47 protein-coding genes, 1 tRNA gene and 1 pseudogene (2 of these 49 running past the window's edge) are annotated in these 56354 nt (G+C 69.0%); 26 read left to right on the top strand and 23 right to left on the bottom strand.

Annotated elements, in window-relative coordinates:
• Window positions 1–348: the final stretch of a hydrogenase expression/formation protein HypE gene (hypE, locus tag ACR4XJ_RS14615; RefSeq protein WP_434755894.1), read on the top strand. Its footprint begins 678 nt before the window's first position; the window shows 348 of its 1026 coding nt (coding positions 679–1026); its start codon lies off the left edge, out of view; it ends in the stop codon at window positions 346–348.
• Window positions 349–480: 132 nt separating this feature from the next.
• Here the strand turns inward: hypE and ACR4XJ_RS14610 are convergent, their stop codons facing one another.
• From ACR4XJ_RS14610 to ACR4XJ_RS14595, 4 genes are all read right to left on the bottom strand, one after another.
• Window positions 481–801: a helix-turn-helix transcriptional regulator gene (locus ACR4XJ_RS14610; protein WP_333505844.1), complete on the bottom strand. Its 321-nt coding sequence runs from the start codon at window positions 799–801 to the stop codon at window positions 481–483.
• Window positions 791–1186 (bottom strand): type II toxin-antitoxin system RelE/ParE family toxin, encoded by a 396-nt coding sequence (locus ACR4XJ_RS14605; RefSeq protein WP_333505845.1) that lies wholly within the window; start codon window positions 1184–1186, stop codon window positions 791–793. Before ACR4XJ_RS14605 ends, ACR4XJ_RS14610 begins: the two co-directional genes overlap by 11 nt.
• A gap of 82 nt (window positions 1187–1268) precedes the next feature.
• Entirely contained in the window at window positions 1269–2618 is a 1350-nt protein-coding gene (locus ACR4XJ_RS14600) for a sugar transferase (RefSeq protein ID WP_434755893.1), read from the bottom strand.
• Between the two features lie 93 nt (window positions 2619–2711).
• Complete coding sequence (locus ACR4XJ_RS14595) at window positions 2712–3833, bottom strand: glycosyltransferase family 4 protein (RefSeq protein WP_434755892.1); 1122 nt, start codon at window positions 3831–3833, stop codon at window positions 2712–2714.
• A 473-nt stretch (window positions 3834–4306) separates the two neighbouring features.
• Between ACR4XJ_RS14595 and ACR4XJ_RS14590 the strand changes: the two genes are divergently transcribed.
• Entirely contained in the window at window positions 4307–5332 is a 1026-nt protein-coding gene (locus ACR4XJ_RS14590) for an NAD-dependent epimerase/dehydratase family protein (protein WP_434755891.1), read from the top strand.
• A gap of 407 nt (window positions 5333–5739) precedes the next feature.
• Here the strand turns inward: ACR4XJ_RS14590 and ACR4XJ_RS14585 are convergent, their stop codons facing one another.
• Window positions 5740–6300: a tetratricopeptide repeat protein gene (locus tag ACR4XJ_RS14585; protein ID WP_434755890.1), complete on the bottom strand. Its 561-nt coding sequence runs from the start codon at window positions 6298–6300 to the stop codon at window positions 5740–5742.
• A 622-nt stretch (window positions 6301–6922) separates the two neighbouring features.
• Between ACR4XJ_RS14585 and flgB the strand changes: the two genes are divergently transcribed.
• The 7 genes from flgB (at window position 6923) to ACR4XJ_RS14550 (ending at window position 13131) form a co-directional block, all read left to right on the top strand.
• Complete coding sequence (gene flgB / locus ACR4XJ_RS14580; protein WP_434755889.1) at window positions 6923–7333, top strand: flagellar basal body rod protein FlgB; 411 nt, start codon at window positions 6923–6925, stop codon at window positions 7331–7333.
• Window positions 7333–7770: a flagellar basal body rod protein FlgC gene (gene flgC / locus ACR4XJ_RS14575; protein WP_434755888.1), complete on the top strand. Its 438-nt coding sequence runs from the start codon at window positions 7333–7335 to the stop codon at window positions 7768–7770. The genes flgB and flgC overlap by 1 nt, the downstream gene beginning before the upstream one ends.
• Window positions 7771–7789: 19 nt before the next feature.
• Window positions 7790–8122 carry a flagellar hook-basal body complex protein FliE gene (gene fliE / locus ACR4XJ_RS14570; protein WP_434755887.1) on the top strand — a complete coding sequence of 111 codons (333 nt, stop codon included), beginning with the start codon at window positions 7790–7792 and terminating at the stop codon, window positions 8120–8122.
• Window positions 8123–8378: 256 nt separating this feature from the next.
• Window positions 8379–9998: a flagellar basal-body MS-ring/collar protein FliF gene (gene fliF, locus ACR4XJ_RS14565; RefSeq protein ID WP_434755886.1), complete on the top strand. Its 1620-nt coding sequence runs from the start codon at window positions 8379–8381 to the stop codon at window positions 9996–9998.
• Window positions 9967–10983 carry a flagellar motor switch protein FliG gene (fliG, locus tag ACR4XJ_RS14560; protein ID WP_434755885.1) on the top strand — a complete coding sequence of 339 codons (1017 nt, stop codon included), beginning with the start codon at window positions 9967–9969 and terminating at the stop codon, window positions 10981–10983. The genes fliF and fliG overlap by 32 nt, the downstream gene beginning before the upstream one ends.
• The gene (locus tag ACR4XJ_RS14555; protein ID WP_434755884.1) at window positions 10970–11722 is read left to right on the top strand and encodes a FliH/SctL family protein; all 753 of its coding nucleotides are present in this window, start codon (window positions 10970–10972) and stop codon (window positions 11720–11722) included. The genes fliG and ACR4XJ_RS14555 overlap by 14 nt, the downstream gene beginning before the upstream one ends.
• Before the next feature lie 8 nt (window positions 11723–11730).
• On the top strand, window positions 11731–13131 hold the full coding sequence (locus ACR4XJ_RS14550; protein ID WP_434755933.1) for a FliI/YscN family ATPase: 1401 nt from the start codon (window positions 11731–11733) through the stop codon (window positions 13129–13131).
• Window positions 13132–13609: 478 nt separating this feature from the next.
• On the opposite strand, the gene ACR4XJ_RS14545 is transcribed toward ACR4XJ_RS14550, so the two are convergent.
• From ACR4XJ_RS14545 to ACR4XJ_RS14535, 3 genes are all read right to left on the bottom strand, one after another.
• A complete protein-coding gene (locus ACR4XJ_RS14545; RefSeq protein ID WP_434755883.1) occupies window positions 13610–14314 on the bottom strand; it encodes a phosphatase PAP2 family protein in 705 nt (234 codons plus the stop codon).
• Between the two features lie 37 nt (window positions 14315–14351).
• The gene (locus ACR4XJ_RS14540) at window positions 14352–15254 is read right to left on the bottom strand and encodes a M23 family metallopeptidase (RefSeq protein ID WP_333505857.1); all 903 of its coding nucleotides are present in this window, start codon (window positions 15252–15254) and stop codon (window positions 14352–14354) included.
• Between the two features lie 126 nt (window positions 15255–15380).
• Complete coding sequence (locus ACR4XJ_RS14535) at window positions 15381–16127, bottom strand: tRNA lysidine(34) synthetase (protein WP_434755882.1); 747 nt, start codon at window positions 16125–16127, stop codon at window positions 15381–15383.
• A 378-nt stretch (window positions 16128–16505) separates the two neighbouring features.
• Between ACR4XJ_RS14535 and rpoZ the strand changes: the two genes are divergently transcribed.
• The 8 genes from rpoZ (at window position 16506) to moaC (ending at window position 25655) form a co-directional block, all read left to right on the top strand.
• Window positions 16506–16733: a DNA-directed RNA polymerase subunit omega gene (gene rpoZ, locus ACR4XJ_RS14530; protein ID WP_434755881.1), complete on the top strand. Its 228-nt coding sequence runs from the start codon at window positions 16506–16508 to the stop codon at window positions 16731–16733.
• A gap of 6 nt (window positions 16734–16739) precedes the next feature.
• Window positions 16740–17864 carry a molecular chaperone DnaJ gene (gene dnaJ, locus ACR4XJ_RS14525; protein WP_434755880.1) on the top strand — a complete coding sequence of 375 codons (1125 nt, stop codon included), beginning with the start codon at window positions 16740–16742 and terminating at the stop codon, window positions 17862–17864.
• A gap of 237 nt (window positions 17865–18101) precedes the next feature.
• A complete protein-coding gene (locus ACR4XJ_RS14520; protein WP_434755879.1) occupies window positions 18102–18755 on the top strand; it encodes a hypothetical protein in 654 nt (217 codons plus the stop codon).
• Window positions 18756–18941: 186 nt separating this feature from the next.
• Entirely contained in the window at window positions 18942–19457 is a 516-nt protein-coding gene (locus ACR4XJ_RS14515; RefSeq protein WP_333505862.1) for a DUF2179 domain-containing protein, read from the top strand.
• A gap of 275 nt (window positions 19458–19732) precedes the next feature.
• Window positions 19733–21271: a TolC family protein gene (locus ACR4XJ_RS14510; protein WP_434755878.1), complete on the top strand. Its 1539-nt coding sequence runs from the start codon at window positions 19733–19735 to the stop codon at window positions 21269–21271.
• Window positions 21249–22190: a phosphate/phosphite/phosphonate ABC transporter substrate-binding protein gene (locus tag ACR4XJ_RS14505; RefSeq protein ID WP_434755877.1), complete on the top strand. Its 942-nt coding sequence runs from the start codon at window positions 21249–21251 to the stop codon at window positions 22188–22190. Before ACR4XJ_RS14510 ends, ACR4XJ_RS14505 begins: the two co-directional genes overlap by 23 nt.
• Window positions 22187–24802 carry a putative bifunctional diguanylate cyclase/phosphodiesterase gene (locus ACR4XJ_RS14500; RefSeq protein ID WP_434755876.1) on the top strand — a complete coding sequence of 872 codons (2616 nt, stop codon included), beginning with the start codon at window positions 22187–22189 and terminating at the stop codon, window positions 24800–24802. Before ACR4XJ_RS14505 ends, ACR4XJ_RS14500 begins: the two co-directional genes overlap by 4 nt.
• 175 nt (window positions 24803–24977) lie before the next feature.
• On the top strand, window positions 24978–25655 hold the full coding sequence (gene moaC / locus ACR4XJ_RS14495; protein ID WP_434755875.1) for a cyclic pyranopterin monophosphate synthase MoaC: 678 nt from the start codon (window positions 24978–24980) through the stop codon (window positions 25653–25655).
• A 49-nt stretch (window positions 25656–25704) separates the two neighbouring features.
• Here moaC and ACR4XJ_RS14490 read toward each other — a convergent pair whose 3' ends face one another.
• The 5 genes and pseudogenes from ACR4XJ_RS14490 to hisH all read right to left on the bottom strand — a co-directional run bounded on the left by ACR4XJ_RS14490 (window position 25705) and on the right by hisH (window position 28753).
• Window positions 25705–26025 (bottom strand): helix-turn-helix domain-containing protein, encoded by a 321-nt coding sequence (locus ACR4XJ_RS14490; protein WP_333505867.1) that lies wholly within the window; start codon window positions 26023–26025, stop codon window positions 25705–25707.
• A gap of 3 nt (window positions 26026–26028) precedes the next feature.
• Window positions 26029–26367, bottom strand: a pseudogene (locus tag ACR4XJ_RS14485) (type II toxin-antitoxin system RelE/ParE family toxin); the annotation flags it as partial.
• 250 nt (window positions 26368–26617) lie between these two features.
• Window positions 26618–27295, bottom strand: coding sequence for an RraA family protein (locus ACR4XJ_RS14480; protein ID WP_434755874.1), 678 nt, complete (start codon window positions 27293–27295; stop codon window positions 26618–26620).
• 47 nt (window positions 27296–27342) lie between these two features.
• Window positions 27343–28122: an imidazole glycerol phosphate synthase subunit HisF gene (gene hisF / locus ACR4XJ_RS14475; RefSeq protein ID WP_434755873.1), complete on the bottom strand. Its 780-nt coding sequence runs from the start codon at window positions 28120–28122 to the stop codon at window positions 27343–27345.
• Window positions 28115–28753, bottom strand: coding sequence for an imidazole glycerol phosphate synthase subunit HisH (hisH, locus tag ACR4XJ_RS14470; protein ID WP_434755872.1), 639 nt, complete (start codon window positions 28751–28753; stop codon window positions 28115–28117). The genes hisF and hisH overlap by 8 nt, the downstream gene beginning before the upstream one ends.
• 650 nt (window positions 28754–29403) lie before the next feature.
• Between hisH and carB the strand changes: the two genes are divergently transcribed.
• The 4 genes from carB (at window position 29404) to ACR4XJ_RS14450 (ending at window position 36198) form a co-directional block, all read left to right on the top strand.
• Window positions 29404–32640 (top strand): carbamoyl-phosphate synthase large subunit, encoded by a 3237-nt coding sequence (gene carB, locus ACR4XJ_RS14465; RefSeq protein ID WP_434755871.1) that lies wholly within the window; start codon window positions 29404–29406, stop codon window positions 32638–32640.
• A 112-nt stretch (window positions 32641–32752) separates the two neighbouring features.
• On the top strand, window positions 32753–34156 hold the full coding sequence (gene purF / locus ACR4XJ_RS14460) for an amidophosphoribosyltransferase (RefSeq protein WP_434755870.1): 1404 nt from the start codon (window positions 32753–32755) through the stop codon (window positions 34154–34156).
• Window positions 34157–34608: 452 nt separating this feature from the next.
• Window positions 34609–35610 carry a KpsF/GutQ family sugar-phosphate isomerase gene (locus ACR4XJ_RS14455; protein ID WP_434755869.1) on the top strand — a complete coding sequence of 334 codons (1002 nt, stop codon included), beginning with the start codon at window positions 34609–34611 and terminating at the stop codon, window positions 35608–35610.
• 60 nt (window positions 35611–35670) lie between these two features.
• Window positions 35671–36198: an acyl-CoA thioesterase gene (locus tag ACR4XJ_RS14450; protein WP_434755868.1), complete on the top strand. Its 528-nt coding sequence runs from the start codon at window positions 35671–35673 to the stop codon at window positions 36196–36198.
• A gap of 264 nt (window positions 36199–36462) precedes the next feature.
• Here ACR4XJ_RS14450 and ACR4XJ_RS14445 read toward each other — a convergent pair whose 3' ends face one another.
• The 3 genes from ACR4XJ_RS14445 to ACR4XJ_RS14435 form a co-directional block, all read right to left on the bottom strand.
• Window positions 36463–37911, bottom strand: a complete 1449-nt coding sequence (locus tag ACR4XJ_RS14445; RefSeq protein ID WP_434755867.1) for a cyclic 2,3-diphosphoglycerate synthase — start codon at window positions 37909–37911, stop codon at window positions 36463–36465.
• 173 nt (window positions 37912–38084) lie between these two features.
• The gene (locus ACR4XJ_RS14440) at window positions 38085–42284 is read right to left on the bottom strand and encodes an AAA family ATPase (protein WP_434755866.1); all 4200 of its coding nucleotides are present in this window, start codon (window positions 42282–42284) and stop codon (window positions 38085–38087) included.
• Complete coding sequence (locus tag ACR4XJ_RS14435) at window positions 42284–43720, bottom strand: metallophosphoesterase family protein (RefSeq protein ID WP_434755865.1); 1437 nt, start codon at window positions 43718–43720, stop codon at window positions 42284–42286. Before ACR4XJ_RS14435 ends, ACR4XJ_RS14440 begins: the two co-directional genes overlap by 1 nt.
• Before the next feature lie 208 nt (window positions 43721–43928).
• Here ACR4XJ_RS14435 and dinB point away from each other — a divergent pair, with 208 nt between their 5' ends.
• Window positions 43929–45200: a DNA polymerase IV gene (gene dinB, locus ACR4XJ_RS14430; protein WP_434755932.1), complete on the top strand. Its 1272-nt coding sequence runs from the start codon at window positions 43929–43931 to the stop codon at window positions 45198–45200.
• A 37-nt stretch (window positions 45201–45237) separates the two neighbouring features.
• On the opposite strand, the gene ACR4XJ_RS14425 is transcribed toward dinB, so the two are convergent.
• The 5 genes from ACR4XJ_RS14425 to ACR4XJ_RS14405 are packed head-to-tail and all read right to left on the bottom strand — an operon-like array spanning window position 45238 to window position 49686.
• Window positions 45238–46011 (bottom strand): aminotransferase class IV, encoded by a 774-nt coding sequence (locus ACR4XJ_RS14425; RefSeq protein WP_434755864.1) that lies wholly within the window; start codon window positions 46009–46011, stop codon window positions 45238–45240.
• Window positions 46008–47522, bottom strand: a complete 1515-nt coding sequence (locus ACR4XJ_RS14420; RefSeq protein WP_434755863.1) for a chorismate-binding protein — start codon at window positions 47520–47522, stop codon at window positions 46008–46010. Before ACR4XJ_RS14420 ends, ACR4XJ_RS14425 begins: the two co-directional genes overlap by 4 nt.
• Window positions 47494–48144, bottom strand: a complete 651-nt coding sequence (locus tag ACR4XJ_RS14415; RefSeq protein WP_434755862.1) for an aminodeoxychorismate/anthranilate synthase component II — start codon at window positions 48142–48144, stop codon at window positions 47494–47496. The genes ACR4XJ_RS14420 and ACR4XJ_RS14415 overlap by 29 nt, the downstream gene beginning before the upstream one ends.
• A gap of 37 nt (window positions 48145–48181) precedes the next feature.
• On the bottom strand, window positions 48182–49024 hold the full coding sequence (locus tag ACR4XJ_RS14410; RefSeq protein WP_434755861.1) for a polyphenol oxidase family protein: 843 nt from the start codon (window positions 49022–49024) through the stop codon (window positions 48182–48184).
• A complete protein-coding gene (locus ACR4XJ_RS14405) occupies window positions 49015–49686 on the bottom strand; it encodes a 5-formyltetrahydrofolate cyclo-ligase (protein WP_434755860.1) in 672 nt (223 codons plus the stop codon). Before ACR4XJ_RS14405 ends, ACR4XJ_RS14410 begins: the two co-directional genes overlap by 10 nt.
• Window positions 49687–49904: 218 nt before the next feature.
• Between ACR4XJ_RS14405 and ACR4XJ_RS14400 the strand changes: the two genes are divergently transcribed.
• The 3 genes from ACR4XJ_RS14400 to ACR4XJ_RS14390 all read left to right on the top strand — a co-directional run bounded on the left by ACR4XJ_RS14400 (window position 49905) and on the right by ACR4XJ_RS14390 (window position 51770).
• The gene (locus ACR4XJ_RS14400) at window positions 49905–50582 is read left to right on the top strand and encodes a metallophosphoesterase family protein (RefSeq protein ID WP_434755859.1); all 678 of its coding nucleotides are present in this window, start codon (window positions 49905–49907) and stop codon (window positions 50580–50582) included.
• A gap of 240 nt (window positions 50583–50822) precedes the next feature.
• Window positions 50823–50899: transfer RNA gene (locus tag ACR4XJ_RS14395), tRNA-Met, on the top strand.
• A gap of 403 nt (window positions 50900–51302) precedes the next feature.
• The gene (locus tag ACR4XJ_RS14390; protein ID WP_434755858.1) at window positions 51303–51770 is read left to right on the top strand and encodes a hypothetical protein; all 468 of its coding nucleotides are present in this window, start codon (window positions 51303–51305) and stop codon (window positions 51768–51770) included.
• Between the two features lie 139 nt (window positions 51771–51909).
• Here the strand turns inward: ACR4XJ_RS14390 and adhE are convergent, their stop codons facing one another.
• Window positions 51910–54615, bottom strand: coding sequence for a bifunctional acetaldehyde-CoA/alcohol dehydrogenase (gene adhE, locus ACR4XJ_RS14385; protein ID WP_434755857.1), 2706 nt, complete (start codon window positions 54613–54615; stop codon window positions 51910–51912).
• A gap of 487 nt (window positions 54616–55102) precedes the next feature.
• Here adhE and ACR4XJ_RS14380 point away from each other — a divergent pair, with 487 nt between their 5' ends.
• Window positions 55103–56122, top strand: a complete 1020-nt coding sequence (locus ACR4XJ_RS14380) for a hypothetical protein (protein ID WP_434755856.1) — start codon at window positions 55103–55105, stop codon at window positions 56120–56122.
• A 19-nt stretch (window positions 56123–56141) separates the two neighbouring features.
• Here the strand turns inward: ACR4XJ_RS14380 and ACR4XJ_RS14375 are convergent, their stop codons facing one another.
• Window positions 56142–56354, bottom strand: the 3' portion of a protein-coding gene (locus tag ACR4XJ_RS14375; protein WP_434755855.1) for a 4Fe-4S binding protein. The gene runs 726 nt beyond the window's last position; the window shows 213 of its 939 coding nt (coding positions 727–939); its start codon lies off the right edge, out of view — the gene reads right to left on this strand; it ends in the stop codon at window positions 56142–56144.

The raw sequence follows: 56354 nt of genomic DNA, 5'->3' as shown, positions 1-56354 counted from the left end.
ACCCTCAACGAGATCGCCGGGCAGTCGGGCGTGGTGGTGCGCATCGCCGAGCGGGACATCCCCGTGCGCGACGCCGTGCGCGAAGGCTGCTCGTTCCTTGGCCTCGACCCGCTGTACCTCGCCAACGAGGGCAAGCTGATCTGCATCCTGCCGCAGGAAAAGGCCGATGCGGCGCTGGCCGTGCTGCGCCAAAGCCCCCTTGGCGCGGACGCCGCCCGCATCGGTACCGTGCTGGCCGCCGACGGCGCGGGGCCGGGCCGGGCCGGGCAGGTCATCCTGGAAACGCCCATGGGCGGCCACCGCCTGCTTTCCATGCTGGAAGGCGAGCAGTTGCCGAGGATTTGCTGACGGCGCGAGAGAAGAGGGGAGAAGAGAAGATTTGGAGATACGAGAGAGGGGGCTTTGAAAAGCCCCCTCTCTCGTGCTCTCACCCCGCAAACTTTCTGGTTGGGGGGATATTGCGCAGGTGGCGGTGTTGCGTCACACCCGGCAGCCGTCCGAGAACGGCGTCAGTTCCACTTCCTTCTTGCCCGGCAGTTGCGCGGTGACGCGCAACGTGCCGCCAAGGGCGCGTACGATCTGGCACAGAGTGCTGATCTGCATGTCGCCGCTACGTTCCTGCTTGGAGACGGTGGCCTGTGAAACATCCAGTGCGGCGGCAAGTTCCTTTTGCGAAACGCCGAGTTCCCGGCGCAGTTCACGCAGGCTCATCTCCATGCGCAGTTCGTCAGTGCGCTTGCGGATGGCTTCCCGGCGGGCTTCGGGCAGTGCCGCGATAACGTCGCTGAGCTTACGGGCCATGATTGCCCTCCTGTGGTTTCAGCGTGGCAAGATGCTTGTCGTACCGGGCATCGGCAACGGGGATCAGGCGGTCGTAGAAACGGGCATCGCCAGCCTTGCTGCCGCCGACCAGCACCACGGCGTTGCGCAGTGGGTCGAAGGCGAACAGGAATCGGTACGGTTGTCGACCAAGGCTGAAACGCAATTCTTTCATGTTCGGATGCCGGGAGCCCTTCAGGGTGTCCACGTGGGGTCTGCCCAGCGAGGGGCCGGTTTCCTCCAGCAGCGAAAGACGCGCCAACAATTCATCTTGCAGCGAAACGTCGAACTCGGCGAACTCTGCGTCAAATTCATCGCAAAAGCTGGCGTCCCATTTCATGTATTGAAAATATAGATTGAAATGCATGTCGTCAAGCGGGCCGAACAACTAAAAGAGGCCGACCGCTCCCGAGCGGTCGGCCTTTGGCGTACCGGCGGGGAAATGGCCCCTACCGCGCCCCCTTGGGGAACAGGATGACCCCCACGGTCTTGAGCACGATCTTCAGGTCCAGCAGGGGCGACATGTTCTTGATGTAGTACAGGTCGTACTCCAGCTTGTAGCGGGCGTCCTCGATGGAGGCCCCGTACGGATAGCACACCTGCGCCCAGCCGGTGACGCCCGGCTTCACGGTGTGGCGCACGTAGAAGTACGGGATGACCTTTTCCAGTTCGCGCACGAATTCCATGCGCTCCGGGCGCGGACCGATCAGCGACATGTCGCCGCGCAGCACGTTCCACAGTTGGGGCAGCTCGTCGATGCGCACCTTGCGGATGAACTTGCCCACCTTGGTCACGCGGGTGTCGCCCTTCTGCGCCCACACCGCGCCGTTCTTTTCCGCGTCCACGGTCATGGAGCGGAACTTCAGCACCGTGAATTCCTTTTCGTGCAGGCCCACGCGCTTCTGCCGGTAGATCACCGGCCCCGGCGATTCCAGCCGGATGACCATGGCCGCGACGAGCATCACCGGCAGGGTCAGGATGAGCAGCACCAGCGAGGTCAGCACGTCGAACACCCGCTTCAGGCGCTGCATGGACCCCTGCGTGTTCAGGTTGAAGCCGTCTTCCATCAGCAACCATTCGTCGCGGATGAGGCTGACGGGAATGCGCCCGGCCACGTGTTCGTACAGGGTGCGGATGTCCACCACCATCAGGCCGCCCAGCTTGGCGCGCAACAGTTCGCGGGCGATGTCCTCGTCCAGCGGCGCGTCGGGCAGCATGATCAGCATGGTGGCGTCGTGGCTGCGCGCAATCCCCAGCGGGTCGTACGAGGGGCCAAGGCACGGCCCGGCGTCGGCGTCCATGTCTCCTTCGCCCACGTAGCCCAGGATTTCGGCGTGGGGCATGCTCTGCTCCAGCAGGCTGCGCACCTTGCCTGCGCGGTCCACGCCCACCAGCACCACCCGGTGCCGGGTCGTGAAGCGCCTGCCGATGCGGTGCCACACCACGCGCCAGGCAAGGCACATGGCCACCACCAGCACCAGCAGCAGCACGAAGGTGGCCCGGTCGAAGCGCCAGCTTTCGAACGAATAGAAGGTGAAGCCGGTGGCGATGACCCCCAGCACAGAGGCCACGCCCACCCGGGCCACGGAATCGCGGAAGTCTTCCTCACCCACCGAGTAGCAGTCCAGCACGTAGAACGAGAGCAGGAAGAAGAAGGTGGTGAAGAACGAGGCGCCCGTGTAGTCCACGAGCACGCTGTATTCGTCCGGCAGCATGGTTTCGCCGACCACGTACAGCGCGATGAGGATGCACAGGGCATCCAGCAGGCGGAACAGGCCGTTACGGATATTGTCGTTCACGCATTCCTCCCGGAATGGTTGGGAAATCTGTCGTGGCTGGGCGTCTGCGGCGTCCCGGCGCTTTGCGATGCGGTGGCGGATGCCTGGCCGGTCCTAGACCAGCCGCATCACCCGCAGGATATGCTCGCTCACCTTGTCGGCGTCGAATTCGGTTTCGGCCAGCCGCCGCCCGGCCTGTCCCATGCGCGAGATCAGGTTGCGGTCGGCGATGAACCGTTCCATGGCGGCGGCCAGGGCTTCGGGGTCGCGCAGGGGCACGCGGAAGCCGTTCACCCCGTCCTCCACCACCTCGCGGCAGCCGGGGGCGTCGGTGACCACGGCGGCGCGGCCCATGCTCATGCCTTCCATCACCGAGCAGGGGGTGCCTTCGCGCCACGAGGGCAGCACCATCACGCTGGCGGCGGCCACGTACGGGCGCACGTCGCGGGTTTCGCCAAGATATTCGATGATTCCTTCGCGCGTCCAGCCTTCCACCTCGGAAAGGGGCACGCTGCCGGGCCCGGTTTCCGGCGGGCCCAGCACCCGGAAGCTGGCGTCGGGGTACCTGGCCTTCAGCAGGCGCGCGGCCCCGGCGTATTCGCGCAGGCCCTTGGCCTCCAGCAGGCGGCCCACCAGCAGGAACGACGGCGGGTCCAGCACCGGCTCCGCCTGGGCGAAGTGGTCCAGCGCCACGCCGGTGCCCCGGCACATGGCCACGGACGTTCCGTGCGGGATGATGCGGTTGTCCTCGAACACCCGGCGGTCCTCCATGTTCTGGAAGAACACCGTGCGCACGCAGGAAAGGGCCATGCGGTAGAGCAGGGCGGCCACCCTGGTCAGCACGCGTTTGACCGGGGTGTCCGCCTCGAACATGTAGCCGAGCCCGGTGATCATGGCGTAGCGGGCGGGCACGCGCGCCAGCGCCGCCGCCATGGCCCCGTAGATGACCGGCTTGATGGTGAAGCAGAAGGCCACGTCGGGCCGCGCCTGGCGGAAGATGCGGTACAGCGCGGTGAAGGTGGCGGCGTCGCGCACGGGGTTCAGCCCCTTGCGGTCCAGGGGGTAGCCCGCCACGCGGGCGCCCATGGCCTCCAGCGCGGCGCGGCCTTCGGTGTCGGTGTCGGCGTCGGGCACGATGCACAGCACTTCGTGCCCCAGCGAACGGAGCCTGCGGATGAGCACGCTCCAGAAATTGACCATGGCCCGGGCCTGATTGCCCAGAATGGCGACCTTCATCTGATGCCTCGCTGGCTGCGCGTCCGGAACATGCCGGGCGCTGGTCCCGGCGGGACGCCGGGGGGCGTTGCCCCGCCCCTTGGCGCACGCGGCGCGGGGGGCGGAAGAACGCGCACCTTGTAACAGGTGGGCCGCACGCTGAAAAGGGGGCCGGAAAGGGGCCGGAGTGGCCGGGTTCGCGGCGCGATGGGCTCCCGGCCCGCCGCGTCCCCTTGCCGCCCCTTTACAGGGTGTGGCGTTGGGAGTAGAAGCGCGCACGTTGCGGTGGTGCGCGGCGAACCCGTCCTTTAGCCGACTGGCCCTTGGCGGCAGCCGACCGGTCTTCGGCGGCAGGCCGGAAGTCCCCCCGCCGCACGGCCGCCGCGCCATGGCGCAACGCCGTCCGGGTCGGCAGTCCTTTGACGCGGCCCCCCGGCGCACGTACAATAGGCATTCCATCCGAAACCGCCACTCCCTTGGGAGGAGACGCCATCATGACCCGTTATACCGCCCTGCTGCGGGAACTGGAAGCCGCCCCCCGCACCTGGCTCGTCACCGGGGTTGCCGGCTTCATCGGCTCGAACCTGCTGGAAACGCTGCTGCTGCACGGGCAGCGGGTGGTGGGGCTGGACAACTTCGCCACCGGCTACCAGCGGAACCTGGACATGGTGCGCGAGATCGTGGGCGCGGACCTGTGGCGCAACTTCCGCTTCAAGGAAGGCGACATCCGCAACCTCGACCACTGCCGCGAAGTGTGCGGGGGCGTGGACCACGTGCTGCACCAGGCCGCCCTGGGCTCCGTGCCGCGCTCCATCGAAGATCCCATCCTGGCCAACGAAAGCAACATTTCGGGCTTCGTGAACATGATGGTGGCCGCCCGCGACGCCGGGGTGAAGACCTTCGTCTACGCCGCGTCCAGTTCCACCTACGGCGACGAACCCACCCTGCCCAAGGTCGAGGACAAGATCGGCAAGCCGCTGTCCCCCTACGCGGTGACCAAGTACGTCAACGAACTGTACGCCGACGTGTTCGCCACCTGCTACGGCATGAAGGCCATCGGCCTGCGCTACTTCAACGTGTTCGGCAGGCGGCAGGACCCCTTCGGCGCGTACGCCGCGGTCATTCCGCAGTGGTTCGCCTCGCTGCTGCGCGGCGAGACCGTGTTCATCAACGGCGACGGCGAGACCAGCCGCGACTTCTGCTACATCGACAACTGCGTGCAGGCCAACCTGCTGGCCGCCACCGCCACCGACGAGGCCGCCCTGAACATGGTGTACAACGTGGCCTTCGGCGAGCGCACCGACCTGAACCAGCTGTTCGACCTGATCCGCGAGGAAGTGAGCCGCCACAAGCCCGAGGCCGCCGACGCCAAACCCGTGCACCGCGAATTCCGCTTCGGCGACGTGCGCCACTCGCTGGCCGACATCAGCCGCGCCCACACCCTGCTGGGCTTCGAGCCCGTCTACAACGTGCGCCAGGGCCTGCGCCTGTCCGGCGACTGGTACGCCGCCAACCTGTAGGCACATTCCGCTGGCACATCCCGCGCGCCGGAAAAAGCAGGGGTGCACGACACACTCATGGAGTGTGTCGTGCACCCCTGCTGCGGCTGTTGACAAACGCAGTTTGTCGGCAGCCCGCCACAAAGGCGCAGGCGGCATTCATTGCCGCCGTGAAGCGCCGGAGTGAGCGTGCCTTTACAACTCCCGCCGGAGGCGGGGTTGTCATCAAACTGATACGGGCGCATGGCACATCCCCCGGGGAGTGCCATGCGCCCGTACTGCGTTTCCGCTCCGTTTCGCCGCCCGAGCGTTGGCAGAATGGCGGCGAAAGGTGATTTTCCGGCCCCTAGCGCCAGCGTCGGGGCCGGAAAATCGTATGGGGAGGGGAGTATCTTGCCGTGGCGGCCGCCTGGCGGCGGCAGGCGCGGCTACCCGATCAGGGCGTACATCTCGCGGGCGTCGGCGTGGTCGGGCGCGCGGTCGAGAATGGTCTCGAGTTCGGCCCGCGCCTCGTCCTTGCGGCCGAGGGAAATCAGGCACCCGGCCAGCGAGAAGCGCACGTTGTCCTTTTCGGGGGAAAGTTCCAGGAAGGCCCGCAGGTGGGCCACCACTTCGTCGATGCGGTCAAGGTGGTAGCCAAGGCGCAGCAGGCCGTTCATGGCCACCAGGTTGCCGGGGTTCATGCCCAGCGCGGCCACGAAGTGGTCGAAGGCCTCGGCGTGCGCGCCGGTTTCCATTTCCACCAGGCCCATGCCCGCCAGCGACTTGTCGTTGGCCTCGATGGCGGCCGCCTTGCGGTACAGCACCAGGGCCGATTCGAGGTTGCCGCGCTGCACGGCGATGGTGGCGAGCCCGAGGTACGGGTCCGGATGCACGCCGTTGCTTCCGGCGGCCTTGCGGTAGTATTCCTCAGCCTTTTCCAGGTCACCCATGAAAAGGTAGCACTCGCCCAGTTCCTTGTTGATTTCGTAATCGAGATGGTTGCTCATGTTCTCCCCTCCATGCCGTAAGGCATTTCGCTTCTGGGTCGCCCCGCGCTGCGCGGGGCGGGCGCCTTTGCTGGCGGCGCCGGAGCGGTTCGCCCGTCGGTTTCGCGAACGCTCCCGGGAAAGCTGTGCCCATGTCCTCCGCCAAGCACGATGCGTGCCATTGCTGGCTGCGGAGTTTTCGTGGGCGCCACGGGCATAGCAAACCGCATGCCACGTCATTTTGACGGAACAGGGCTGAGCGCGCAACACATGAACATATAAGAAGTATTTACAATCGTTAAGCCGGATGGCGGCCAAGCCCGCCCCGCGCTCTCCACCGGGTGCGGGGGCACAAAGCGCCGGTTTGCCGTCCCCCTGTTCGGCGCGGGGGGCAAATCCTGCCGCCATGGCCTGCATGATGACGACGCCGCCCGGCCATCCGCGAGATGGACGGGCGGCGTCGTCATTCCGGCGGGCCAGGGCCGGTGAAAATGGCGCTTTTTACATGCAACCATTTTGAATGAAAAAAATTCCATGCACTGGAACGCCTCTTGCTCAACGGGGGGTGCATCCACGGGCCGCACCGGCGGCCACCACCCCCCGCGCGGCGCACGCCCCGGGGGCGAACGGGGAGGAATCCCGCATGAAAAGCCTGTACGAAACGCATGTGAACCTTGTCGGCAAGGTCATGGACATGCAGCTTCAGCGTCAGAATGTCGTCATGAGCAACATCGCCAACGTCCGGACGCCCGGCTACAAGCCGCGCGAACTGGAGTTCGAGAAGCAGTTGCAGGCGGCGCTGGGGCTGGACGCCAAGGGGCGGATGACCCGCACCGAGGAAAACCACATGCCCTCCGAGTTCAGTCCCGACGGGTTCAACGCCGACTGGGAAAAGGCGGCCAAGCCGCGCGTCATCCACGGCGAAGACCGCGTGAACCTGGACAAGGAAATGGCCAAGATGGCCAAGAACTCGCTGCACTACACCGCCCTCTCCACCGTCATTCGCGGCAACTTCGAGGGCGTCAAGAACATCATACAGGAAGGGCAGAAGTAATGGACTTCATGACCGCCATCGACATCGGCGCTTCCGCGCTCAACGCGGAGCGCACGAACATGAACATCATCTCGATGAACCTGGCCAACGTGAAGACCACCCGCACCGAGCAGGGCGGTCCCTACCGGCGCAAGAGCACCATCATGGCGGCGCAGGACATCGACGACCCCTTCTCCAAGCACATGCAGGGCGCGCTGGACCGCGAACTGAAAGGCGTGCGGGTGATGCACGTGGCCACCGACTCGCGCCCCCTCAAGCGCGTGTACGAGCCCGGCCACCCCGACGCGGACCAGGACGGCTTCGTCTCTTACCCGGACATCAACGTGGTGGAGGAAATGGCCAACCTGATGACCGCCCAGCGCGGCTACGAGGCCAACGTGACCACCATCGACACCGTGAAGGCCATGTACACCAAAGCGTTGGAAATCAGTCGCTAGGCTGTAGGGAGACACGGTCATGAGCATCCAGGCAGTAGGGCTGAAGGCGTATTCCAACGCCCTCGGCAACTTCATGAAGGCCGAACAGGCCACCCGCGCCACCGCCGCGCCCACGGCCTCGGGCGTCCAGGCCAGGTCGTTCACCAACACGCTTTCCGAGTCGCTGACCAAGGTCAACGACATGCAGACCGAAAAGTCGCAGATGATCCAGGCGTTCGCGTCCGGCGAAACCCAGAACGTGCACGAACTGATGATCACCCTGCAGAAGGCCGGTCTTGCCGTGAACATGACCTCCGCCGTGCGGAACAAGGTCATGGAGGCGTACAAGGAACTCAGCCGCATCCAATTCTAGGGCATTCGGCCCTTCCCGCCGCTGCCTTCGTCAGCCGGCGCGGTTCATTCGGTCACGCACGGAAGAGTGCGCTCCCTTCATGAACCGCTTGGCTTCCTCGGCAGGCGACGGGAATCATCCGAATGCCCCGGCGTGGTGCCTCCCGCCGGAGAACGAAAATCCGACCACGCCAGGGGCCCGGCTCTAGCCCCCCGCATCACGCAGCGCACAGCAGTCCAGAGACCACTCGCCAGAGACGATTCCGGAGGAAGAACACATGGCTCCCGCTCTCGCAGACGTCGTCCAGAAGGCCAAGGGCTTCTGGGCGCGCATTTCCACCTCGCAGCGCATCTTCATCGCCGGTCTGGGCGTGGCGGTCGTGGCCGTGTTCTTCGGCTTGGTGTTCTGGATCAACCAGCCGGACTACCGGGTGCTGTACTCCAACCTGCCGCCCGAGGACGCCAGCCGCGTCGTCAAGATGCTGCAAGCCGACAAGGTGGCGTACAAGCTGGAGAACGGCGGGGCCACGGTCACCGTGCCCGCCGACAAGGTGTACGACCTGCGGCTGAAGGTGGCCGGCGAAGGCGGCCTGGTGGGCCAGGGCATCGGCTTCGAGATCTTCGACCAGGTCAAGGTGGGCCAGACCGACTTCGTGCAGAAGATCAACTACCAGCGCGCCCTGCAGGGCGAACTTTCGCGCACCATCTCGGAATTTCCCAACGTGGAGAGCGCGCGGGTGCACCTGGTCATCCCGCACCGCAGCCTGTTCATCGAAGAGCAGCAGAAGCCGTCCGTCTCGGTGGTGCTGAAGCTGCGCGACAGCAACAAGAAGCTGGAACCCAAGGACGTGCAGGCCATCGTCAATCTGGTGGTCATGGCCGTGGAAGGGCTGGACAAGAACAAGGTGTCGGTCACCGACACCGGCGGCAAGATCCTGTACTCCCCGGTCGAGGACGGCAGCGTGGACGGCATGACCACCACCCAGCTGGAGCACAAGCTGCGCATGCAGCAGACCCTGGAGCGCCGCATCGAGGAATTGCTCTACCCGGTCATCGGCGCGGGCAAGGTCATCGCCAAGGTCAACGCCGACCTCGACTTCAGCCAGCGCACCATCCGCAAGGAACTGTACGACCCGGAAAAGACCGTGGTGCGCAGCGAGCAGCGCAGCGAGGAATCGCAGCGCGGCCGTTCCAACCTTGAGGCGGGCGTGCCCGACGCCAACTTCCGGGGCGATTCGCCCACCGGCGGCGCGTCCACCCAGGAAGGCAGCCGCGAAACCCGCACCACCAACTACGAGATCAACAAGGAAGAGCAGAACATCGTGGCCCAGGTGGGCGACGTCTCGCGCCTGACCGTTGCGGTGATCGTGGACGGCACGTATGAGAAGGGGGCGGACGGCCAGTGGGTCTTCGTGCCCCGCAAGGACGAGGACGTGGAGCGCATCCGCCAGTTGGTGGGCAACGCCGTGGGCTACGACCGCGCGCGCGGCGACACCATAGAGGTCAGCAGCATTTCGTTCGGCGGTCCCGACGCGCCCCAGGAATCGAGCCTGGCCCAGCTGGTCATGGACTACGCCCTGCGCCTCGGCAAGCCGCTGCTCAACGCCCTGCTGGTCTTCCTGTTCCTGGTGCTGGTGGTGCGGCCGGTGGTGCTCGCCATGATCCGTCCCCGCGTGGAGGGAGAAATGATCGAAGGGTTGGAAGGTCTGCCCGAAGGCGAGGAGCGCCTTGCGCTCATCGAGGGCGACGAGGAGATGGACGCGCTGGATGCGTTGAAGAAGATCGAGGACATCAAGGCTCACGCCCTGCAAATGGCCGAACAGAACATGGACCAGGCCGTGAGCATCATCAGGAGCTGGCTGAAGCATGGCGACGGATCAAAGGTTGGAGCAGCTTAAGGGGCCCCAGAAGACGGCGATCCTGCTTCTCGCGCTGGGTGACAAGTTCACCTCCGAAATCTTCAAGCGCATGGAACGACAGGAGATTGCGGCCGTCTCCAAGGCCATCGTCGAACTCGACACCGTGCCCAAGGAACTGGTGGAGGAAGTCCTGCGCGATTTCCACCACGCCATGGTCACCGGCCAGGACATGATCGCGGGCGGCGCGGAGGCCGTGAAGCGCATGCTCATGAAGAACCTGGACAGCGAGACCGCCAAGTACATCATGGACTCGCTGAACCTGGATTCCGGGCCCGCGCCCTTCCGCGAGCTGGGCAACGTCAGCCCGCGCCTGCTGGCCCAGATCCTGCGCAACGAGCACCCGCAGACGCTGGCGCTCATCCTGGGGCACCTGCACCCGGACAAGGCCGCGGAACTTCTGACCAACCTGCCCTCGGGCGTGCGGCCCGAGGTGCTCATGCGCCTCGCCCGGCTGGAAGCCGTGCCCGAGGACATGCTGATGGAAGTGGACAAGGTGTTGCAGAGCCAGCTCATCGCCATGGGCGGCAAGGAAGGCAAGAAGGTGGGCGGCGTGCCCTCCGTGGCCGAGATCCTCAACGCCGTGGACCGCGCCACCGAAGAGGAAGTGCTGGCCGAGATCGAGGAAGAATCCTCGCAGATGGCCGAGGACATCCGCAACCTCATGTTCGTGTTCGAGGACGTCAAGGCGCTGGACGACCGGGGCATCCGCGAACTGCTCAAGGAAATCTCCAACGAGGACCTCACCATGGCCCTGCGCGGCGCTTCCGACGACCTGAAGGAGAAGTTCTTCAAGAACATGTCGGAACGCGCGGCCACCATGATCCGCGAAGACCTCGAGATCATGGGCCCCACCCGCCTGTCCGACGTGGAAGGCGCGCAGCAGAACATCGTGAAGACGGTGCGCAGGCTGGAAACCGAGGGCCGCATCATCGTGGGCCGCGGAGGCGGGGATGTCTTCGTCTGATTCCGGCAAGCCGGAACGGTGGGGCACCATCTTCATGGGCCCCAGCCCCTTCGCCGAGACCACCCTGGCCGGCGTGGAGGGCGCCAGCCAGCGCCCGCTGTGGGACGAACGCACCGAGGCGGAATACATGGACCGCGTGCGCGCCAGGGCGGAGGCCATGGCGCGCGACGTGCTGGCCAAGGCCAACGACGTGCTGGCCCAGGCCCGCATGGAGGCCGAGGTCATACGCGCCGCTGCCCATGACGAGGGCTACGAGGCGGGCATGGTCCAGGCCCACGGCGAACTGGAGGAGTTCCGCGCGGCCATGGGGGAATCGGTGTCCGCCGTGCTTTCCGCCATCCAGGGGCAGTGCTCGTCCATCTTCGCCGCGTGGCGCGGCGACCTGGTGGGCCTGTTGCGCGCGGCGGTGGAGCGCAGCGTGGGCCTGGCGGTGGACGCCGAGCGCGCCGCCGTGCTCGAAACGCTGTTCGTGAAGTCGGTGCAGGCGCTGGAAAACCGCCGCACGCTCACCGTGCGGGTGAACCCGGAAGACGAGTCGGCCGTGGCCGACATCATCGCCTCCACCAAGGAGCGTTTTCCCGGCCTGGAAGCCTGGAACGTGCGCGGCGACGCCGCCATCGGCCCCGGCGGCATGGTGGTGGAAAGCCGCGACGGCATGGTGGACAACACCATAGAGACCCGCCGCAGGATCATCGAGGAAGTGCTGGCCGGGCTGGCCCTGCCAGAGGACCGCCCGTGACCTCGCCCATGACATCGCCCGTGCCCCCGGCGGAAAGCACCCGTGAAAGCCGCCTGTCCGGACTGGACCCGGCCGCCTGCCTGCGCCTGATGGGCGAGGTGCAGGCCATGCAGACCTACGGCAAGGTCACCAAGGTGGTGGGCCTGGTCTCCGAAGGTTGCGGCATAAAGGCCCCGCTGGGCGCGGTGTGCCACATGCTGCCCGAAGGCTGCGAGCCCGGAACCGGCGGCGTTCCCGCCGCCTCCGCCGCGTGCGAGGGCATCGCCGCCGAGGTGGTGGGCTTCCGCGACGGCCATCTGTTGTTCATGCCCTATGGCGATCTGCGCGGCATCCGCCCCGGCAGCCTCATCCGCAACACCAGCCTGCCCCCCGTCTTTCCCGTGGGCGAGGCCCTGCTGGGCCGCGCCTTCGACGCCTTCGGCGCGCCGCTGGACGGCGGCGCCCCCGTGCCCACCACCGACTTCGCCCCCCTGTACGCCCCGCCCCCCAACCCGCTGGCCCGGCCGCGCATTTCCGACCCGCTGGACGTGGGCGTGCGGGTCATCAACAGCCTGCTCACCCTGGGCAAGGGGCAGCGCGTGGGCATCATGGCCGGGTCGGGCGTCGGCAAATCGACGCTCATGGGCATGATGGCCCGCTACACCGTGGCCGACGTGAACGTCATCGGCCTCATCGGCGAACGCGGCCGCGAGGTGGTGGAGTTCATGGAAAAGGACCTGGGGCCGGAAGGCATGGCCCGGTCCGTGCTCGTCGTGGCCACGTCCGACCAGTCGCCGCTGGTGCGCATGCGCGCCGCCTATGCCGCCACCGCCGTGGCCGAACATTTTCGCGACCAGGGCAAGGACGTGCTGCTGATGATGGACTCGGTGACGCGCTTCGCCATGGCTGCGCGCGAGGTGGGCCTGGCCGTGGGCGAGCCGCCCACCACGAAGGGCTACACCCCCACCGTGTTCGCCCAGCTGCCCAAGCTGCTGGAACGCGCGGGCCGTAGCGAGAAGGGCACCATCACCGGCATTTACACTGTGCTCGTGGACGGTGACGACTTCAACGAACCCATCGCCGACGCGGTGCGCTCCATCCTGGACGGGCACATCGTGCTCACTCGCGACCTGGCCGACCTGGGGCACTTTCCCGCCATCGACGTGCTGCGCTCCATCAGCCGTCTGCGCAGCGACATCTGCGCCAGGAACGTGGTGGACGCGGGCCGCGTGATCACCCGGCACCTGGCCACCTTCCGCAAGGCCGAGGACATGATCAACATCGGGGCCTACGCGCAGGGCAGCAACCCGGACATCGACAAGGCCATCGCCATGAACGGCCCCATCAACGCCTTTCTGCGCCAGGACGTCACCGACGCCGCGCCGCTGGCCGATTCGTTCGCGCAGTTGCAAGGGCTGGCGGCCGGGTAGGGGCTGTCTCCAAATTGTCCTTTCGCCCGTTGGCGTCCGACCCGAAGGGCGCGTAGCGTGCCCGTTAGGCGAGCTTGCGAGCCTTACGGGCATCGTGCGCAACGCGGTCAAACTTCGCCTGCCATAGTTCTGCTGTCTTTATCCGTAAGACTCGCGCTGCGCGCTCGCCTAACGGCTAAGGCTCGGTCGAATACGATAAGAGTACGCTCTGCGGTCGCCATCCGTAAGGTTCGCTTCTCTCACCTAACGGCTGCCGCGCTCTGCGGTCCTCATCCGTAATGCTCGTAGACTCGCATAACGGCTGAGGCACTCCCTCATGGCAGGCTCGTTTTCCTCGCCAACGAACGAAATGCCTGCTTTGGAGACACCCCCCCTGAGAGCAAGACAGTTGCCGTGATTTTCCACAAAGAAAGCGGGCGGGACAGCAATGTCCCGCCCGCTGGCGTTGTGCAGGGAGTCCGGCGCGGTGCGCCGGGGGTCAGGCCGGGTGGCGCTGTCCGGTGGCCAGCCGCCACGCCCACACCGCCGCGCATCCGGCAAGCGCGCCCACCAGCCAGCCGCCCAGCACGTCGGAAGGGTAGTGTTTGCCAAGGTACAGGCGCGAATAGCCCACCACCAGCGGCAGCAAAAAGACCAGCGTCCGTGCGCTGAAAACGCCCGGCGTGCGGGGCCCGGCCGGGGCGTCCGGGGATGGGGGGGACGGGACGGCTGTTTCCCGTCTGCGGGGAAAGGCCGCGCCAAGGCCCGGCAGCATGGCGTACAGCGCCACGGCCACGGCCATGGTGTTGGCCGCGTGGGCCGAGACGAAGGAATCGCCCTTGTTCTTGCGCTGGACGAAGTCGGCGGGGTTCTGCTTCCATTGGCCGTCGTCGCGGTGGTGCACCAGCGGCAGGGCCTTCAGCGGGCGCACCCGGTCGGTGGCCTTCTTGAACACGTTGCTGGAGGCGTCGGCCAGTCCGGCGGCAATGCCCACCACCAGCAGCAGGGCCAGCAGCGGCCGCAGCCCGTCCTTGCCCGCGCGGGCCAGATACAGCGCCGCGCAGGCGGCGATGATCACCCACAGCAGCAGGGTGCTGGAGACGAGCGGCATCAGCAGGTCCAGCGCGGCGTTGCGCCATTCCACGTTGACGCGCAGCAGCCACTCGATGTCCCACGCGAAGGGGGTGTCGAAGATGTGCGGCATGAGGTGCGGGGAAAGAGGGTGAGGGAGCCGGGCGCGCCTAGTTGAGGATGTAGCGCATGGGATTCACGCACACCCCGTTCAGGCGCACCTCGTAGTGCAGGTGCGGGCCGGTGCTGCGCCCCGAGTTGCCGATGTAGCCGATCAGGTCGCCCCGGTTGACGGTCTGGCCTTCCTTCAGCACGAAGCGCTGCATGTGCGCGTAGCGGGTGGAAAGCCCCCCGCCGTGTTGCAGCACCACGCAGTTGCCGTAGGCGCCGTCCACCCCCGCGAGAGTGACGGTGCCGCGCGCCGGAGCGTAGATGGGCGTGCCGGGGCGGTTGATGACGTCGATGCCCTTGTGGAATTCGCCCTTGCCGGTGAACGGCGAGGCGCGCATGCCGAAGGTGGAGGAAATGTAGCCGTCGGCGGGCCAGATGGAGGGGGTGGCGGCCAGCACTTCGCGGTTTTCGCGCAGGGCGCGCACCAGTTCCTGCTGGCGCACCTCTTCCAGCCGCACGTCGGTGGAAAGCTGTTGCAGAAAGCTGTGCATCTTGCGGGCCAACAGTTCCTGGCGATGCAGCGGCAGGTAGCTCTTGGAAAAGTCTTCGGAGCGCGAGCCGCCCATGGAGGCGGTTTCGCCGGCGTCCTTCTCCATGTTCATCATCAGGCGCAGCTTGGAGTCGAACTGCTGCACGCGCGAAAGGTCGGCTTGCAGGGTGCGCACCTTGCCCACCATGTTCAGCATCTGCCCGTTCTGCTCCTCCACCGTGCGCTCGGCCTCGGCCAGGCGGCGTTGCAGGGCCAGGTTTTCGGAGTAGAAGCCCCATAGCCACACGTTGGTCCCGGCCAGCGCCAGCCCCAGGCAGACCACGGCGAAACCGAACCACCCGCGCATGCGCAGGTTGCGGTGGGCGCCGTCGCGCTCCTTGAGGATGACGATGTGGTACTTGCCGAGCAGCATGTGTCGGGCGCGGTCCTGGGGTTAGGGCGTTGTACGGGCGGGGGAGGCGTTGGGCGGCGCATGCCGCAGCGTGGCGGTGGGGTGGCGCGCCGTGGCTGGGCGTAGAGCCTAACGGGTTGTCTAGCGTTATTGGTCCGAGGGTGTCAACCCAAGCTGCCAGCGGATCAACCCATTGAAAATGTTTGCTTTCGCGAATTTGTTGCCCTTGCACAACTCCTTCACCTCGGCGGCCATCTCGCTGCGGCGCGAATCGAAGGCCGACGGACAGGGGTTGGTCCACACGGGCAGGTTCCACTGTTTCACCGCGCGGGCGATGACCGGCTTTTCCACCAGCATCATGGGGCGGATAACCGTCAGCCTGCCGCCGAAAAAGGCTTCCTTCATGGACATGCCGTCCACCCGCCCGGTCTGGACCAGGTTCATGAAGAAGGTGGTCACCAGGTCGTCGGCGTTGTGCCCGAAGGCCAGGTGGGTCAGCCCGTACTGCTTGCACAGTTCGAACAGCCGGGTGCGGCGGAGCTTGGCGCAGTAGAAGCAGGGCGAGTTGCGCAGGTTGGCGGGCGAATGGGCCACCGGGCCGTGGTCGGTGACCTCGATGTGCGAGGCCACGCCGTTGGCGCGCAGCCAGGGCAGCAGGGGGGCGTGGTTGTGCGGGTCGAAGCCGGGGTTCACGTGCAGGGCCATGATCTCGAACCGGAAGGGCACGATGCGCTGGCGCAGCTTCAGCACCTGCAACAGCACCCAGCTGTCCATGCCGCCCGAAACGGCCACGCCGATGCGCGCGCCGGGGTGGATCATGGCGGTCTGCTGCATCAGCTTGCCTGCGGCGGTGACGCACTGCTTTTGGGCGTAGGACAGTTTTTCGCGGGGCATGGATTCTCCGTCTGGCGGGGTGGCGACAATGTGGCGGGGGGCGGGGGAGGGGCGCCGCATGGCCGGGCCGCCCCCCGATACCCCGGCACGGGGGCGGAAGCAACCGCTGACCCGCGCCGGGCGTCGGGCGGCGCATCATATACTATCCGGGCCATGCGCTCCGCCATCGCAGCAGCGCAGGGGCGCTTGACGCGCCTTGACGGGACGGGTATGTTGCGCAGCTTGGCGTAGTGCGTCCGCGTGCCGCCTGTGTGCCGGAAGTCGATGCCCCGCCGGAATCCGCGCGGGGGACTGGACAACCGGCACTGCCGCATTACCTGAAAGAGGCGTTGCGCGCGCCCGCGCCGCCGCGCCCAATCCTTTCCGCAAGGAGCTCCCATGGCCCGCATTACCGTCGAAGACTGCCAGGAACGCGTCGACAACCGCTTCCTTCTCGTGCAGATGGCCATCAAGCGCGTGCGCCAGTACCGCGAAGGGTACGAGGCGCTGGTCGATTCGCGCAACAAGGAAGTGGTGACCGCCCTGCGCGAGATCGCCGCCGGCAAGGTGCTGCCCGATGAAGAGGCGCGCTACGTGGAGACCGAGGACGACGTCCGGGGCGAATAGCCAGCCATGAGCCAGCGTGACTATTACGAGGTGCTCGGCGTGGGCCGGGACGCGTCGGAGGACGAGATCAAGCGGCAGTACCGCAAGCTTGCGCTCCAGTACCACCCCGACCGCAACCCGGACAATCCCGAGGCCGAGCAGAAGTTCAAGGAGGCCGCCGAGGCCTACGACGTGCTGCGCGACGCCGACAAGCGCGCGCGGTACGACAGGTTTGGCCACGCGGGCCTCAACGGCAACGGCGGCGGCCACGGCTTCGCCAATGCCGAGGACGTGTTCGCCCACTTCAGCGACATCTTCGGCGACCTTTTCGGGTTCGCCACCGGCTCGTCGCGCATGCGCGGCCCGCGCCCCCAGGCCGGGGCCGACCTGCGCTACAACCTGTCCATCTCCTTCCGTCAGGCCGCCAAGGGCGACGAGGTCACCCTGCGCCTGCCCAAGAAGGTGGCCTGCGACGAGTGCAGCGGTTCCGGCGCGGCCCCCGGCACGCGGCCCGAACAGTGCCGCCACTGCGGCGGCAGCGGCCAGATCCGCCAGAGCCAGGGCTTTTTCCAGATCGCCGTGCCGTGCCCCGTGTGCCGGGGCGAAGGGCAGGTCATTTCCACGCCCTGCCCCAAATGCAAGGGTGCGGGCATCCTGCAACAGGTGCGCGAACTGTCCGTGCGCATTCCCGCCGGGGTGGACACCGGCAACCGCCTGCGCCTGCGCGGCGAGGGCGAACCGGGCCTGCACGGCGGACCGCCCGGCGACCTGTACGTGGTCGTCAGCGTGGAGCAGGACAAGACCTTCCGCCGTCAGGGCCAGGACCTGGTGATCACCCACGAGATCAGCTTCGTGCAGGCCGCCCTTGGCGACCGCATCGAGGTGCCCACCCTCGACGATCCGGTGACCCTGGAAATCCCCAGGGGCACCCAGGGCGGCGAGGTGTTCCGCCTGACCGACCAGGGCCTGCCCTACCTCGGCCATCACCAGAAGGGCGACCTGCTGGTGGAGGTGCGCGTGCTGACGCCCACCAGCCTTTCCAAGAAGCAGGAAGAACTGCTGCGCGAGTTCGCCAAGCTGGAGGAAGGCAAGCCCTTCGAGAAGGTCAAGAAGGTGGCGCGGAAGATCGGCAAGGCCATGGGCATGGAATAACCGGCCCTCTTGCATGGCCGATGTTTCGTCCGCCCCCGGTGTGCCGCGCCGGGGGCGGACGCCGTTTCCGGGGGCTGCGTCCGGCGGCGGGTTTCGCGCCCGGCGCGGCGGGTTGGCCTTTGCGGTGGCGGTGTGTTAGACTGAATCCGAGTACCGGTTTTCCCATGCAGGGGTGTCTCCGGCGCGCCATGCCAGCGGCGCGCCGGGGCTTTGTTTCCGTCCGGCAGGAGGTGTTTCATGATTGCCGATGCCCGTTCCGGCGCGCTGTTCCGCGCGGAAAGCCTGTTCGCCGAGCACATCTGCGATGCCGCCGTGCTGGCCGGTTTCGACCTGTCCACCGACGCCGTGCGCCGCATTCTGGTCGGAGACCCTCAGGCCCCGGCGTCGCCCGATGCCCGGATCTTCGTCCGGCGGCAGGGCCAGGCGCTGGGCTGGGTGCTGCGCCGGGTGCGCTCCGGCACGTTCGACCTCACCTGGGGCACGGCCCGCGCGGTGAACGCGCTGCTCACCGGCGCGCCGCATGACAGGACCGGGGAGGGCGCCGGGACCGCCGGGCAGCCGCCCGCGCGCGAACCGCTGCCCGGCGTCGCCGTCCCGCCGGACGCTTCGGACCCGCTCGAGGAAGCGGTGCGGGTGTTTCTGGAACTGGCCGTGCGGCGTCCCTTTGCCGGGGGCAACGTGCGCACCGGCTACCTGCTGGCCGAAGGCGCGGTGCTGCGGGCCGGGCTGCCCGCCATCGGGGTGCCCGGGCCGTTGCGGCAGGAGTTCGACGACCTGATGCGCCGCTGCCGGAGGAGACGCGCCAGGGGAGGACCGGCAGCCGCCGGAGTGGACGGGGCCGAGGTGGCGGCCATGGCCGGATTCTTCCGGCGTTGCGGCCGGTGGCCCTAGGGGCTGTTTCTAAATTGTCCTTTCGCCCGTTGGCTGCGTCAAACTTCGCCTGCCATGTCGGTCGAATACGGTAAGAGTATACTCCCTCATGGCAGGCTCGTTTTCCTTGCCAACGAACGAAAGTCCTAATTTGGAAACAGCCCCTAGGCGGGCCGGGCATACGACCGGAATACGACGGAGGACGACATGTGGCATCTGGACATCGACATCGCCGGCGCGCTGCTGATTTTCGCGCTGCGCCTCGCGGACGTGGCCCTGGGCACGGTCCGCTCGGTACTGGTCATGCGGGGCATCCGCCCGGTGGCCGCGCTGGTGGGCTTCTTCGAGATACTCATCTGGGTGTTCGCCGTCTCGCAGGTCATGAGCCACCTGGACCACCTGGCCAACGTCTTCGCCTACGCCGCCGGGTACAGCTCGGGCATCCTGCTGGGCATGGTCATCGAGGAGCGCATGGCCCTCGGCGTGGTGGTCGTCAACATCGTGACCCCCAGCGGCGAGGCCATGGCCCGCGCCATCCGCCAGGCGGGCTTCGGGGCCACCACCCTGCCGGGCGCGGGGGGCAGCAGCGATGTGGACCTGATCCGCGTGGTGTCGCCCCGCAGGCGCTCGCGCGAACTGCTGGCCCTGTGCCGCGAACTGTGCCCCGGCTGCTTCGCCACCGTGGAGGACGTGCGCAGCGTGCGGGGCGGCTTCAGCGTCTGACCCGCACATCTGCCGCCCGCATCCGTATGGGGGATTTGCCTACCATTATATAGGGAAACACCCATAAAATCCCCCATAAACCCCTCCCGCAATCTTGACGGCCCGCGAAGGGCCATGTCACTAATCAACCAACCAGCATGCATGGTTCCCGTGCATGGGGATGGCGGGTGCGCGCCTTACAGCCCCAAGGGGCCGCCGTACCCCGCACGGCTGTGCCGCCGGAAGTTTCCCGCGCCTGCCGCAGTACCTTCGCGTCCGCAAGGAAGTGTCCCGACATGAATCCAGCCCCGCCGCATCCCCGCCGCACCCACAGCCGGACATCCGGCGGGGCGGCGGCACAGGCGCGGCCCGCACCGCGCGGCTGGGGGGCGGGGGTGGCGCTGTTGCTGGCGGCGCTGTTGTGGCTGGTCCCTTTGGGCGCGGCCACGGCAGTGGCGGGCGACGCGGACCAGTCACCGGCCCAGCCCCTGACGCTGGACCAGTGCATCGCCGTGGCCCTGCGCAACAATGCGGGCCCGGCCGCCGCGCGCGAGGGGCTGGTCATAGCCGAGGCCCAGCATCGCCAGGCCCTTTCGGCCTACTGGCCGCAACTCACCGTATCCTCCACCCAGACGCGGCTGGATCGTGACCCGGTCTTCGTCTATCCGGAAGACTCCTTCGACTATACCGTGGACATGGGCGGCGGCCCCATGACCATGCGCACCACCGTGCCCGAGCGGCGCATCCGCCTTGCCGACCGCGACATCGGGGAGTTCCGGGCGGACTTGGGCCTTCTGCTGTACGACGGCGGCCGCCGCGAGGCCCGCGTGCGCGAGGCCGTGGCCGGGCACGACGCGGCGGCGGGCGACGTGCGCCAGACAACCCTGCAACTGGTGCACGACGTGACCGTCCGCTACCACGGGGTGGTTCTGGCGCGGGCCCTGCGCGACCTGGGGCGCGAGACGGTGCAGCGGTTCGAGGCCACCCGCGACGTGGCCGAGCATTTCTACAGGGGCGGTTCGCAGCGGGTGCGCAAGACCGACTGGCTGCGCGCCCAGGTGGCCGTTTCCGGCATGCGGACCCGGCTGGCGGAACTGGACTCCAACGTGGAGCTGGCCGAATCGGCCCTGGCCAATACCATGGGCCTGCCGTGGGACGGCCGGGTGCGGGTGGCGGACACGGAACTGCCCGCCGCGCCCGACCCCGGCGTGCTGGAGGATTCCGTGGCCGACGCCTACCGCCTGAACCTGGACCTGGCCCGTTTCGACGCCGGGGTGCGCGCGGCAGAGGCCCGGCTGGACGACGCCACCGGCGAATACCTGCCCGTGGTCTTGCTGTTCGGCGCCCTGTCCACGGTGACCAATTCCTACGACGGCGGTCTGGTGGCCGAGGGCGAACGCACCCACGGCGCCACCGGCCTGACCGTGGAACTGCCGCTGTTCGAAGGCTTCCGCACCCGGGCGCGGATGGAGGAAATGCGCGCCCGGCTGCGCCAACTGGCCCACCAGCGGGTGCTGCTGCGCGAGGGCGTGGCCCTGCGCGTGAAGGACGCGGTGCTCCAGGAACGCCGCGCCGCCCGGCAGGCCGCCATCGGCGCGGAGACCGTGGCCGTGGCCCTGGAAAGCCGCGCCCTTACCGAGCGCGCCTACCGCGAAGGGCTGGTGGACACCCGCGAACTGCTGGAAGCCCAGATCTACGAATCCATGGTGCGCGCGGCGCGGCTGCGCGCCCTGTACGACGCGCAGGCGGCGGCGGCCGCCCGCAACTTGGCGGCGGGCACGGAACTCCTCGAACACCTGCGGGAGGTGGGCTATGGCGCTCGTGCGCTGCCCTGAATTCTCCCCCGTGCCAGCCCGGCCAGTCCGGTATGGCGGACATGGCCACGCGCTGCCGTGTCTGGCTGCGCTGCTGATGCTGCTGTGCGCCGTGGCCCCCGCCGCGCCCGCGCCTGCCGCCCCGGCGGAATTGCGCCTTGGCTACGTGGAATATTTCCTGCCCGGCGTGGACCGCAAGGACGTGGCCCTGGCCGTGCAGATGTGGGCGCGCCGCTACGTGGAGACGGAGCGCGGCCTTGGCGTGCGGCTGTCCGCCTTTGCCTCGCGGGGCGAAATCCGCGCGGCGCTGCTGTCCGGCCAACTGGACGTGGTGCACCTGCCCACCGTGGACTACCTGCTGCTGTCGCGCGAGTTGGACCTGAAGCCCTTCGGCGTGCCCGTCACCGACGGCGAATTCGGCGAACGCTACGTGCTGGTGGTGCCCAGGGGTTCGGGCGTCACCCGCATCGGGCAGTTGCGCGGGGCGCGGCTGCTGGTGCAGGCCATGTCCCTGGGCCAGGAAAGCCTGCCCGCGCGCTGGGTGGAACGCCTGCTGCGCGACCAGGGGCTGCCCCCGGCGGCCCGGCATTTCGCGTCCATGACGTACGAGGTGCAGCCCTCGCGCGTGCTGTTGCCCGTCTTCTTCGGCCAGGCCCCGGCCTGCGTCGTCACCGAGCGGTCGCTGCGCGTCATGGCCGAACTGAACCCCCAGATCGAGGCGCAGGTGGAGCGCGTGGCCGTTTCGCCGCCGCTCATAGACTTCGTGATGTGCCTCGCGCCGTCCGTGGACCCTTCGCTGGCGCCGCGCTATGCGGAACTGGGGCTGGGCCTTTCGGACAACCCGTGGGGCAGGCAGATGCTGCTTCTGCTGCAACTGGACGGCATCGCGCCGTTCCGGCCCGAGGCCATCGAACCCGCGCGCCGCCTGGTGGAACCATGAGCACGCCCCCATCCGTCATCGCGGCGGCCGAACGGCCGGAGGGCTCCGGCGCACCCCATCCCCATCGCACCCGTCCGCGCGGCGCCCGTTCGCGCATCCGCTCGGGATTCGGCATCGCCCTCAAGGCGGGCGGGCTGGCCTTCGTGGCCGGGCTGGCCATCATCGCGGCCATTCTGGGCATGATCATCCCCTATCAGCAGGGGGTGCTGCGCCGGGGCATGGAATCGCAGGCCGACAAGCTGGCCTCGTCGGTGGCCGAGGTGGCCGCCACCGCCCTGGCCGCGGAAGACTACGCCGCCCTGGTGGACCACTGCACCGGCGTGCTCCGGCGGCAGCCGGGGCTGGAATACATCGTGGTCACGCGGGCAGACGGCTCGGCCCTGGTGTTCCGCCGCGGCGGCTGGGTGTTCCGGCCGGCGGGCAGCACCGTGCAGCCGGTGCGGGACGGCGGCTTCCGCCGGGGGCTGCCTCCGGGGACGGAAGAGGCGGACGCCGTCCGCCCCGCCGGCGCCGATCCGCCGGAGGTGTACCATCACGTGCTGCCCGTGGAGCGGGCGGGCATTTCCATCTGCACCGTGTCCGTGGGCCTTGCCCTGGACGGCTACCGGGCGGAGCAGCGCGCCGCGTGGTGGCACATCGGCGCACTGACGGTCATGGCCCTGCTGGTGGCCCTGGCCACGGCGCTGCTGCTGTCGCGCACGGTGACCCGCACGGTGTTGCGCCTGTCGGGCTGGGTGCGTTCCATCGGCCCCGGCAACATGGGCCAGCGCATCCGGATCGACACCGGCGACGAACTGGAGGGGTTGGCCAACGCCTTCAACGGCATGCTCGACCTGCTGGAGGCCTCGCAGCGCGAACTGAACGAGGCCCACCGCGAACTGGAGCGCCGCGTGCGCGAGCGCACCGCCCAACTCTGCGACGCCAACGCCAGGCTGCACCTGATGGGCGAGGTGTTCACCCACGCGGTGGAGGGCATCTTCATCACCGACAGCGCGGGCATGGTGGTGGCCGTGAACCCGGCCTTCGAGCGCATCACCGGCGTGGACGCGCGGTCCATGGTGGGCCGCATTTCCCCGGCCCTGGGCATGGTGCCCGTGGGCGGCACGCGCAGCGTGTGGGACGAAATGCTGGAGCACGGTTCGTGGATCGGCGAGACGCGCGGGCCGCACCGCGACGGCTGGCAGATTCCGCAATGGCTGAGCCTGGTGTCCATCCGCGACGAGGCCGGGGTGATCCTGAACTGCGTGGGGGTGTTCTCGGACATCACCGACATCAAGCAGAAGGAAGCGCAGATCACCTACCAGGCCAACCACGACGACCTGACCGGCCTGCCCAATCGCAAGCACATCTTCGAACTGCTGCGCGACGCCATCGCCAGGGCTTCGGCGCGCGGCCACAAGCTGGCCGTGGTGTTCATCGACATGGACGGCTTCAAGTTCATCAACGATTCGTACGACCACGCCACCGGCGACCAGTTGTTGTGCGACGTGGCCCGGCGGCTGCGCACGTCCCTGCGGCCCGGCGACATCCTGGGGCGGCTGGGGGGCGACGAATTCGTGGCGGCGGTGGGCGGCATCACCGACAAGACCCATCTGGACGGCATCATGCGGCGGCTGTTCGAAACCTTTGCCGAACCGTTCGAGTACGGCGGCATGGGCTTTTCGGTCACGGCCAGCTTCGGCGTGTCGGTGTATCCCGACGACGGCGAGACCGCCAACGAACTGCTGTCGCGCGCGGACATCGCCATGTACCGCGCCAAGGACATGGGCAAGAACGCCATCGCCGTGTTCTGCGAGGAGCAGTGCCTGGAATTCACCCGGCGCTACCGCATGGACCAGGACATCAAGGCGGCCATCGCCGGGCGCGAGTTCCGGCTGGTGTACCAGCCCATCGCCGACGCGCGCGCCCTGCGGGTGCGCAAGGTGGAGGCGTTGCTGCGCTGGGAGCGTGACGGCGCGGTGGTGGCCCCGCCCTCGGTGTTCATCCCCGTGGCGGAAAGCTCCAACTCCATCCGCGAGATAACCCGGCTGGTGGTGGAAATGGCCTGCGCCCAGCACGCCGCGTGGCGGCTGGAGGGATTGACCCTGCCGGTGTCGGTGAACATCTCGTCCCGTTGCCTGAACAGCGACGAGACCATCAGCCATATTGCCGCGTGCCTGAACGCCTACGACGTGCCCCCGGACGCGCTGGAAGTGGAGATTACCGAAACCTCGCTGATGCAGAACTACGAGCGCGGCAACGCCATGCTGTGCACCCTGCGCGACCTTGGGGTGCGCGTTTCGCTGGACGACTTCGGCACCGGGTATTCCTCGTTGCAGTATCTTGCGCGCATGCCCATCCACGCCCTGAAGATAGACCGTACCTTCGTGCAGGAACTGCTGGACGAGGGCGGCAGCCTGGAAATCGTGGAGACCATCCTGGGCCTGGCCCGCAGCCTGCGCCTGGCCACGGTGGCCGAGGGGGTGGAGACGGCGGCCCAGCTTTCCGCCCTGCGCGGCATGGGCGTGGACTACCTGCAAGGGTACTGCCTTGCCCGGCCGCTGCCCGCCGACGGCATCCTGACCCTGTGCCGCCGGGGGATGCGGCTGGTGCCCAGGGACGTGGAAACATAGAAGGGATTCGTGGCCTGAAGCAGCCCCTGAAGTGTGCCTGCCACCCCGGCCCGGCGGACGCCGCATTGGCGTCCGTCCTGTTTTGCGCTACAGCCAAGAAGGATGGAACCGCTGGCGCGGGGCCGCGCCGGGGTCATCCGTCCGCCCTGTTTCACGTCCGGCAGGAGGTTGCCCCATGTCTTCCGATACGCCCAAAGCGCCCGGCGGCGATGCGCCCGCATCCTCCGTCCGGCTCGACGATATGCCCGATCCCCTCGACTATGGCGAAGATGGCCCGGACCTGCCCAACACCGGGTGCGGTTGCGGGTGCGGCGCGCCCTCCGCGCTGGAATGCACCGGGGGCATGGGCCATGCCGCGCCCGAGCCCGGCGGGGAAGAGGCGGCCTTCAGCCACATGACCGGGGACGGCAGCGTGACCATGGTGGACGTGGGCGGGAAGGCCCCCACCCAGCGCATCGCCATCGTGCGGGCCGTGGTGGAGGTGAATGCCGACACCCTGGACCTGCTCAAGCGCCGCGCCCTGCCCAAGGGCGACGTGCTGACCACCGCCAAGATCGCGGGCATCATGGCCGCCAAGCGCACGGCGGAACTGATCCCCATGTGCCACCCGCTGGCCATCAGCTACGCCGACGTGCGCTTTACCGTGGTGGACGCGCCCCCCTCCATCGAACTGGAGGCGGAAGTGCGCACCACCGGCCAGACCGGCGTGGAGATGGAAGCCATGACCGCCGCGCAGGTGGCCGCGCTGACCATCTACGACATGTGCAAGGCCGTGCAGAAGGACATCGTGCTGCGTGACTGCCGCCTGGTGTTCAAGTCCGGCGGTAAGAGCGGGGTGTTCCGGGCGGGGTAGGAGAGGAAGCGGAGGCGGGATGTCGCGGCGTACTCCGTGAAGTACGTTGCTACAGCATCACCGCGTCAAGCCCCTTGTGTTTGACGATGGCCAGCAGCCGCAAGGCCGGGCCGCCCGGTTTCTTCACCCCGCGCTCCCAGTCGGAGACCAGGTTCTTGGAGACGTTCAGATACCGGGCGAACACGGGCTGGGAAAGCCGGGCCCGTTCACGTATGTTCCGGATTTCCTCCGGGGTGATGCCGTCCACGGGCGCGAGGCAGGAAGCGTCGAACTCCTTCATGGTGACCTTGTCGATCACACCGTGCGCGTGGAGCGCTTCCGCCGTTTCGTGAACCGCCGCCAGTACGTCGCTCTTGTATGTCTTTGCCATGGTCTACTCCTCGCGCAGGACTTCCAGAAAGGTCCCGGCCCTGACTTCCGCCTCCAACTGTGCGTCATTCATGGACAGAAGTATCTTTGCCAGCTTCCTGAGGCTGTCGCGTTCCTTCGTCGTGATGTTTCCGCGCTTCGATTTGGGAAACCCGTAGACGAAAAAGGCCCGTTCTTCCCGCCGAAAACAGACGATGACCCGATAGCCCCCGGATTTTCCTTCTCCCGGCCGGGCCACCCGCTGCTTGTATACGCCCCCGCCGAGGTCCGCGTCGAACCGTCCGGCGTCCATGTCCGCCACCGCATCATGCAGGGCCGTGCCGGTGATGGCCTGCGCACCGGCGAAACGGGCGAATCAGGTGTTCGTGTAGACTTTCATGCGTTCCTTGCGGGAGGAAGGGCGGGGCATGTCGAGCGATGAGAATATATGTCACACCTTGTGTGACGTCAATACGGATGCATGGCGCGACTGCCGCCTGGTGTTCAAGTCCGGCGGCAAGAGCGGGGTGTTCCGGGCGGGGTAGGGGCGATTGCCCCGGACCGCAAGTACCGAAAGAGGCCGCGTAAGCGGCCTCTTTCGGTACTTGCGGTATCTAGTCGATAAACTCGCACCCCTTGGCCCGCAACATCTCGTCCACCCAGGTACGGTCCCACGTCCCGTCCGCGATGGCGGCCATGACCCGCGCTTCCTTTTTCATCAGGGCGTGGGCCTTTTCCAGCACCGCCGGTGCGTCGGCCGGGCTCACCACCACGACGCCGTCGCGGTCGCCCGCCACGATGTCGCCGGGGTTCACCACCAGCCCCCCGCAGGCGACGGGAAAGTTCACCTCGCCGCCGCCCTCCTTCACCGGGCCGTTGGGCGAAATGCCGGTGGCGTAGACCGGAAAGTCCATGGCCTCTATCTCTTCCGCATCGCGGATGCAGCCGTCCACCACCAGCCCGGCCAGGCCGCGCCGTTTCATCCACGTGGTCATCTGCCCGCCCACGATGGAGTAGAACGGCTCGTCGTGGGCGTTCACCACCAGCACGTCGCCGGGCCGGGCCATGTCCATGGCCTTGTTGAACAGCAGGTTGTCGCCCACGCGCACCCGCACCGTCAGCGCCGTGCCCAGCAGGGGCGCGCGGTTCATGGGCCGGATGCGCGCATGCATGCAGGCCATGCGGTTCATGGCGTCGCCGATGTTGGACACGGGGATGGACCGGAAGGCTTCCACGAGGGTGGCGTCCGGACGGACGATGGTGTTCTTGACGCGGTAGCCGGGGTTGGACATGCGGGTATCCTTGTGAAGGTGTGGCGCGGTGTTTCCGGAGGCCGGGGCTACCAGACCATCCGGAGCTTCGCGCCCATGTCCGAAATCTGCCGCTTCAGGTCCGGGATGGTGTACTGCCCGTAGTGCACGATGGAGGCGATGAGCGCGGCGGACGCGCCGCCCTTGGTGATGGCGTCGTACATGTGCGCCGGGCTGCCCGCCCCGCCGGAGGCGATGACCGGAATGGTCACCGCGTCGGAAATCATCCGGGTCAGGGTCAGTTCGTAGCCGTCCTTGGTGCCGTCGGCGTCGATGGAGTTGACGCACAGTTCCCCGGCCCCCAGCGCTTCACAGGTTTTGGCCCACTCGATGGCGTCCATGCCCATGTACTTGCGGCCGCCGTGGATGACGATCTCGTAGCCCGAGGGGATGGTCCCGGACTTTTCCACCTGCTTCACGTCCATGCCCACCACGATGGCCTGCGACCCGAAGGCCGCCGCGCCCCGGCTGATGATGTCCGGGTTCTTCACCGCGCCGGAGTTCACGGAGACCTTCTCGGCCCCGGCCACCAGCACGGCCCGCATGTCTTCCACGGTGTTGATGCCGCCGCCCACCGAAAAGGGGATGAAGATCGCCGAGGCCACCCGCTCGACCACGTCGAGAAAGATGCCCCGGTCCTCGTGCGAGGCGGTGATGTCGTAGAACACGATCTCGTCCGCGCCCTGTTCGTAGTAGCGGCGGGCGGTTTCCACCGGGTCGCCGATGTCCACGTTGCCCTCGAACTTCACGCCCTTGGTCAGGCGGCCGTTGCGGACGTCCAGGCAGGGGATGATGCGCTTGCTAAGCACGGCTGGCCTCCTTGCAGTAGGCGTGGAAGTTGCGCAGCAAGGCAAGGCCGGGGCGGCCGCTCTTTTCCGGGTGGAACTGCACGGCCCACAGGCCGGGACCGCCGTGGATGGCGCAGAATTCCTCGCCGTAGGTGCACGTGGCGATGACGTAGTCGTCCGGCGGGGTGGGGTAGTAGCTGTGCACGAAGTAGAATTCCGCTTCCGGCTCGATGCCCTTCAGCAGTTCGCAGGGGCGCTTCTGGACGATGCGGTTCCAGCCCATGTGCGGCACGCGGATGGGCGCGCCGTCCTCTTCCGTCCAGGCGGCGTTGAACAGGCGGCATTCGCCGGGCACGATGCCCAGGGCCTTGGTGTCGTTTTCCTGGCTGTAGTCCAGCATGATCTGGCAGCCCACGCAGATGCCCAGCAGCGGCTTGCCCGCCTGCACCTGGTCCTTGAGCACCTTGTCGAGGCCGGTGGAGACCAGTTCGTTCATGGCCTGCCCGGCCGCGCCCACGCCCGGAAAGATCACCCCGTGCGCCCCGGCGATGACCGCCGGGTCCGCCGTGATGACGCAGGGAATGCCCAGATGGTCCAGCGCACGGCGCACGCTGGTCTGGTTGCCTGCCTTGTAGTCGAGGATCGCGAGCATGTTTCTGTCCCTCGTGTTCTGGTGAACAGTGTCTAAATTGGCCTTTCGCCCGTTGGCTTCGTCAAACTTCGCCTGCCATGTCGGTCGAATACGATAAGAGTATACTCCCTCATGGCAGGTTCGTTTTCCTTGCCAACGAACGAAAATCCTAATTTAGAGACAATCCTTGGGCAACGGGCCGTGACAAATTCGGAAAACGCCCGCCGGGGCCGTTTCGCCCGTTTCAACCGTGCCGCCCGCGCCACCCGTGGCGTCCGGTATCGCTTGGGGGCCTCGTGAAGGCAATGCGGTAGCATTGGCGGGCCGTGGGGCGCAAGTGGCGGCGCGTCCGGCATGTCGGCAGTGGGGCGGCAACGGGGCGCCGGGGGGAAGTTTTCGCACCGCCGTTTCCCATCAATGTCAAAAAGCGGAATTCCGGCCCCGGCGGACGCCCCCGCGCGTCTTGCCAAGCGCCGGGGCGCACGATATAAGAGCCGGATTGCTGACGGCGCGTGGGCTCATGTCCGCGTGTTCCGCAACAATCGCGGGTGGATGGCCGTTCCCCCGCGCCTCGCCGCGCCGGAACGCCCCGCACACTCCCCCCGCCTTTGTCCCGGCAGCCCTCTTCTTTCCCGCCCCTGCGGGGCAACCCTGTTACCAGACAGAGTCCAATGCCCAAACGCACCGATTTGAAGCGGATCATGGTCATCGGTTCCGGCCCGATCGTCATCGGGCAGGCGTGCGAATTCGACTATTCCGGCACGCAGGCCGTGAAGGCCCTGAAGGAAGAAGGCTACGAGGTGGTGCTGGTCAACTCCAACCCCGCCACCATCATGACCGACCCCGGTCTTGCCGACCGGACCTACATCGAGCCCATCGAGCCCGAGACGGTGGCCGCCATCATCCGCAAGGAGCGGCCCGACGCGCTGCTGCCCACCCTGGGCGGCCAGACCGGCCTGAACACCGCGCTGGCCCTCGCCGCCATGGGCGTGCTGGACGAATGCGGCGTGGAACTCATCGGGGCCAACAAGCAGGTCATCGAAAAGGCGGAAAGCCGCGAACTGTTCCGCGAGGCCATGGCCAACATCGGCCTGAAGGTGCCCGCCAGCGGCATTGCCCGCACCATGGAAGACGTGCGCCGCCTGGGCGCGGAAATGCCCTTCCCGCTGATTATCCGTCCCGCCTTCACCATGGGCGGCACCGGCGGCGGCATCGCCTACAACATGGAGGACCTGGAAGAGATCGCCGCGCGCGGGCTCGCCGCCTCCATCAAGCACGAGGTGATGATCGAGCAGTCGGTGCTGGGCTGGAAGGAATTCGAGATGGAGGTCATGCGCGACAAGGCCGACAACTGCGTGATCATCTGTTCCATCGAAAACTTCGACCCCATGGGCGTGCACACGGGCGACTCCATCACCGTGGCCCCGGCCCAGACCCTGAGCGACGTCGAATACCAGATGATGCGCGACGCCTCCATCGCCATCATGCGCGAGATCGGCGTGGAAACGGGCGGCTCCAACGTGCAGTTCGGCATCAACCCGCAGAACGGCGACATGGTGGTCATCGAGATGAACCCCCGCGTGTCGCGCTCGTCCGCGCTGGCCTCCAAGGCCACCGGGTTCCCCATCGCCAAGATCGCGGCCAAGCTGGCCGTGGGCTACACGCTGGACGAGATTCCCAACGACATCACCCGCGAGACCATGGCCAGCTTCGAGCCGTCCATCGACTACTGCGTCACCAAGATTCCGCGCTTCACCTTCGAGAAGTTTCCCGGCGCGCGCGACGAGCTGACCACCTCCATGAAGAGCGTGGGCGAGGCCATGTCCATCGGCCGCACCTTCAAGGAATCGTTGCAGAAGGGCCTGCGCTCGCTGGAAGTGGGCGCGCCCGGCCTGGGGTCCGGCTTCCGCTGCAAGGGGCCGGAGCGCGAGGACATCATGCGCAAGCTGCGCACGCCCAACTCGCGCCGCATCTTCTACGTGCGCCACGCCATGCTCGACGGCATGACCGTGGAGGAAATCCACGAGGCCACCGCCATCGACCCGTGGTTTTTGCGCCAGATGAAGGACCTGGTGGACATGGAGGCCGAACTGCGCGACTTCGCCCTGGGCAACGCCATGACCGTGGACAACGCGGAACTGGTGGCCCTGATGCGCCGCGCCAAGGAATACGGCTTCTCCGACCGGCAGCTGGCCGAAATGTGGAAGCGCCCCGAATCGGACGTGCGCACCCTGCGCACCCAGATGGGCATCGCGCCCACCTACTATCTGGTGGACACCTGCGCCAGCGAGTTCGAGGCGTACACCCCCTACTACTACTCCACCTACGAGACCGGCCGCGAGGTCACGCCCGACGACCGCAAGAAGGTCATCATCCTGGGCGGCGGGCCCAACCGCATCGGACAGGGCATCGAGTTCGACTACTGCTGCTGCCACGCCTCGTTCGCGCTGAAGGAAATGGGCGTGCAGGCCATCATGGTCAACTCGAACCCCGAAACGGTCTCCACCGACTACGACACCTCGGACCGCCTGTACTTCGAGCCGTTGACCTACGAGGATGTCATGAACATCGTCGAGGCCGAGAAGCCCGACGGGGTGGTGGTGCAGTTCGGCGGGCAGACCCCGCTGAACCTGGCCGTGCCGCTGATGCGCGCGGGCGTGCCCATTCTGGGCACCTCGCCCGACTCCATCGACCGCGCCGAGGACCGCGAACGCTTCCAGGCCCTGTTGCAGAAGCTGGGCCTGCGCCAACCCGCCAACGCCACGGTCATGTCCCTGCCCGAGGCGCGCTGCGCCGCCGGGCGCATCGGCTTTCCCGTGGTGGTGCGGCCCAGCTACGTGCTGGGCGGCAGGGCCATGGAGATCGTGTACGACGACGAGCAGCTTGCCGAATACTTCGCCACCTCTGTGGGCGAAAAGCCCAAGCATCCCATCCTCATCGACAAGTTCCTGGAAAGCGCCACGGAAGTGGACGTGGACGCCCTGTCCGACGGCGCCGACGTGTACGTGGCGGGCATCATGGAGCACATCGAGGAGGCGGGCATCCACTCCGGTGACTCCGCCTGCGTCATTCCGCCGCACACCCTGCCCGAGGCCATCGTCAACGAGATAGCCCGGCAGACCGTGGAACTGGCGCGCGAACTGCGCGTGGTGGGCCTGATGAACATCCAGTTCGCGGTCAAGGACGGGCTGATCTACATCCTTGAGGTGAACCCGCGCGCCTCGCGCACCGCGCCCTTCGTGTCCAAGGCCACCGCGGTCCCCCTGCCGCGCCTGGCCACCCAGATCATGCTGGGGGCCACGCTGAAGGAACTGGACCCGTGGTCCATGCGCCGCACCGGCTACTTCTCGGTGAAGGAATCGGTGTTCCCGTTCAACCGCTTCCCGGGGGTGGACATCCTGCTCGGCCCCGAAATGCGGTCCACGGGCGAGGTGATGGGTATTGCCTCCAGCTTCGAGGAAGCCTATCTGAAGGGCCAGCTTGCCGGCGGGCAGCGCCTGCCCGAGGGCGGCAAGATCTTCATCTCGGTCAACGACCGCGACAAGCTGCTGATCACGGACGTGGCCCGCATGTACGCCGACCTCGGCTTCGAGGTGCTGGCCACCAGCGGCACGGCCAAGCTGCTGCGCGAAGGCGGCGTGCCCGCCACGGCGGTGCACAAGGTGTACGAGGGGCGGCCCAACATCGTGGACTTCATCAAGAACGGCGAAATCGCCCTGGTGGTCAACACCGCCTCGGGCAAGCGCACCGTGCAGGACTCCAAGTCCATCCGGCAGGCCACGCTGATGTACGGGGTGCCCTACAGCACCACCGTATCCGGGGCGCGGGCCATCGCCCAGGCCATCCGGGCCAGCCGCTGCTGCGGGGTGAACGTGCAGAGCTTGCAGGAATACTACGGAACCAACTAGACGAGCGACAACGGGACCGGGCCAAGGCCCGGTCCCGCGCTTTGGGCCACGCGCGTGGCCCACGACATGACCACAATGGGCGCGCAACGGACCGTCTGCATCGAGGTATAGCATGATCAAGCACTATTGCGGCATCTTCGGCATCTACAACCACGCCGAAGCGGCGCGCATGGCATACTTCGGCCTGTACGCCCTGCAACATCGCGGGCAGGAGAGCGCGGGCATCGTCACCTGGGACGGCCAGAAGCTGCGCGAACACCGGGGCATGGGCCTGGTGCCCGACGTGTTCAACGAGCGGCACCTGGGCAAGGAGCTGAAGGGCAACATCGCCGTCGGCCACATCCGCTATTCCACCACCGGGGCCTCGCTCATCCGCAACGCCCAGCCGTTCCTGGTGCGCTTCAAGGGCATGGAAATCGCCATCGCGCACAACGGCAACCTGACCAACACCGTGGAACTGCGCGACGAACTGGAGCGCAAGGGGTCCATCTTCCAGACCTCCATCGACAGCGAGGTCTTCGTGCACCTCATCGCGCACAACATGAACGGCAAGACCTTCGAGGAAGCCGTCATGGCCGCGTGCAAGCGGGTGCAGGGCGCGTATTCGCTGATCATCCTCGCCAACGACAAGCTCATCGCCCTGCGCGACCCGCACGGCATGCGCCCGCTGGCCCTGGGCCGCCTGGCCGGTTCGCCGGTGCTGGCGTCCGAAACCTGCGCCTTCGACCTGATGGAGGCGGAATTCATCCGCCCGCTGGACCCCGGCGAAATGCTGGTCATCGAAGGCAACAGCGTGAAGAGCTTCAGTCTGGTGGACGAGGACAGCAAGCCGCCCACGCGCCAGTGCATCTTCGAACTGGTCTACTTCGCCCGGCCCGACTCCATCGTGTTCGGCGAGGACGTGTACCAGTGCCGCAAGGAGATGGGTCGCCAGCTGGCCCTGGAATCGGCCCCGGACGTGGACTTCATCATGCCCTTCCCGGATTCCGGCATCTACTGTGCGGTGGGCTTCGCCCAGCAGTCGGGCCTGCCGTACGAGCACGCCATGATCCGCAACCACTACGTGGGCCGCACGTTCATCCAGCCCTCGCAGGACATGCGCGACTTCGGCGTGCAGGTGAAGATCAATCCGGTCAAGAGCATGATCAAGGGCAAGCGCATCTGCATCGTGGACGATTCCATCGTGCGCGGCACCACCATCCGCACCCGCGTGAAGAAGCTGCGCGAACTGGGCGCGGCGGAGGTGCACTTCCGCGTCAGTTGCCCGCCCATCAAGCATCCGTGCTTCTACGGCATCGACTTTTCGTCCAAGGGCGAACTGATCGCGGCCAACCACTCCATTGCCGAGATCGAGCGGTTCATCGGGCTGGATTCGCTGCACTACCTGTCCATCGACGGGCTGCTGCGCTCGGTGTCGCACCCCGAAAAGTACTGCCTGGCCTGCTTCAACGGCGACTACCCCATCCCCTGCGCGGGCGACGGGTGCAGCAGGGCGTGCCTTGAGGTGAGCGATTAGGGGGAGAGGAAGGCGCGTGCAGTGTGCTTCGTAAGCGCGTGCACACTGCGGGCGGAATCCGCGCTCTGCGGTCGCCATCCGTAAGGTTCGCAGGCTCACCTAACGGCTGCCGCCTTTTGTCGCCGGACGGCGTTGGCGCGGCATTTTTGGTGCTCACGTACAGAAGTACGCTGCGCCCAAAAATGCCGCGCCGCCTTGTCCGGCGGACAAAACTCGTAATCCCTTGCATTGTCCCCGCACCAGCTACCCGCAGCGGAAGACCGCTGCGGGGCACAAGGAAGAAAGACAGCCCCGGCGGATTGCAGTGACGCGTCGGACCAGCCGTTTTGCGGCCGACCTGTTGACCCGCTCCGCGTTTCGGGGGAAGAGAAGGTCGCCGCGCTGAGCGCAGCCCGTCCGGTTATATCCGGCCCGTCTGGTAATTTCCGCAACATCCACAGGATTTCCACGGCATGAGCGATTGCACCTGCGGCCAGCGCCGCACCGACTGGATACCCCTCGGGCGCGACGTGCTCGACATCGAAATCGAAGGTCTTACCGCCGTGCGCGACAGGCTCGGCCCCTCGTTCGAGGCGGCGCTGGCGCTGCTGGCCGGGTGCCGGGGCCGGGTGGTGGTCACCGGGCTCGGCAAGTCGGGCCTGGTGGGCCGCAAGCTGGCGGCCACCCTTTCCTCCACCGGCACGCCCGCGTTCTTCCTGCACCCGGTGGAGGGCGCCCACGGCGACATGGGCAGCCTGCGGGCGGAGGATGTGGTCATCGCCATCTCCAACTCCGGCGAGACGGACGAGCTGAACGCCATCCTGCCCAGCCTGCGGGCCATCGGCACGTCCATCATCGCCATGACCGGCAAGGCGCAGTCCACCCTGGGCCGCGCCGCCGACGTGGTGCTGGATGCCGGGGTCCCGCGCGAGGCGTGCCCCCACAACCTGGCTCCCACGGCCTCCACCACGGCGGTGCTGGCCCTGGGCGACGCCCTTGCTGTGTGCCTCATCCACTGGAAATCGTTCACCGAAAACGATTTCCTGCGCTACCACCCCGGCGGTTCGCTGGGCCAGCGGCTGCGCCTGCGCGTGCATGAACTGATGCACACCACGGGCATCCCCGTGACCCAGGACGACGTGGGCCAGGAAGAGGCCGTGCGCGTGCTGGACAAGGGCGGCTTCGGCGCGGTGGCCGTGGTGGACGGCAGCGGCAGGCTGATGGGCATCCTTACGGACGGCGACGTGCGCCGTGCGGTGATCCGGGGCGACTACGCCCCGCGCACGCCGGTGACGGCCATCATGACCCGCAACCCGCGCAGCGCCCGCAGCGGCCAGTCCGTGGCCGAACTGCTGGACGTCATGGAGCAGAAGGCCATCACCGTGTTGCCCATTGTGGACGACGCGCACCGCCTGGTGGGCCTCGTCCACCTGCACGACCTGCTGGGCAAAGGCGGGGTGAGCTTCGCCGGGTAGGCCCGGCGCGTCCCCCGCATCCGCGTTTCCGTCACCCTCACACCGCCCGGAGCCAGCCGCATGAGCGCCAAGCGCGTGCAAGACAGCGAAGTGGTGATGACCCACCGCCCCCTGCCGGAGGACGCCAACCCCGCGGGCAACGTGCACGGCGGGGTTATCCTGAAGCACATCGACCTGGCTGGGGCCGTGGCCGCCATGCGCCATTGCCGCACCCCGGTGGTGACGGCCTCCATCGACCGCATGGATTTCCGCGCGCCGGTGCACGTGGGCGAACTGATGCAATTGAAAGCCAGCGTGAATCTGGCGGGTGGCACCTCGCTGGAGGTGGGCGTGCGGGTGGAGGCGGAAAACCTGCTCACCGGCGAATCGCGTCACGCCGCCTCGGCCTACCTGACCTTCGTGTCCATGGGGCCGGATCGCAAGCCCGTGCCCGTGCCGGAACTGCTGCTGGAAACGCCCGGCCAGCACCGCCGCAACCGCGAGGCGCAGCGCCGCCGCGAGCAGCGGCGGGAGGAGCGCAAGCGCGAAAGGGCCGCGCAGGAAGCGCTGGCCACGGCCACGGTGGAAGAGGTGGAGCATTATTACTGAGTTGCCGCGCGGTCGGACCGCCGCGCCGCAGTGATGCTGCAAAAGGGGGACGCCGCACACGCGGCGTTCCAAGCGTGATGACAAACCCGCCTTGGGCGGATTTGTAAAGGCACGCCCACTCCGGCGCTTTACGGCGGCAATGAATGCCGCCTGCGCCTTTGTGGCGGGCTGCCGACAAACTGCGTTTGTCAACAGCCTCGGGGACGCCGCATACGCGGCGTCCCCCTTTGTCATGGTGCATGGTTCGTGGGGCGGGTTCCTGCGCTACTTCATGCCCAGCAGTTCCAGCACGGTTTCCGCCAGTCCCGGGGACGGCTGCGTGCCCGCGGCGGGGTCGGGCCGGTCGCGGTGGGTGTAGCGCACCCGCAGCCATGGCCGGTCGATGCGGATCAGCCGGTCCAGGCGCACCGGCGTGCCCAGCAGCACCAGGTCGCACGGGGTGGCGTTGATGGTGGCTTCCAGGTCTTCCAGTTGCCGGTGCGAGTAGCCCATGGCGGGCAGGGCCTTGCCCAGGTGGGGATACTTCTCGAATACCTGCTTCAGCGAGCCGTGGGCGTACGGGCGCGGGTCGGCGATGCGGCCCGCGCCGTGCATTTCCGCCGCCGCCTGCGCCGCGCCGAAGGGCAGCCCGCCGTGGGTCAGGGTGGGGCCGTCCTCCACCAGCAGCACCCGCGCCTTGCGGATGGCGGCGGGGTCGTCCACCTCGATCACCGAATCGGCCAGCAGCACCCGCGCGGAGGGATTCACGGCGGCGACGTTGGCGCGCACCGTGGCCACCTGCGCGGGCGTGGCCGTGTCCACCTTGTTGATCACCGCCACGTGGCACATGCGCAGGTTGGTCTCGCCGGGGTGGTAGGTCAGTTCGTGCCCGGCGCGCAGCGGGTCGAGCACGGTCAGGTGCACGTCCGGCCGGAAGAAGGGCGTGTCGTTGTTGCCGCCGTCCCACAGCAGCACGTCGGCCTCGGCCTGTGCCGCCGCCAGGATGCGCGCGTAGTCCACCCCGGCGAACACGGTGATGCCCGCGTCCACCAGGTGTTCGTATTCCTCGCGCTCCTCCACCGTGCAGTCGGCGGCGTCCATGTCCGCATGGCTGGCGAAGCGCTGCACCGCCTGTTTGGCAAGGTCGCCGTAGGGCATGGGATGGCGCACGACCACCGGACGGATGCCGCGCTCCACAAAGGCCGCGCACAGGTGCCGGGTGACCGGCGACTTGCCGCAGCCGGTGCGCACGGCGGTGACGGCCACCACCGGCTTGTCCGCGCGCAGCATGGTGGCCGCGGGCGACAGCAGGCGGAAGTCCGCCCCGGCGGCCAGGGCCAGCGAGGCGGCATGCATGACCGTTTCGTGCGAAACGTCGCTGTAGGAAAAGATCACCTCGTGCACGTGGTTGTCGCGGCACAGGGCGGTCAGTTCGCGCTCGGCCAGGATGGGCACGCCGTCCGGATGGCGTGGCCCGGCCAGCGCGGCGGGGTAGCAGCGGCCGTCGATGTCCGGGATCTGGGCGGCGGTGAAGGCCACCACGTGCACGGCCGGGTCGTCGCGCAGCAGCACGTTGAAGTTGTGGAAGTCGCGTCCGGCCGCGCCCATGACCACCACGTTGCGCACCCCGGCCGCATCGGCGGGCGCGGGCGCGCGGCAGGTGGCGGGCAGTGGGGACGCGGCGGGGGAGCCGGGATGCGAAGGGGGCGACGTGGCGCGGGATGACGAGGTCATGCGGGGCGGGCCTCCTGTGGGTGTCGGTGGGCGCGGAAGGAACGGCGCGATGCGGGCCGGGCAGGCAATGGGCGCGGACAGGCGCGACCGCGCGGGACTACCCGGAACCGCCGGAACCGCCGGAACCGCCCCATGGTATGGCCGGGCCGGGCGGCCGCGTCAACCCGAGAGGCTCAGGCCGTGGCGGTGATGGTTCCGCGTTCCACGGTGAACAGGGCGGCGTCGGGCTTGGACTCGCGCAACATGTCCACGGTGTGCGGGTGGCAGGTGAAGAACAGGATCTGGTGCGGTTTCGCACCGCTTGCGCTGCCTGTGCTGCCGGGATTGTCCGGGATGCCTGCGTCCGCGTGTCCGGTGGCGTCGGCGGGCCGTCCGCACAGGTCGGCCAGGGCGGCGGCGGTGCGCGCCGCGCGTTCCGGGTCGAAGTTGACCAGGATGTCGTCCATGATCAGCGGCAGCGGCTCGGCGTGCAGGGCGTGGGTGCGCACGTAGCCCAGGCGCAGGGCCAGGTACAACTGCTCGCGGGTGCCCCGGCTGAGATGCTCGTGCGGCACCGGCTCGCCGTCGGCGGGCACGGCGCGGGGCACGCCGTCCTCCAGCGAGGCGGCGATGGACTGCCAGCGCCCCCCGGTGATGGCCCGGAAGATGGCGGCCGCCTCGCGGATCACGTGGGGCTGGCGCTCGCGCTCGAAGCGCCGCCGCGCCGTGTCGATGAGGTGGCGGGCCAGGGCGTTGCGGCTCCATTCCAGGGCCATCTGGCGGGCCGATTCCAGCAGGGCGGCCTCCTGCCTGCGCAGGGCGGCCACATCGTCGGCCGAGGCCGCCAGGTCGCGCTGGGCGCGCAGGTCGGCGATGTGCTGCACCAGTTCCGCCTCCCGCGCGGCAAGTCCGGCCAGTTCCGTGGCCAGTTCGTCGCAGCGGGCCTGCATGGCCTCACGGTCGGCGCTGGCCAGTTCGGCGCGCAGCGCGGCCAGCGGGTCTGCCGGGGGATTGGCCGTGGCGGATGCGTTCGGGACATCCGCCGGGATGTCCGCCGGGATATTTGGCAGGGCGGCGGACAGGTGGCCGGTCAGGTCGCCCCTGCGGCGCAGCAGTTCCTGCCGTTCGGCAAAGAACGCGGCGCGGCGCAGGAAGTCCTCCCCGTCGGCCGCACCACCGGCGGCCAGCAGTTCGGCCACGGCGGCCTCGGCGGCGGCGTGGGCGGCCTCGGCCTCGCGCAGTTCGGCCAGCAGTTCCGCGTGGCGGGCGGCCAGCCTGTCCCGTTCGGCGGCCATGGACACGGCGGCTTCGGCGGCGGTGGCCAGTGCGTCCAGCGTGGTCACGAGGTCATCGGCGCGGGCGGCGTCGGGCAGGGCGGCGGCGCAGTCCTCGGCAATGCGGGCCAGCGGGGTTTCCAGCGCGGCCAGTTCCGCCTCCAGCGCGGCGCGGCGGGCGGACAGTCCGGCGGCCTCGTTGTCCAGGCGCAGCCAGTCGTCCATGACCGCAAGGGCGTCGCGGGCGGTGGCCGGGGTCAGGTCCGGGGACAGGCCGCGCTGGGACAGCCAGTCGCGCCATGCGCCGGTGGCCGCGCCCGCCGTGGCCGTGGCGGCTTCCTGCGCGGCCTCGGCCGCCTGCAAGGCGGCAAGGGCCTGCTGTTCCCGTTCGCGCCGGGCGGCCAGTTCCGCCATGGCGCGTTCCCGCTCCTGCCGCCGGGCCTCGGCGGCGCGCAGGTCGGCCAGCAGGCGGTCCACCCCGGCCAGCAGGGCGGTGGCCGCCTCGTTATTCAATTTCGGCCCGTCCGGCCCGTCTGGTTTGTCCGGCTCGTCGGGGCACAGCGACGCCAGGGCGGGCATCGCGCGGGCGGCTTCGGCCAGCGCGGCCACCTGCGCCGTCAGGACCGCCACGCGGGCGGCCAGCGCGTCGGCTTGGGCCGCGCGGGCCGCGCAGGCCTCCACCCGGTCGAACAGCCCGGCCGCCGCCTCGGGGCCGAAGGATTCCGGCAGGTCGAGTCCGGCGCGGTACGCCGCCCAGTCCGCGCGGGCCTGATGCAGGGCCGCTTCCGCCGCCTCGCGGGCGTGCAGGGCCTGCATGTGCCGGGCGCGCTGGGTGGCGCAGTCGGCTTCGCGTGCGGCCGCCTCGGCGTCGGCCCGGTCGCGCCGGGTGCGCTCGTCGCGGGCGCGTTCCAGCGCACGTTCCGTGGCGTCCAGCAAGTCCGCCAGGGAGGGACCGTCCATGGGGGCATCCGTCCCGTTCAGCCCAGCCCCGTGCAGCAGCCGGGCCGCCTCGGCGCGCAGCGCGTCGTTGCGTTCGGCCAGTTCCTGGCGCCGTGCCGCAAGCCGGGCGGCGCGGGCCGCGTGGGCGGCCAGTTCCGCCGCATCGCGCCGGGGCCAGCCCGCCGCCAGCAGCGCAAGGCCGCACAGCGCGGCCACCCCGCACAGGTATACGGGCGCGAGGCCCATGGCCGCGAGGGGGGGCAGCCCGAACTGTCCGAGGTGTCCGGGCAGGCCGGTAAGGTCCAGCGCGCCGTGCGCCGCCGCCAGCAGCGCCCCGGCAGCAATCGAACCCGCCGCCAGCAGCGCGCCGCCAAAGGTCAACAGGGCTGCCGATTTGCGGGCCACGGGCGCGGCGGCCGCGTGGTCCCGCTCGGCGCGGGCGGCCTCGGCCGTGCGTTCCGCCTCCAGGGTCAGCCCGTTGGCCACATGGCGCAGACGGCGCACGGCTTCTGCCCGGCGGTCCAACTCCTCTCCGGGGATGGCGGCCATGGCCCGCGCGGCCAGGATGGCCTGGTCGCGGCGGGCGGCCAGGTCGTCCAGTTGCGCGGCCAGTTCGTCGGCGCGGCGGGCGGCGTCGCGGGCCGCGTCGTCGGCATCGTTGACGGTGCGGGCGCGGGTGGCCAAAGCCTCTCGGGCGCGGGGCGAGGTGTCGAGCCCGCGCAGGGTGTCCGGGGTCCAGCGGGGGGAAATGTCCGTCAGCGATCGGGCCAGCGCGGCGGCCTGCACGTCCAGTTGGGCGCGCAGCCCGGGCAGTTCGGCCAGGGCGGCCCCAGCCTGGGCGCGCAGGGTGCGCAGCCGTTCGGCCTGTTCCGCGTCCGGCGCGGCGGCGGAGTCCGCGCCCAGCCCGTCGGCTTGGGTTTGGGCCAGTTCCGCCGCGTGGCGGGCCGCCTCATGCTCGGCGGCGCGGCGGTCGCGCTCGGCGCGGGCCTGGCGCAGGTCGGCCCCGGCTGTTTCCATGGCCGCCTCGTGCGCGGCCATGGCCTCGCGCGTGAACAGCGAACGGTCGAAGCCGCGCACCCGTTCCGGGGTCCAGTCCGCGCCAAGAGCGGCCAGCAGCCGTTCCCGGTCGGCGCGGTTGCGCTCCATGTCGGCCAGCAGGGCGGGCAGGGCGGCGCGGGCGTTGCGGTAGCTGGCCTTGCGTTCCAGCAGCGCGCGCAGTTCCGGCGCGGCGGCCAGCAGCCGGGCGTCCGGCGTGCGCTGCGCCAGCGTGGCTTCCAGCGTTGCCAACTGGCCGCGCAGCCCCTGCGCTCGGAGGGCGCGTTCGGATGCGCGCTCGCGCTCCCGCTCGAAGCGCGCCCCGCCGTCCTGCGGAAAGCGCTCGACCACCACCTCCAGCCGGGCCAGTTGCCCCTCCACCGCCATCAGTTCCTGCCACTGCCGCCACACACCCAGACGGCGTTCCAGCGCGCGATGCTCCGTCTCGAGCGTGGCGCGGTCGCCGCGCACCCCGGCCAGCCGGGCGGACAGGTCGTCCAGTTGGGCGGACAGGGCGTCGTAGCGGGCGGTGTCCCGCTCGTGGGCGCGCAGGCTGGCGCGCAGGGCTTCCAGTTCCTTCAACGCCTCGTTGAGCGGAGGCTTGCGGCCTTCCGGCAGGTACAGCGCGGCCATGCGGCCGGAAAGGTCGTCCAGCAGTTGGCTGGGCGGACGCAGCCCCTGCCCGGCCCCGGCACCCAGCAGCACGTTACGCGCGCCTTCCGCCGACAGCGAGGAAAATTCCTGCAATTCCGACAGGCTGAACCCGTAGATGTTGCGGTAGAGATCGGGTGTCACGCCGTGCAGCAGGGCGGTGGCCAGTTCCGGGTCCAGGGGCGCGCCCTGGGCATCGGTGAGGGTCAGCGTGCCGCCGTGCGCGCCGGGACGGCGGGTGAGCCGCACCACGCCGCAGCGGTCGGTGTGCAGGGTGAGCGTGCCGCCCGCCTCGGCCGCGCGGCCGGAAAGGGGTATCCGGTGGGCGGCGCGGCTGCGGGGGTAGCCCGCCAGCATGGCCCGGAAGAAGTCGAGGCAGGTGGACTTGCCCGCCTCGTTGCTGCCCAGGAAGATGGACAGCCCCGGCGGCAGGTGCGGGATGGTCTGGCCCGCGAGAACCCCGAAGCCGTCGATGTGCGCGCGCTGGATGTACATCAGTCGGCCTCCAGCATGTCGCAGCAGATGCGTTCGGCGTCGTCCAGCAGGGCGGCCAGGTCTTCGGGCGGCAGGGCGTCGGACGGACCGAGGAAGCGGCGGCCGCGTGCGCCGTCGTACAGCGGGCCGAGCACGGCGGCGGCCAGGGCGCGCAGCCCGTCCGGGCAGGCCGCCGGGTCGCCCGCCGGCTGTTCCGGCAGGCCGCGCACGGCGGCGGCCACGCGCAGCACTTCGCCCAGCAGGTCGTCGCGGCGGCGCAGCGCGTCCATGTCCACGTCGGGCCGGGTGCGCAGTTCGATGTCTTTGACCCAGACCAGCGGATCCAGCGAGGCCCCGGCCTCGCGCAGCATTTCCAGCAATGCCCCGGCCGCGCCGGGGCGGCGCAACTGGCGGTCCAGCGGGCCGCGTCCGCGCAGAACCACCCGGAACAGGGTGACTTCAATGGGGAAGGCTGGCGCGCCGGGCGGCGCATCCTCTCCGGCGGCGTGCTGCATGGCCTCCAGGATGAGGCCGTGCAGGGCTTCCAGCGATGCCCCGCCGTTGGGCGTATCCGCATCGCCGGGACCGTCGCCTCCCTTGCCGCAATTGTCGCCGCTATTGCCGCCATTATCGATGGCCACTTCCACAACCTGCCAGCGCACCGGGGCCAGCGGCCGGAATTCCAGTTCCACCTCGCCGTCGTCGTGCAGGGTGACCAACTGGCAGCCGCGCGGCCCGTCCTCGTTGATGTGCAGTCCCTGGGTGGAGCCGGGGTAGACCACATGGGGACGCGCGCGCAGCACCTGCGGCAGGTGGATGTGTCCCAGCGCCCAGTAGTCCAGGCCCGTGGCGGCCAGGTCGTCCAGGGTGCAGGGGGCGTAGCGGCCCGCGTCATGGCTCACGGGGCTGCCCGGCGCGCCGCCCACGTTGCAGTGCAGCACGCCGATCTGCGGCGCGCCGGGGGGCACCTCCAGGCCCTGGGCCGTGGCGGCGCGGGCAAAGCGTTTGGCCAGGTTGCGGCCCTCGCGGTCGGTCTCGTGGCTGATGCCGTGCACCACCGCCGCCACGCGCCCGTCGCGGGCCACGGGGTGGGCTTCCACCTGCGGGCCGAACACGGTGACCCCGTCCGGCCAGTGCAGGGATTTCACCCGCGAGGTCAACGGGTCGTGGTTGCCGTGGGCGATGAACACCCGCACCCCCGCGTCCGCCAGGCGCGCGCAGCCGTCGCGCAGGGCCACCTGGGCGCGCAGGCTGCCGTCCTCGTGGTTGTGCACGTCGCCCGCGATAATCAGGGCGTCGGGCCGCTCGGCAAGGCACAGTTCCACCAGCCGCTCCCACGCGGTGAAGGTGGCGCGGTGCAGCCGGTCGGCCAGGCGGGGCGGAAGGTCGCGCGAGACGCCCGCGAAGGCGGCGTCGAGGTGCAGGTCTGCGGCATGGACGAAGCGGAACGCTGGCATGGGTGACCGGGGGTTGGAGTGCGGCTGGAAGTGAAAACTGCTTCGACGGGGTGCGCGCGGCGGCGCGCCTACCTGTCTAGCACGGCGGGCGGCGGGCCGTCACCGTGCCTGCGGGGGAGCGGCCGGGCGCGGCTGTCCGGACAACCGCGCCCCGCTTCCGGCCCCGCGTCCGCTTTGCTAGGATGCGTCCATGGCGCAGCGCTGGATCATGCATATCGACATGGACGCCTTCTTCGCGTCCGTGGAGCAGATGGACGACCCCTCCCTGCGGGGCAAGCCGGTGGCCGTGGGCGGCACCACGCGGGGGGTCGTCGCCGCCGCGTCGTACGAATCGCGGCGCTTCGGCGTGCGTTCGGCCATGCCCATGAGCACGGCGCTGCGGCTGTGCCCGCATCTGATCGTGGTGCCGGGGCGCATGCGCCGCTACGCCGAGATTTCGCACCGGATCATGGACGCGCTGCGCGAATTCTCGCCGCTGGTGGAGCCCGCCTCGGTGGACGAGGCCTATCTGGACGCCACGGGGCTGGAACGGCTGTTCGGCCCGGTGGAGACCATGGGCATGGCGGTGAAGGCCCGCGTGCGCGACGTGACCGGCGGGCTGACCTGTTCGGTGGGCGCGGCCCCGGTGAAGTTCCTGGCCAAGATCGCCTCGGACGTGAACAAGCCGGATGGCCTGTTCATCCTGTACCCGGAGGACGTGCCGGAATTCCTGCGCGCCATGCCCGTGGGCCGCATACCGGGGGTGGGCAAGCGGTCGTTGGCCGCGCTGGAGGAGCTTGGCGTGCGCAGCGCGGGCGACGTGCTGCGCTACTCGCGCGAGTTCTGGGAACGGCGCTTCGGCAAGGGCGGCGCGCACCTGCACGAGCGGGCCAGCGGCGTGGACCCGCGCGAGGTGGAGCCGTATTCCGAGCCCAAGTCGGAAAGCGCGGAGAACACCTTTGCCGAGGACACCGCCGACCGCGCCGTGCTGCGGCGCTGGCTGCTGGCGCAGTCCGAGCGGGTGGGGGCGTCGCTGCGGCGGCAGCGGCTGGCGGGGCGCACCATTACGCTCAAGGTGAAGTACGCCGACTTCCGGTCCATCACCCGCAGCCACAGCCTGCCCGGACCCACGGCATCCACCGAGACCATCTTCGACGAGGCGTGCCGCCTGCTGGACGCCCTGACCCTGGCCGACAAGGTGCGGCTGATCGGGGTGGGGGTGTCCAACTTCGGCCCGGCCCACCACGGACCGCGCCAGCTGCCCCTGCCGCTGGATATTCCCGGCAGGGGCGGGACGGGCCGGGACGCGGGCGGCGCGCAACCTGCGGATGCGGCAGCCGGGCCGGGCAATATCTCCGTCGCCGCTCCCGAACCCGCTCCGCCGCCCGACGAAAACCGCCGCAAGAAGCTGGACGCCGCGCTGGACGCCCTGCGCGACCGGCACGGCCGCGAGGCCGTGGTGCGCGGCCGCCTGTTCGGGTTCGATTCGAAAAGAAAGTAGTCCGGTACGCGCGGCGTCGCGGCCTTTCAGCCCCCTGCTATTCCCCCAGCAACACGGGATTGCACCGCTCGCAGGTGGCGAAATCGGGCGTGAAGGCGTGCGAGCCGATGACCGAGACCGGGCGCATGCCCAGCAGGGAATTGAGCAGGTAGGCGTGGCGGAAGGAACGCAATTCTCCGGCGCGCACGGTGCAGTCGCGTACGGGCAGGATGTCCCGCACGGCGGCCAGGGTGGTGCTGGGCAGGCGGCAGCCGCCGGTGGGGGTGCAGAAGCAGTCGCCGTCGCCGAACAGCAGGGCGGCGGTGGTAGCCTCCACCACGATGCCGCCGGGCTGGGTGAGCACGGCGTCGTCCTGGCCCAGGGCGCGGGCGGCCCTGCGTTCCAGGTAGCACAGCATGTAGTTCATGGATTTGTGCAGGGCCAGCGAGCCCAGCGTGGCGGGCGGAGCCAGGCGCAGGCTGTAGGTGCGGTCCGGCGCGGGCGGGTCGAAGGGGGCGGCGGTGACCAGCGGCGCGATGGCCGCGTCCTCGTCCTCCAGCGGGGCGATGATGTTCACCCGCGCCTGCCGTCCGGCAAGACCGTTGGCGCGCACCACTTCGGCGATGACCGCCGGGTAGTCCACGGGTTCGGCCACGAGGCCGAAATGGGTCAGGCTGGCCCGCAGCCGCGTCAGGTGCGCGTCCAGGCGGCTGGGTCCGCGCCCGTTCCACAGGATGGTTTCGAACAGCCCGGCCCCGTACCGGAAGGCCGGACTGCCGATGTCCAGCCGTACCCCGCCCTCGTGCAGCCCTCCGCCCCGCCAGTGGATCATGCGCATACCTCCCGGAAGTTGGCTCCCTTGGCCCATGTCTCCTCGTATTCGCTTTCCGGGTCCGAGTCCACGACGATACCGCTGCCCGCGCAATGTTCGAAGCGTCCGGCGGCCGCGTCGTGCCATCCGGTGCGGATGGCGATGGAGGCGTCCATGGCGCGGGCGTCGGCCACGGCCAGCAGGCTGCCGCAGTACACCTCGCGGCTGTGGGGTTCCCCGGCCTCGATGATGCCCAGCGTGCGCCGCTTGGGGCAGCCGGTCACCGACCCGCCGGGAAAGGCGGACAGCAGCAGGTCCAGGCAGGTGTGGTCGGGCCGCAGCGTGCCGGTGACGTCGGAATACATCTGCACCAGGCCGCTGGCCGCGCCGCCCACGCGAAAGGTGGCGCAGTGCCGGGCCACGGCCACGCTGCCATGGGCGCAGTCGGCCGAGATGTCGTTGCGCACCAGGTCCACGATCATGGACAGTTCGGCGCGCTCCTTGGGCGTGGCGGCCAGCAGGCCGGGCAGGCCGGGATGCCAGGCCGGGTGCGGCGTGCCGGGGCCGAAGGCCAGGGTGCCCTTGATGGGCTGCGAGAGCACGCGGGCCGGGCCGCCGCCCGGCGCATCCACGCGCAGGAACCGCTCCGGCGAGGCGGAGACCACGTGGCGGCCGCCCACCCGGAACAGCCCGTGAAAGGGCGCGGGCCGGGTGCGCCACAGGTGCAGGGACAGGACTGCCGGGTCCAGCCCCGGCGCGTGCAGGCCGAAGCGGGTGGACAGGTTGCACTGGTAGGTGTCGCCCTTGCGGATGCGGCGCAGCACTTCGCGCACGCCCGCCGTGTACCCGGCGCGGTCCAGCGAGGACGGCAGGGCGGCGCAGCCGGGCGGGGAAAAGGCGGGGACGGGGGCACCGGTGAGTATCCGGGCGCAGCGGGCGGCCAGGTCCGGCGGGCCGTCCGGGTGGACGGAAAGGGTCAGCTCGCCGGTGGCGGGGTTCCAGCGGGCCACCCCGTGGTAGCGGCGCAACAGGGCGTGCGGCAGCACGCGGGGTTTGGCGCTGCGGATGCCGAAGCGCGGCAGGCCGTAGGTGTAGGCCAGGAAGCCGAGGGCCATGTCGTGGTCGGCGCGGGCGGGGCGCCAGGGCAGGGGGGATGCGTCGCGGCCGCGCACGGAGGGGTGCGGCCCGAGCGGCGGCGGCAGGCCGAGAAAGGCGACCAGCGCGGCGTCGGTGTGCGGTCCGGGGTCGTGGTCCGGGTGGTGCGCGCCGGACGCGGGGTCGCCCAGGCACAGTTCCCGGCGCGGGTCGATGCCGACGAGGCAGCACGGACCTTCGCCCTCGCCGCCGGGCCAGACCGTCCAGCCGGGGGGCATGGCGGTGTGGACGTGGGGTGCGCCGGAATCGGCAGGTGCGGCATCCGCCTTACAGGGGTCCGGATGACACAGCAGCAGGTCCGCGCCCTGCCGGGCGCAGGCCAGGGCAAAGGCCGCGAAGGCGTCGGCGTCAGCGCAGGCCGAGAGCGTGCAGCGCATGGCGTATCCACCACACCCCGTCCGGGGTGAGGAACGATTCGGGGTGAAACTGGTAGCCCAGCAGGGGCAGGCATTCGTGCCGGGCGGCCATGACCACCCCCTGCCCGTTGCGGGCCAGCACGCGCATGCCCGCGCCCATGGCGGACAGGTGCAGCGAGTGGTAGCGGGCCACGGTGCGCGTCTGCCCGGCGTAGTGCAGCGTGTCCGGCTTGCCGTGCACGCAGCCCGGCAGCGGCGCGGTGACCCCGCCGAAATGGGCGTTGATGATCTGGAGGCCGAGGCAGATGCCCAGCACGGGCGCCGGCACGGAGTTGGAGGTGTGGGGCGGGGGAGACGGCGGGGCGGCGGCTGCCGCGTGCGCGTGGGCCACCCTTGTGTCCTCTCCGCCCAGCAGCGGCGCGTACTGCGGATATTCCACGGGCGCGCCGGGGCCGGGCGAGATCACCAGCAGGTCCCAGCGTGCGGCAGGGGACTCGTCCCCGGAGGCGTGGGGCCAGCCGCTCGTGACCTCGGCCAGCCGGTCCGCCGGCACGACTATCGGAACGCATCCAGTGGCGGCCACCAGCAGGTGTTCGAGGTTGCGCGTGAAGCTGTCGTGGTTGTCGGCAAGCAGGATGCGCATGCGTGGCTGGTGCGGCGTCCGGTGAGCCGGGCCGGGGCTACCCTTCCATCCAGATGATGGACGCCTGCCGTCCGGTGGTGGCGGCGCGGCGGTAGGAGAAGAAGTCGTCGGGCAGGGCGTGGGTGCACAGGTCCAGCCCGAAGATGCGCTCCGGCAGCAGGCCCGCTGCGGCAAGCTGGTGGCGGGTCAGCGTCCACAGGTCCATGGTGCGGCTGGCCGAGCGGAACCAGCGGGCGAAGTCCTGCCCCCATTCCGTGGCGAAGTTGACGAATTCCGCCGCCGCCGGGCCAAGGCTGGGACCGCGTATGGCCAGCACTTCGCTCGGGGGAAACCCGTAGCGCTCGCAAAAGGCGCGCACCCCCGATTGCGGAAAGCCGATGCGGTTGCCCCGCCATCCGGCGTGCAGCGCGGCCACGTATCTGCCGCTTTCGTGGGCCAGCAGGATGGGCTGGCAGTCCGCCGTCTTGATCACCAGCCCCACGCCGGGGCGCGCGGTGGCCAGCCCGTCGGCCTGGGCCACCGGGGTTGCGGCCAGGGCGGCGGCCAGTTGCACCGGCTCCGGGTCGATGACCATGGCGTCGCCGTGCACCTGTTTGGTCTCCACCCATTCGGCAAGGTCCAGGCTTGCGGCCAGGGCGGCGCGGTTGGCGGCCACGGCGGCGGGGTCGTCGCCCACCTCGTAGGAAATGTTGCCTCCGGCCCACGGACCGTCGGAGATGCCGCCGCGCCGGGTCTGGAAGGCGCAGTGCACCCCCGGCACACCGGGAAAGGCGAAGCGGATGCAGCGCGGGGTGACGTCGTCGGGATCGGCGGCGGCGCCGGATGACCGGGCGGAGCCGGAAAGCGGCGGAAAGGCCAGCGACGGGGTGGTTACAGCCATGTCAGTCCCTCCTCGGTGCACAGTGCGTGGACGGGGCGGTCCCATGGGGCCACGGGCAGCGCCGGTACGATCTGGAACGCGTAGGCCAGCCCCACCAGCGCGGTGAGGACCATGGCCGGGTGGGCCAGGAAACGGTCGTAGTAGCCCGCGCCGTGGCCAAGGCGGTTGCCCCGCCGGTCGAAGGCCACGCCGGGGATGACGGCAAGGTCGGGCGCGAAGTTGGGCGCAAGGCCGGGCACGGCGTCCATGTCGATGGCCGGGCAGCGGGCGGGGTCCGGCTCCGCGATGCCGTAGCGGCCGGGCTTGAGGTCCGCTGCGCAGGCGCAGGGGGCCAGGCACATATCGTTGTCGCAGTCGGCGGCGGGGGAGGCGGAGCCGGTAGCGCCGGGCCCGGCGGCGGGCGTCAGGCAGCGCGGCAGCAGCACCTGCTTGCCGTCCGCCCAGGCGGCGTCCAGCAGGCGGGCGGTGGCGGTCTCGTTGCGCACGGCCACGTACAGCAGCACCTGCCGGGCGTTTTGCCATGCCGGTGACGCCAGCAGGGCATCCTGCGCGGCATGGCCCAGGCGGGCGGCCTCGTCGGGCGGCAGCGCGGCGCGGCGGGCCAGCATGGCGCGGCGCAGGGCCTGCCGGGCTTCGGCGTCTGGCGGAGTTGAGTGCGTCATGGTGGGTCTTGGGGTGGGTGTTGGCGTGGGTGTTGGGGCGCGTGCCGGGTGGTGTGTGGATCGGACGGGGAGCGGCCCCCGGTCAGCCCCGCCAGGGGTTTTGTCAGGCGGCGGGGCTGTGGTGTAGTGTGCGGGCGCGGGCGGCGGCCGCGTGGCAACCGGGCTCCACAGTTCCACGTCTCCCTCCCTGTCGCGCAATCTAACAAGGAAGGCACCGCATGCAAAGCGCACCCTACTGGATCGCGTTCGGCGACATCCACGACGACGTCTCGCCCATCGCGGACATTCCCGGCCTGTCCGAGGCGGCGGGCGTGATCATCACCGGCGACATCACCGTGGTGGGCGGCGTGCGGCAGGCCGAGCGCGTGCTGGCGGCCATCGCCGCGCGCAACCCGGCCATCCACGCCCAGATCGGCAACATGGACAAGGCCGAGGTGACCGGCTGGCTGGAGGGGCGCGGCTGGAACATCCACCGCGCCGCGCGCGAACTGGCCCCCGGCGTGGGCCTGCTGGGCGCGGGCTACTCCACGCCCACCCCCTTCGGCACGCCCAGCGAGGTGCCGGAGGCGCGGCTGGCCGAATGGCTGGACGCGCTGCGGGCCGAGGCGGGCCGCTGGCCCCGGCTGGTGCTGGCCGTGCACACCCCGCCCATGAACAGCCTGTGCGACAGGCTGGGCAACGGGGCGCACGTGGGCAGCCCGGCGGTGCGGGCGTTCATCGAGGCGGTGCAGCCGGACGTGTGCCTGTGCGGGCACATCCACGAATCGCGGGCGGTGGACCACATCGGCCGCACCGTGGTGGTGAACCCCGGCGCGCTGGGAGCGGGCGGCTACGCCGTGGTCACCGCGCCGGACGACGGCCCGCTGACGGCGGAACTGAAGGTGCTGCGGGGGTAGCGCGCACGGGCCGGAACGTGTTCCGTGCGGCACGCCGGAGACCGACGCCCGGCCCTTCCGGCATTTCCGTGTTGCGTGGTTGGCCGGTGTGAATGTTTTTTGTCGTGCAAGATCAGTATGTTGTCGTGTATCGATAGACTTTTCCGGATTTCAGGTTGACACCGAGGGCCGACGGGCATACTTCTAACGCCCCGACGGCAAGGGCCAGCCCACGCCGCCGGACCCGAATTCCGCAGGTGACGCGGGGTGGAGCAGCTCGGTAGCTCGTCGGGCTCATAACCCGAAGGTCGTCGGTTCAAATCCGGCCCCCGCAACCAGAAAGATCAGAGGCTTGCCAGGACATCCTTGCAAGCCTCTTTCTTTTTCGGGTATTGGGAAGCCGTTGGCAAGGCTGGCCCCCCGGCGGTCCGGGAGGCCCGGGAGGCCGGAGCGGACCGCATACGGCGTCGGCATGCCAGGGAATACGGCCGTATTTGCGGGTGTTGCGGTTTTTCAGGGCGATGCCTGCGTCCTGTGCATTTCCGCGCCATGCGGGGAGAGGGTATGGTTCGGTTGAATGTACGTCCTTTTCGTGGGCCCACGCTGGTGCTGGCCTCTGCGCCGGATCCGCTGCTGCCCGGATGGGCAGGGGATGCGGAGGTGGTTTGCGTCAACGCTTCCGGTGCGATAGCCCGGCGGCTTGCCCTGCCGAGTCCTGCGGTTACGGTGATGTCGGGGTTCATGTTCGGCGATTCGATCGCCAACCACGAAGCGCGCGCGATGCTCGGCGGCCTGCGCACCGGGCTGTTGGTGTACATCGATGTGGGGTGCGGATTCGCTGCGGCCCGGCGCTGCCTGCGCGCCTTGGGTTATGCATGGGACGATGTCGCGGTGCTCGGGTACGACCAGAGGGCGCAGCTTGTCCTCGATGCGACCGGGGTCGATGTCTCGACGGAAGTTGCGAAGCCTTCCACCGGGGTGTTCGCTGTGGTGCTGGCCTTGCTGCTGAAGGGCGCGCCTGTGTGCATGGCCGGGTTTTCGTTGCGGCAGGCCGGGCACGCGTACAGCGCTTCAAACCAGCCGCGCCACCATGTGCAGGCCGACATGTCGTTGCTGCGGGCGCTGGCGAAGAACGAGCGCCTGTGCACCACGGCGGCGGATGTGGCCGAACGGACGGGTATTGCGCTGGTGGCTGGGGTCGGGGCGTAAGCGCTGCGGTACCGCCGCTGTTCCGTGACGACGAAAGGGCCTTGCGGGATTCGCCGCAAGGCCCTTTGTGTCGATGGCGGGCGTTTCGTGGCCGTCCGGCCTTCCGCGCTGCGTGCCGCTGTTCCCTCTCCTGCCCCGGCTACGTCCTGTCCGGGCGGGCCAGCGAGGCCAGCGGCGCGCCGTGGTACGCCTTCAGGTACAGTTCGCGGATTTCGGCTATCAGCGGGTAGCGCGGGTTGCCGCCGGTGCACTGATCGTCGAAGGCCTGTTCGGCCAGCAGGTCCAACCGTTCCATGAAGTCCGCCTCGGCGATGCCCGCCTCGCGCAGCGAGCCGGGAATGTTCAGGTCGGCCTTCAGTTTTTCGATGGCCTGCACCAGCCGGGCCACCTTGCGGTCGCGGTCGTCGCCGCAGCCTTCGGTCAGGCCCAGCATGTCGGCGATGCGCGCGTAGCGGCCCTTGACGAAGGGGTAGCGGTACTGCGGCATCAGCCCCTGCTTGGTGGGGGTGTCGGTGGCGTTGTACTCGATGACGTGCGAGAGCAGCAGCGCGTTGGCCAGCCCGTGCGGCATGTGGAACGCGGCCCCCAGCTTGTGGGCCATGGAATGGCACACGCCAAGGAACGCGTTGGCGAAGGCCATGCCCGCAATGGTGCCCGCGTAGTGCATCTTTTCGCGGGCCATGACGTCGCGCGCGCCTTCGTTGTACGCCCGGCGCAGGTACTTGAAGACCAGCCGGACGGCCTCCAGCGCGTTGCCGTCGCTGAAGTTGTTGGCATAGGTGGAGGTGAACGCCTCCACCGCGTGTGTCAGGGCGTCCAGCCCGGAATGGGCGGTGAGCGTCCGGGGCATGTCCATGACGAATTCCGGGTCCACGATGGCCATGTCCGGTGTCAGTTCGTAGTCGGCGATGGGGTACTTCATGCCCGTGGCGTCGTCGGTGATCACCGCGAAGGGCGTCACCTCCGACCCGGTGCCCGAGGTGGTGGGCACCGCCACCATCACCGCCTTCTTGCCCAAGGCCGGGAAGGCGTAGACCCGCTTGCGGATGTCCATGAAGCGCAGGGAGATCTCCTCGAACTTCAGGTCCGGCTGCTCGTACATCAGCCACATGATCTTGGCCGCGTCCATGGGTGAGCCGCCGCCGAGGGCGATGAACATGTCCGGCTGGAAGGCGCGGATGGAATCGAGCGCGGCGTAGGTGCCCGACAGGTCGGGGTCGGGCTTCACGTCGCTGAACACCCGGAACTGGATGCCCAGCTTTTCGAGCACAGCCGTCACCTTGCTCACGTGGCCCAGGTCTTCCATGGTGCGGTCGGTGACAATGAAGGCGCGTTTTCTGTCGCGCATGTCCTCCAGCGCCAGCCGCAGCGCCCCCATCTTGAAGTAGATCTTCGGGGGCACCCGGAACCACAGCATGTTCTCGCGCCGTTCGGCCACGGTCTTCACGTTCATGAGATGCTTCACCCCGATGTTTTCGCTGACGGAATTGCCGCCCCACGAGCCGCAGCCCAGCGTCAGCGAGGGGGCCAGCTCGAAGTTGTACACGTCGCCGATGGCCCCCTGCGACGAGGGCATGTTGATGAGGGTGCGCCCGGTGGTCAGCACGTCCTGGAAGTGGACGATGCGCTCGCGGTTGGCCTCGTCGGTGTACAGCACGGAGGTGTGCCCGGCTCCGCCCAGTTCCACCAGGCGCTGGGCCATGTCCACGGCGGTGGCGAAGTCGGGCGCGCGGTAGAAGCCCAGCACGGGCGAGAGTTTCTCGTGCGCGAACGGGTCCAGCGGGTCGATGGCGTCCCGTTCCGCGATGAGGATCTTGGTGGTCTGCGGCACGCCGATGCCCGCCATGGCCGCGATTTCCGCCGCCGTGCGGCCCACGATGGCCGAGTTCAGCTTGCCGTTGGTGAACACCACGCCCGCTAGGGCTTCCGCTTCTTCCGGCGTGGCGAAGTGGCAGCCGCGCGCCGCGAATTCCGCCTTCACCGCGTCCGCCGCCGCGTCCTCCACGATGACCGCCTGTTCGGAGGCGCAGATCATGCCGTTGTCGAAGGTCTTGGACAGGATGATGGAGTTCACCGCCATCTTCACGTTGGCCGTGGCGTCCACCACTACCGGAGTGTTGCCCGCGCCCACGCCGATGGCGGGCTTGCCCGAGCTGTACGCGGCGTGCACCATGCCCGGCCCGCCGGTGGCGAGGATGAGCGCCACGCCCCGGTGCTGCATGAGCTGGCGGGTGAGGTCGGGCGTGGGCGCTTCCACCCAGCCGATGACCCCGCGCGGCGCGCCCGCGGCCACGGCGGCCTCGTGCACGATGCGCGCGGCCTCCACCGTGGATTTCGCGGCGCGCGGGTGCGGCGCGAAGATGATGCCGTTGCGCGTCTTCAGCGCCAGCAGCGCCTTGAAGATGGTGGTGGAGGTGGGGTTGGTGGTGGGGATGATGCCCGCGATGACCCCGATGGGCGCGGCCACCTCGCGGTAGCCGTAGGCCGGGTCGTCGCGGATGACCCCGCAGGTCTTGTCGTCCTTGTACTTGTTGTAGATGTACTCCGAGGCGAAGTGATTCTTGATCACCTTGTCTTCCAGAATGCCCATGCCCGTTTCCTGCACGGCCATGCGCGCCAGGTGGATGCGCTGCGCCGTGGCGGCGGCCGCGGCGGCGTGGAAGATGGCGTCCACCTGCTGCTGGGTGAAGTTGGCGAAGGCGCGTTGCGCCTCGTTCACTCGGGTGACGATGTCGTCAACGGAGATGTTGTTTGGGGAAATGTTGTTTGGGGAGATGTTGCTTGGGGAGATGGCGTCCGGCGTTGCGGCCGGCCCTGTGTTCTGCGTGTCGTGCTTCTTGCTCATGGGGGCTCCTTGCCGCCGGGAAGGACTGACCTGTCCGGCGGTCGGGGTTCCGGCGTCCGTTGCGCCGCTTGCGGGTTGCCCGTGGCCGCCGCCGTGTCGGGATGCGGCGGAGGCAGCGTCTATATTTGTGCATGCAACCACTCTTGGGCGGGTGCGTCAAGACCGGCATGGTCCGGAATGGGCACGTGCTGGTGGAGGAGAACTTGCCTGCGGGGTGTGATGTGCTGATTTTGTGAATTGTCGGCAAGGGCGAACGTGTGCGGTGTATTTTCGTGGTAAACAAGCATGTTGTCATGTGGTGCCCGTCCCGGTGTGCCGCCCGTTCCGGGCACTGGCCGTGTCTTCCCCCTCGACGGGCGGCCACTGGTTTGGCATGGTAGGGGTGCTGATTCACGTTTTTGAAAAGATGTGGGTGTGGGACATGCGCCCGGCCCGCCGCATGGAATGCCCGCGTTTTCGGGCGACAACGGGCGGCCAGGGAGGCCACATGAGCGACCATCGGACAGCGCAGTCCGCAGTCACGGCATTTCCGGGCGCGGTGGTGCGGTGCCTCCATCCGGACGGCAGTCCGGCCGAGGTGTTGCTGGAGGCGCGGATCGAACTGTCCACCCCGGCGGGCGTGCTGGTGCCCCAGTACGTGCCGGAAGACCCCCGCAGGCAGCGGGTGCAGCCGGTGGAGCTGCACCCCGGCGGCGGGTTGAAGGCGGTGTCGTTGCAGGAAAGGGTGGTGATCGAAACGCCCGCAGGCCCCATGGCGGCGGAGCGGGTTACCTTTCACCCCGGCGGCCGGTTGCGCCGGGTGTTCCCGCTGGACGGCAAGATATCCGCCTACTGGAGCGTGGAGAACGAAACCGCCCTGGCCGTGCCGCAACGCATGGAAACGCCCATCGGGGTAGTCACCGCGCGGATCATCTCGGCGCACTTCTTTCCGTCGGGCGCGCTGCGCAGCGTCACCCTGTGGCCCGGCGAGCGGGTGACCATCGCCACCCCGCAGGGACCGGCCAGCGTCAGCGTGGGGTTTTCGTTCCACGAATCGGGCGCGTTGCGTTCCTTCGAGCCGGACGCTCCCTTCGAGGCGAAAACCCCCGTGGGCGTCCTGCTGGCCTTCGATACCGACCCCGAAGGCGGCATGGCCGCCGACCTGAATTCCCTGCAATTCGACGAGGGCGGCAGCGTGACGGCCTTGACCACCGCCACCGACAAGGTGGTGGTGACCTGCAACGCCGTGGCGGAAGCGGGCCCGGACGCCTGGCCCGCCTGCTGCCCGGACTGCGCCCGCTGGGCCGCCGCCACCGGCAGGCAGGCGCGCCAGCCCGGCCGTCTGGCCCTTGGCCCCGGCTTCCGCGACAGCCTGTGTGGCACCACACCCACTGACCTGGTGCCCCTGCGCGTGGGCTTTACCGCCGATGCCGTAAGCCTGGACGGCCACGCCTTTTCCCGCGCCGGGCATGGCTTTTCCGTGCTGCGCGGGCTCATGCCCGTGGCGCGCATCACCTATTCGTGCTGAAGGAGAAGGCTTTGTCCGGCTATGCGTCCGGCGGTTCCCGGAAGCCCAGGTGCAACGCGCCGCCGCGCGCGGCGCAGGCCGTGGCGCAGTCGCCGCAGTTGGTGCATTCGCTGCGCGGGGCGCGGGCGGGGATGCGCGGATCGAGGCCCATGGAGCAGGCCCCGGCGCAGGCCCGGTCGTTGGGGGCGCAGGTGCAGCGGCGCATGTTGCGGCGGATGGCCAGCGCGCCCGG

Source organism: Nitratidesulfovibrio sp. D1 (assembly GCF_051133415.1).
Classification (GTDB): domain Bacteria; phylum Desulfobacterota; class Desulfovibrionia; order Desulfovibrionales; family Desulfovibrionaceae; genus Cupidesulfovibrio.
The sequence above is the reverse complement of the archived record's forward strand: the minus strand, read 5'-3'. Positions and strand labels throughout refer to the sequence as shown.

Bases quoted from the DNA above. Each gene is read 5' to 3' on its own strand.
- ACR4XJ_RS14610 (WP_333505844.1), bottom strand. From the start codon at position 801: ATGGCCCGTAAGCTCAGCGACGTTATCGCGGCACTGCCCGAAGCCCGC.
- ACR4XJ_RS14605 (WP_333505845.1), bottom strand. From the start codon at position 1,186: ATGCATTTCAATCTATATTTTCAATACATGAAATGGGACGCCAGCTTT.
- ACR4XJ_RS14595 (WP_434755892.1), bottom strand. From the start codon at position 3,833: ATGAAGGTCGCCATTCTGGGCAATCAGGCCCGGGCCATGGTCAATTTC.
- ACR4XJ_RS14590 (WP_434755891.1), top strand. From the start codon at position 4,307: ATGACCCGTTATACCGCCCTGCTGCGGGAACTGGAAGCCGCCCCCCGC.
- ACR4XJ_RS14585 (WP_434755890.1), bottom strand. From the start codon at position 6,300: ATGAGCAACCATCTCGATTACGAAATCAACAAGGAACTGGGCGAGTGC.
- flgB (WP_434755889.1), top strand. From the start codon at position 6,923: ATGAAAAGCCTGTACGAAACGCATGTGAACCTTGTCGGCAAGGTCATG.
- flgC (WP_434755888.1), top strand. From the start codon at position 7,333: ATGGACTTCATGACCGCCATCGACATCGGCGCTTCCGCGCTCAACGCG.
- fliE (WP_434755887.1), top strand. From the start codon at position 7,790: ATGAGCATCCAGGCAGTAGGGCTGAAGGCGTATTCCAACGCCCTCGGC.
- fliF (WP_434755886.1), top strand. From the start codon at position 8,379: ATGGCTCCCGCTCTCGCAGACGTCGTCCAGAAGGCCAAGGGCTTCTGG.
- fliG (WP_434755885.1), top strand. From the start codon at position 9,967: ATGGCGACGGATCAAAGGTTGGAGCAGCTTAAGGGGCCCCAGAAGACG.
- ACR4XJ_RS14555 (WP_434755884.1), top strand. From the start codon at position 10,970: ATGTCTTCGTCTGATTCCGGCAAGCCGGAACGGTGGGGCACCATCTTC.
- ACR4XJ_RS14550 (WP_434755933.1), top strand. From the start codon at position 11,731: ATGACATCGCCCGTGCCCCCGGCGGAAAGCACCCGTGAAAGCCGCCTG.
- ACR4XJ_RS14545 (WP_434755883.1), bottom strand. From the start codon at position 14,314: ATGCCGCACATCTTCGACACCCCCTTCGCGTGGGACATCGAGTGGCTG.
- ACR4XJ_RS14540 (WP_333505857.1), bottom strand. From the start codon at position 15,254: ATGCTGCTCGGCAAGTACCACATCGTCATCCTCAAGGAGCGCGACGGC.
- ACR4XJ_RS14535 (WP_434755882.1), bottom strand. From the start codon at position 16,127: ATGCCCCGCGAAAAACTGTCCTACGCCCAAAAGCAGTGCGTCACCGCC.
- rpoZ (WP_434755881.1), top strand. From the start codon at position 16,506: ATGGCCCGCATTACCGTCGAAGACTGCCAGGAACGCGTCGACAACCGC.
- dnaJ (WP_434755880.1), top strand. From the start codon at position 16,740: ATGAGCCAGCGTGACTATTACGAGGTGCTCGGCGTGGGCCGGGACGCG.
- ACR4XJ_RS14520 (WP_434755879.1), top strand. From the start codon at position 18,102: ATGATTGCCGATGCCCGTTCCGGCGCGCTGTTCCGCGCGGAAAGCCTG.
- ACR4XJ_RS14515 (WP_333505862.1), top strand. From the start codon at position 18,942: ATGTGGCATCTGGACATCGACATCGCCGGCGCGCTGCTGATTTTCGCG.
- ACR4XJ_RS14510 (WP_434755878.1), top strand. From the start codon at position 19,733: ATGAATCCAGCCCCGCCGCATCCCCGCCGCACCCACAGCCGGACATCC.
- ACR4XJ_RS14505 (WP_434755877.1), top strand. From the start codon at position 21,249: ATGGCGCTCGTGCGCTGCCCTGAATTCTCCCCCGTGCCAGCCCGGCCA.
- ACR4XJ_RS14500 (WP_434755876.1), top strand. From the start codon at position 22,187: ATGAGCACGCCCCCATCCGTCATCGCGGCGGCCGAACGGCCGGAGGGC.
- moaC (WP_434755875.1), top strand. From the start codon at position 24,978: ATGTCTTCCGATACGCCCAAAGCGCCCGGCGGCGATGCGCCCGCATCC.
- ACR4XJ_RS14490 (WP_333505867.1), bottom strand. From the start codon at position 26,025: ATGGCAAAGACATACAAGAGCGACGTACTGGCGGCGGTTCACGAAACG.
- ACR4XJ_RS14480 (WP_434755874.1), bottom strand. From the start codon at position 27,295: ATGTCCAACCCCGGCTACCGCGTCAAGAACACCATCGTCCGTCCGGAC.
- hisH (WP_434755872.1), bottom strand. From the start codon at position 28,753: ATGCTCGCGATCCTCGACTACAAGGCAGGCAACCAGACCAGCGTGCGC.
- carB (WP_434755871.1), top strand. From the start codon at position 29,404: ATGCCCAAACGCACCGATTTGAAGCGGATCATGGTCATCGGTTCCGGC.
- purF (WP_434755870.1), top strand. From the start codon at position 32,753: ATGATCAAGCACTATTGCGGCATCTTCGGCATCTACAACCACGCCGAA.
- ACR4XJ_RS14455 (WP_434755869.1), top strand. From the start codon at position 34,609: ATGAGCGATTGCACCTGCGGCCAGCGCCGCACCGACTGGATACCCCTC.
- ACR4XJ_RS14450 (WP_434755868.1), top strand. From the start codon at position 35,671: ATGAGCGCCAAGCGCGTGCAAGACAGCGAAGTGGTGATGACCCACCGC.
- ACR4XJ_RS14445 (WP_434755867.1), bottom strand. From the start codon at position 37,911: ATGACCTCGTCATCCCGCGCCACGTCGCCCCCTTCGCATCCCGGCTCC.
- ACR4XJ_RS14440 (WP_434755866.1), bottom strand. From the start codon at position 42,284: ATGTACATCCAGCGCGCGCACATCGACGGCTTCGGGGTTCTCGCGGGC.
- ACR4XJ_RS14435 (WP_434755865.1), bottom strand. From the start codon at position 43,720: ATGCCAGCGTTCCGCTTCGTCCATGCCGCAGACCTGCACCTCGACGCC.
- dinB (WP_434755932.1), top strand. From the start codon at position 43,929: ATGCATATCGACATGGACGCCTTCTTCGCGTCCGTGGAGCAGATGGAC.
- ACR4XJ_RS14425 (WP_434755864.1), bottom strand. From the start codon at position 46,011: ATGATCCACTGGCGGGGCGGAGGGCTGCACGAGGGCGGGGTACGGCTG.
- ACR4XJ_RS14420 (WP_434755863.1), bottom strand. From the start codon at position 47,522: ATGCGCTGCACGCTCTCGGCCTGCGCTGACGCCGACGCCTTCGCGGCC.
- ACR4XJ_RS14415 (WP_434755862.1), bottom strand. From the start codon at position 48,144: ATGCGCATCCTGCTTGCCGACAACCACGACAGCTTCACGCGCAACCTC.
- ACR4XJ_RS14410 (WP_434755861.1), bottom strand. From the start codon at position 49,024: ATGGCTGTAACCACCCCGTCGCTGGCCTTTCCGCCGCTTTCCGGCTCC.
- ACR4XJ_RS14405 (WP_434755860.1), bottom strand. From the start codon at position 49,686: ATGACGCACTCAACTCCGCCAGACGCCGAAGCCCGGCAGGCCCTGCGC.
- ACR4XJ_RS14400 (WP_434755859.1), top strand. From the start codon at position 49,905: ATGCAAAGCGCACCCTACTGGATCGCGTTCGGCGACATCCACGACGAC.
- ACR4XJ_RS14390 (WP_434755858.1), top strand. From the start codon at position 51,303: ATGTTCGGCGATTCGATCGCCAACCACGAAGCGCGCGCGATGCTCGGC.
- adhE (WP_434755857.1), bottom strand. From the start codon at position 54,615: ATGAGCAAGAAGCACGACACGCAGAACACAGGGCCGGCCGCAACGCCG.
- ACR4XJ_RS14380 (WP_434755856.1), top strand. From the start codon at position 55,103: ATGAGCGACCATCGGACAGCGCAGTCCGCAGTCACGGCATTTCCGGGC.